The organism is Butyrivibrio sp. VCB2006, from assembly GCF_000420945.1.
In the GTDB taxonomy this organism is placed as follows: Bacteria; Bacillota; Clostridia; order Lachnospirales; family Lachnospiraceae; genus Butyrivibrio.
In genome coordinates this window covers 1-43955 of record NZ_ATVX01000023.1, presented here as the reverse complement: position 1 = coordinate 43955, position 43955 = coordinate 1, and the positions used below count along the sequence as shown (strand labels likewise).

45 protein-coding genes and 1 riboswitch are annotated in these 43955 nt (G+C 39.9%); of the genes, 1 reads left to right on the top strand and 44 read right to left on the bottom strand.

What is annotated here, in order from left to right:
* The 9 genes from G613_RS0116245 to G613_RS0116205 form a co-directional block, all read right to left on the bottom strand.
* The coding region (locus G613_RS0116245; RefSeq protein WP_029674973.1) for a transposase at positions 1-304 on the bottom strand (304 nt) is incomplete at its 3' end.
* A 184-nt stretch (positions 305-488) separates the two neighbouring features.
* Positions 489-1148: a DUF4097 family beta strand repeat-containing protein gene (locus G613_RS0116240; protein ID WP_029233624.1), complete on the bottom strand. Its 660-nt coding sequence runs from the start codon at positions 1146-1148 to the stop codon at positions 489-491.
* A 5-nt stretch (positions 1149-1153) separates the two neighbouring features.
* Positions 1154-2161: a permease prefix domain 1-containing protein gene (locus G613_RS0116235; protein ID WP_029233623.1), complete on the bottom strand. Its 1008-nt coding sequence runs from the start codon at positions 2159-2161 to the stop codon at positions 1154-1156.
* Between the two features lie 2 nt (positions 2162-2163).
* Positions 2164-2499: a PadR family transcriptional regulator gene (locus G613_RS0116230; RefSeq protein ID WP_029233622.1), complete on the bottom strand. Its 336-nt coding sequence runs from the start codon at positions 2497-2499 to the stop codon at positions 2164-2166.
* A gap of 240 nt (positions 2500-2739) precedes the next feature.
* Positions 2740-3312, bottom strand: a complete 573-nt coding sequence (locus G613_RS0116225) for a folate family ECF transporter S component (protein ID WP_029233621.1) — start codon at positions 3310-3312, stop codon at positions 2740-2742.
* Between the two features lie 65 nt (positions 3313-3377).
* A riboswitch (THF riboswitch) is annotated at positions 3378-3474 on the bottom strand.
* A 52-nt stretch (positions 3475-3526) separates the two neighbouring features.
* The gene (locus tag G613_RS0116220) at positions 3527-4552 is read right to left on the bottom strand and encodes an NAD(P)H-dependent glycerol-3-phosphate dehydrogenase (RefSeq protein WP_029233620.1); all 1026 of its coding nucleotides are present in this window, start codon (positions 4550-4552) and stop codon (positions 3527-3529) included.
* A gap of 46 nt (positions 4553-4598) precedes the next feature.
* The gene (gene plsY / locus G613_RS0116215) at positions 4599-5276 is read right to left on the bottom strand and encodes a glycerol-3-phosphate 1-O-acyltransferase PlsY (RefSeq protein ID WP_029233619.1); all 678 of its coding nucleotides are present in this window, start codon (positions 5274-5276) and stop codon (positions 4599-4601) included.
* Positions 5277-5302: 26 nt separating this feature from the next.
* Positions 5303-6631 carry a ribosome biogenesis GTPase Der gene (der, locus tag G613_RS0116210; protein ID WP_029233618.1) on the bottom strand — a complete coding sequence of 443 codons (1329 nt, stop codon included), beginning with the start codon at positions 6629-6631 and terminating at the stop codon, positions 5303-5305.
* Between the two features lie 37 nt (positions 6632-6668).
* A complete protein-coding gene (locus G613_RS0116205) occupies positions 6669-8030 on the bottom strand; it encodes a DUF512 domain-containing protein (protein WP_029233617.1) in 1362 nt (453 codons plus the stop codon).
* A 119-nt stretch (positions 8031-8149) separates the two neighbouring features.
* Here G613_RS0116205 and G613_RS0116200 point away from each other — a divergent pair, with 119 nt between their 5' ends.
* The gene (locus G613_RS0116200; protein ID WP_029233616.1) at positions 8150-9349 is read left to right on the top strand and encodes a ribose-phosphate pyrophosphokinase; all 1200 of its coding nucleotides are present in this window, start codon (positions 8150-8152) and stop codon (positions 9347-9349) included.
* A gap of 74 nt (positions 9350-9423) precedes the next feature.
* On the opposite strand, the gene G613_RS18900 is transcribed toward G613_RS0116200, so the two are convergent.
* The 35 genes from G613_RS18900 to G613_RS0116025 all read right to left on the bottom strand — a co-directional run bounded on the left by G613_RS18900 (position 9424) and on the right by G613_RS0116025 (position 43666).
* Positions 9424-11925 carry a sensor histidine kinase gene (locus tag G613_RS18900; RefSeq protein WP_029233615.1) on the bottom strand — a complete coding sequence of 834 codons (2502 nt, stop codon included), beginning with the start codon at positions 11923-11925 and terminating at the stop codon, positions 9424-9426.
* 2 nt (positions 11926-11927) lie between these two features.
* Positions 11928-12623, bottom strand: a complete 696-nt coding sequence (locus G613_RS0116190) for a response regulator transcription factor (RefSeq protein WP_029233614.1) — start codon at positions 12621-12623, stop codon at positions 11928-11930.
* 121 nt (positions 12624-12744) lie between these two features.
* A complete protein-coding gene (gene pgeF, locus G613_RS0116185) occupies positions 12745-13611 on the bottom strand; it encodes a peptidoglycan editing factor PgeF (RefSeq protein WP_029233613.1) in 867 nt (288 codons plus the stop codon).
* A gap of 16 nt (positions 13612-13627) precedes the next feature.
* Positions 13628-13993, bottom strand: a complete 366-nt coding sequence (locus G613_RS0116180; protein ID WP_029233612.1) for a YraN family protein — start codon at positions 13991-13993, stop codon at positions 13628-13630.
* 81 nt (positions 13994-14074) lie between these two features.
* Positions 14075-14374: an EscU/YscU/HrcU family type III secretion system export apparatus switch protein gene (locus tag G613_RS0116175; RefSeq protein WP_029233611.1), complete on the bottom strand. Its 300-nt coding sequence runs from the start codon at positions 14372-14374 to the stop codon at positions 14075-14077.
* A gap of 2 nt (positions 14375-14376) precedes the next feature.
* Positions 14377-16221, bottom strand: a complete 1845-nt coding sequence (fliK, locus tag G613_RS0116170) for a flagellar hook-length control protein FliK (RefSeq protein WP_029233610.1) — start codon at positions 16219-16221, stop codon at positions 14377-14379.
* Positions 16218-16979, bottom strand: coding sequence for a ribonuclease HII (locus G613_RS0116165; protein ID WP_029233609.1), 762 nt, complete (start codon positions 16977-16979; stop codon positions 16218-16220). The genes fliK and G613_RS0116165 overlap by 4 nt, the downstream gene beginning before the upstream one ends.
* Positions 16979-17512, bottom strand: a complete 534-nt coding sequence (gene lepB, locus G613_RS0116160) for a signal peptidase I (RefSeq protein ID WP_029233608.1) — start codon at positions 17510-17512, stop codon at positions 16979-16981. The genes G613_RS0116165 and lepB (G613_RS0116160) overlap by 1 nt, the downstream gene beginning before the upstream one ends.
* Before the next feature lie 34 nt (positions 17513-17546).
* Entirely contained in the window at positions 17547-18428 is an 882-nt protein-coding gene (gene ylqF, locus G613_RS0116155; protein ID WP_029233607.1) for a ribosome biogenesis GTPase YlqF, read from the bottom strand.
* 42 nt (positions 18429-18470) lie between these two features.
* The gene (gene lepB, locus G613_RS0116150) at positions 18471-19070 is read right to left on the bottom strand and encodes a signal peptidase I (protein WP_029233606.1); all 600 of its coding nucleotides are present in this window, start codon (positions 19068-19070) and stop codon (positions 18471-18473) included.
* Positions 19071-19167: 97 nt separating this feature from the next.
* A complete protein-coding gene (gene rplS, locus G613_RS0116145; RefSeq protein WP_026487880.1) occupies positions 19168-19518 on the bottom strand; it encodes a 50S ribosomal protein L19 in 351 nt (116 codons plus the stop codon).
* A 134-nt stretch (positions 19519-19652) separates the two neighbouring features.
* Positions 19653-20084: a cytidine deaminase gene (locus G613_RS0116140; protein WP_029233605.1), complete on the bottom strand. Its 432-nt coding sequence runs from the start codon at positions 20082-20084 to the stop codon at positions 19653-19655.
* Positions 20085-20087: 3 nt separating this feature from the next.
* Positions 20088-21032: an ABC transporter permease gene (locus tag G613_RS0116135; RefSeq protein WP_029233604.1), complete on the bottom strand. Its 945-nt coding sequence runs from the start codon at positions 21030-21032 to the stop codon at positions 20088-20090.
* The gene (locus G613_RS0116130; RefSeq protein WP_029233603.1) at positions 21029-22171 is read right to left on the bottom strand and encodes an ABC transporter permease; all 1143 of its coding nucleotides are present in this window, start codon (positions 22169-22171) and stop codon (positions 21029-21031) included. Before G613_RS0116130 ends, G613_RS0116135 begins: the two co-directional genes overlap by 4 nt.
* Positions 22171-23712 carry an ABC transporter ATP-binding protein gene (locus tag G613_RS0116125; RefSeq protein ID WP_029233602.1) on the bottom strand — a complete coding sequence of 514 codons (1542 nt, stop codon included), beginning with the start codon at positions 23710-23712 and terminating at the stop codon, positions 22171-22173. Before G613_RS0116125 ends, G613_RS0116130 begins: the two co-directional genes overlap by 1 nt.
* 154 nt (positions 23713-23866) lie before the next feature.
* On the bottom strand, positions 23867-25075 hold the full coding sequence (locus G613_RS0116120; RefSeq protein WP_029233601.1) for a BMP family lipoprotein: 1209 nt from the start codon (positions 25073-25075) through the stop codon (positions 23867-23869).
* 48 nt (positions 25076-25123) lie between these two features.
* The gene (udp, locus tag G613_RS0116115) at positions 25124-25900 is read right to left on the bottom strand and encodes a uridine phosphorylase (protein ID WP_029233600.1); all 777 of its coding nucleotides are present in this window, start codon (positions 25898-25900) and stop codon (positions 25124-25126) included.
* A 103-nt stretch (positions 25901-26003) separates the two neighbouring features.
* Complete coding sequence (gene rimM / locus G613_RS0116110) at positions 26004-26516, bottom strand: ribosome maturation factor RimM (protein WP_029233599.1); 513 nt, start codon at positions 26514-26516, stop codon at positions 26004-26006.
* A complete protein-coding gene (trmD, locus tag G613_RS0116105; RefSeq protein ID WP_029233598.1) occupies positions 26517-27344 on the bottom strand; it encodes a tRNA (guanosine(37)-N1)-methyltransferase TrmD in 828 nt (275 codons plus the stop codon). It abuts the gene before it with no gap.
* Between the two features lie 87 nt (positions 27345-27431).
* Positions 27432-27659, bottom strand: coding sequence for a KH domain-containing protein (locus G613_RS0116100; protein ID WP_029233597.1), 228 nt, complete (start codon positions 27657-27659; stop codon positions 27432-27434).
* 45 nt (positions 27660-27704) lie between these two features.
* Positions 27705-27947 carry a 30S ribosomal protein S16 gene (gene rpsP / locus G613_RS0116095; RefSeq protein WP_029233596.1) on the bottom strand — a complete coding sequence of 81 codons (243 nt, stop codon included), beginning with the start codon at positions 27945-27947 and terminating at the stop codon, positions 27705-27707.
* Between the two features lie 83 nt (positions 27948-28030).
* Positions 28031-29410, bottom strand: a complete 1380-nt coding sequence (gene ffh, locus G613_RS0116090) for a signal recognition particle protein (RefSeq protein WP_029233595.1) — start codon at positions 29408-29410, stop codon at positions 28031-28033.
* Positions 29411-29413: 3 nt separating this feature from the next.
* Positions 29414-29761 carry a YlxM family DNA-binding protein gene (gene ylxM / locus G613_RS0116085; RefSeq protein WP_029233594.1) on the bottom strand — a complete coding sequence of 116 codons (348 nt, stop codon included), beginning with the start codon at positions 29759-29761 and terminating at the stop codon, positions 29414-29416.
* A gap of 118 nt (positions 29762-29879) precedes the next feature.
* A complete protein-coding gene (locus G613_RS0116080; protein WP_029233593.1) occupies positions 29880-30773 on the bottom strand; it encodes an AraC family transcriptional regulator in 894 nt (297 codons plus the stop codon).
* Between the two features lie 10 nt (positions 30774-30783).
* Positions 30784-31872 (bottom strand): glycoside hydrolase family 25 protein, encoded by a 1089-nt coding sequence (locus tag G613_RS18895; protein ID WP_029233592.1) that lies wholly within the window; start codon positions 31870-31872, stop codon positions 30784-30786.
* Positions 31873-31874: 2 nt separating this feature from the next.
* Positions 31875-32756 carry a YitT family protein gene (locus G613_RS0116070; RefSeq protein WP_029675030.1) on the bottom strand — a complete coding sequence of 294 codons (882 nt, stop codon included), beginning with the start codon at positions 32754-32756 and terminating at the stop codon, positions 31875-31877.
* Between the two features lie 2 nt (positions 32757-32758).
* Complete coding sequence (ilvA, locus tag G613_RS0116065) at positions 32759-33985, bottom strand: threonine ammonia-lyase (protein ID WP_029675029.1); 1227 nt, start codon at positions 33983-33985, stop codon at positions 32759-32761.
* A 33-nt stretch (positions 33986-34018) separates the two neighbouring features.
* Positions 34019-34933, bottom strand: coding sequence for a signal recognition particle-docking protein FtsY (ftsY, locus tag G613_RS0116060; RefSeq protein ID WP_029233589.1), 915 nt, complete (start codon positions 34931-34933; stop codon positions 34019-34021).
* The gene (smc, locus tag G613_RS0116055) at positions 34933-38490 is read right to left on the bottom strand and encodes a chromosome segregation protein SMC (protein ID WP_029233588.1); all 3558 of its coding nucleotides are present in this window, start codon (positions 38488-38490) and stop codon (positions 34933-34935) included. The genes ftsY and smc overlap by 1 nt, the downstream gene beginning before the upstream one ends.
* Positions 38491-38496: 6 nt before the next feature.
* Positions 38497-39186, bottom strand: coding sequence for a ribonuclease III (gene rnc, locus G613_RS0116050; RefSeq protein WP_029233587.1), 690 nt, complete (start codon positions 39184-39186; stop codon positions 38497-38499).
* An 80-nt stretch (positions 39187-39266) separates the two neighbouring features.
* Entirely contained in the window at positions 39267-39503 is a 237-nt protein-coding gene (gene acpP, locus G613_RS0116045; protein ID WP_029233586.1) for an acyl carrier protein, read from the bottom strand.
* Positions 39504-39561: 58 nt separating this feature from the next.
* Positions 39562-40566 (bottom strand): phosphate acyltransferase PlsX, encoded by a 1005-nt coding sequence (gene plsX / locus G613_RS0116040; RefSeq protein ID WP_029233585.1) that lies wholly within the window; start codon positions 40564-40566, stop codon positions 39562-39564.
* Between the two features lie 125 nt (positions 40567-40691).
* Positions 40692-40874 (bottom strand): 50S ribosomal protein L32, encoded by a 183-nt coding sequence (rpmF, locus tag G613_RS0116035; protein ID WP_013280968.1) that lies wholly within the window; start codon positions 40872-40874, stop codon positions 40692-40694.
* 163 nt (positions 40875-41037) lie between these two features.
* Positions 41038-42723 (bottom strand): ArnT family glycosyltransferase, encoded by a 1686-nt coding sequence (locus G613_RS0116030; RefSeq protein WP_029233584.1) that lies wholly within the window; start codon positions 42721-42723, stop codon positions 41038-41040.
* A gap of 82 nt (positions 42724-42805) precedes the next feature.
* On the bottom strand, positions 42806-43666 hold the full coding sequence (locus tag G613_RS0116025; RefSeq protein ID WP_029233583.1) for an AraC family transcriptional regulator: 861 nt from the start codon (positions 43664-43666) through the stop codon (positions 42806-42808).
* Positions 43667-43955 lie beyond the last annotated feature (289 nt).

Here is a 43955-nt window from a genome sequence, read left to right as displayed (position 1 = left end):
CTGGTTCATTGAGTTCAAGACCAAGGAACCATCTGTATGCAACGTTTACCTCGATTTCCTTGATGGTCTGGCGCATACTTTTTATTCCGTATAAGTATTGAATGAATGGAATTTTAATAAGAGTGACAGGATCCATGCTTGGCCTGCCCATGTCAGGAGAATACTTATCTTCAACAAGGTCATAGATGAATGACCAGTCAATTGCCTTATCAATAAGCCTGAGCATATGGTCCTGCGGAACAAGGTCATCCATGCTCACAAACTGCATCTGTTCACGTTTTCTTTCTGTATTCGAAGTCATCATAAGTGCGATCCCCATCCCCAACTTTGATACTCCTATTATAACACAAAAAGTGCCTCAATCCTAGATAAATACTGGGTTTGTGGCACTTTTGTATAGAAAAATCCACGGCGTAAGCCGTGGACTTTGTCTTCAGTCTGAAAGCCCACATAGTAATTATGTGGACTTTTTATACTTTTTTAATAATTTACTTTAATTCTACGTTGCCTAAATTACATTCAATTTTGATTGTTCCTGCTGTTCCTGTCTGGACATAATTGCTATTGTAATTCTCTGATCCAACCCTGAGATTTCCCAGTGAAACACTAGCACTGATCGTGAAATCTTTGATATCGCCTTCGAGATCAATTTCCACATCTCCAAGATTTGAAACTATAGCCATGTCCTTGGTATCACATTTATCAATATCAATATCTGCCATATTTGTCGCTAAATGAAGCTGATCTGCAGAAAGCTTTCCTGCTTCAATTACACCCATATTTAAAGAAGCATTGAATTCCCCAAGTCTTGTATCCTTAGGAAAAGTGATTGTCAGCTTATTATTATCACTTGGCCTACTCTTCTTTGGTTTATATTCAGGCTGTGTAATTACAAGGCTCTTTGAACTTTCATCATATTTGCAATCCGGACGTAGTTTTTCAGATCCTTCATATTCAACAGTAAAAGATTTACCCTCTTTTATTTTGATTTCAAGAAGAGATACGTCCATTTTAATACCGGTAACTTCTGTGCCATAATCCTCTTTAAATTCAGATGGCTTATCAACAGGAATTATGTATGTATAAACTCCGTAGCAAACAGCTGCAATTGTAGCAATTGTCAGTACAAAAGATAAGAACTTTTTCATATTGTTTACCCCCTATCTGCGCAAAGGATTTTCTCAATAGGTTTTCTAAGTACGCCTGCTATAGGCCAAATAAGCCATGTTGATCCCCAGTTAAAGGATGTGAAACTGGCAATAAGATATATGCAGAGAACTATTTTCCAATACATTGACATAATGTCTTTGGCAGCACTGCTTACATAGTTCTTTCTCTCCTTTTTAACCGGTTCATAATTTCCAGCAACAGTATTAACATCGTTTAATGATAAAAGCTTGGAATAAGCAGCGTCCTTGGCTGATGACATCTGGATCAGGAGAACACCGATACCTGCACCTATAAATATGAATGAAGGTCCAATACCCTCTGTAATAAAGCTAAGGCCTGATGAAAAAACCGTATCAAGCACAATTACAGGAATAATACTAATGATGCAAAGAACAATACCGATTGTAAGGTATAAACCTCTTGTCATCTGGTTCTCACTCTTAGATCTTGCAATTGCCTCTGCTGTAGATAAGTCTATAGTGCACAGCTCTTTGTCCATAAACTTCCATTCATTGTTCATAAATGCAGAAAAAACTATAGCACCAACACCAATTGCTGCAAATACAAACAAAAACAATACTCCTACAAGTTCTATTCTGCCAAATCCTATTGTCTCGCCTAATGCACTAAACATGATCGGGCCAATCGGAGCAAATATGCACATCATAACTCCAAAAGCCAGAACGAATCTGCGACGTGTATAATCAGCTACAAAGTTTATAACTTCGTCAGTTGAAAGCATTCTTCTGTCAGTGGACTCATCTTCCTGATTGATAACTGTTGCAATTCCAAGGCTCTCTGCCAGTTCATCCAGGTTACCAAACTCAGAAATAACTATTCCAACCGCTTCATTCTCAGGCTTGCCCTCATTTATAAGCTCAGTATATTTGTCTTCCATCATTGAAAGAAGCTCATCCTTGGCATTTTTAACCTCAACTGTATTAGGTAAGTTAGCAAACATTGCTTCCAAATAGTTTTTAATAGTTTCCATGATCACTTATCTCCTCTAATGAATTTCTCAACAACTTCTTTTGTAAGATTCCACTCTGCACATTTCTCCAGGTAGTATTCTTTCCCCAACTGTGTAATTCGGTAATACGTTCGTTTCTTGCCATTCTCTGCATTCTGACTGTAGGATTCTATATATCCGTTTTTCTCCATCCTGGTGAAGGCTGAATAAAGAGTAGTCTCCTTGATAATATATTTATCTTCTGACAGAGATCTGATTCTCTTGGATATCTCATAACCGTAGGATGGTTCATCCAGCAGAATGAAAAGAATGATTGTGTCATTATAACCTCTAATGACATCACTACTTATTTCTATCATCCCATCAAACACTCCTTTCCACGTGAAAAATGTATTTTCATATGTCTGTCGTACTATGTCTGGCATACTATGTTAGTCGTAGTATATCTGTCGTAGTAAAATATACCACGGCAGTCGTAGTATGTCAACACTATTTGTAAAAAAATTTACGCAATAAAAAACACCCATCCTCAAAGCGCTTAAAAGCGCATGAAAACAGGTGTTTCCAGAAATAATCACTAAACTTTTCAGACTGAATTATCAGTTCTCGTTATCAAAATATGGTTTTATGGAAGTCTTAACAACTGTAAGCATGATCAGCATAATAATCGAATCAACTGGAAGCATTACTGCGTTTGAAATAATTCTTCCCGGAAGAATAGCTGCGATTGCCTGGCCATAAAGGATATTAAGCCAAAGAGTATTAAGAACCAGGTTACATACAATCTTAACAGTTACCTGAGCAGCAATAACTCTCCAAACCTGAAGTGGCTGCTTGTAAAGGAATAATCCGTATATAACAGCACCAAGCATTGCAGTAAGTGTGAATCCGGGGAAAAAGTCTCCGTCTCCTGACAAAAACCACTTAACAATATCCATTGTGCCGCCAAATATAGCTCCTATCCATGGTCCGAAAAGGTAATCCACAACCTGGTTAGGAAGTCCGGAAAAACCGATTCTGATATAGGGACCAAACTTGATAGTGGCAACATATCCAAGAACAATTGCAAGTGCCCCCATCATGCCGCAGAAGGTAAGAACTTTGGTCTCTTTGAGTCTTCCGATTGACGAAAAAATGCTTGTTTTCTTAGTTACGATAGAATTTTGTGACATAATAATACCTCCTTTGCAGTTTTTCCTTTAACCACATCAGAGGCATAAATACGTATCTTTGATGTAGCAGCGGGATGCGACATCATAACCGCGGGTTATCCCTTCGTCCAAGTAGCAACTCCCTGTCTACCTGGCACTTAACGCTGTGACGTCTACTCTGCATAAACATTTTTATTTGAGAACATAATACATTATAAACAATGTAATTGCAATACTACCAATCCAGATTACTACTCTCTATCTTCTTGTCCCTGATCATAAGATCATTAAGAGCTTCCTCCGGAGATTTTCTCTCAAAAAGGACCTGATTAACAGCTGTAACTATAGGCATCTCAACTTCGTACTTGTCAGCAAGAAGTTTTGCCGCCTTGGCACTATATACACCCTCTACAACCATCTTGACTTCATCCATGGCTTCCTGCATAGATTTGCCCTGTCCTATTAGGATACCTGCTCTTCTGTTTCTGGAATGCATTGATGCGCAGGTTACGATAAGATCGCCAATACCGGAAAGGCCGCTAAAGGTCTCAAATTTACCGCCCATAGCCATTCCGAGTCTGCCTATCTCAGCAATACCTCTGGTTATAAGAGCAGCCTTAGCATTATCCCCAAGTCCATAGCCATCAGCAATACCGGCTGCAAGAGCTATAACATTCTTGAGGGCTGCACCAATCTCAATGCCAAGCATATCAGGACTTATATAAACCCTGAATACATTGCTCATAAATATATTCTGAACATATCTGGCTGTATCTTTATCAAAAGCGCCTACAACAATTGAAGTAGGCATACCCTTACCAACTTCTTCTGCATGTGAAGGGCCTGACATTACACATACCTGGCATCCCGGAATCTCATCTAATATTACATCCGACATTACCATAAGTGTCTGCTCTTCAATACCCTTAGAGCAGTTAACTATAATCTGCTTATGTTCCTCATCTTCAACAATATAAGGAGCCATGAGCTTAACTGTTTCTCTCATATGCGCAGATGGAACTACTACAACAATAATATCCTTGTCCTTAACAGTTTCTTCCATGCTGCAAGTAAACTTAACGGATTCCGGAAGTATCACTCCGGGAAGCTTATCCTCATTGCCATGATAAGCCCTAAGTTTATCGACACTTTCCTGTCTTCTGGACCATACAATTACATCATGTCCATTGTTACTAAGTAAATACGCAAGCGCTATTCCCCAGCTACCCGCGCCAACTATACCAATCTGTTGTTTGTCCAAGTCAAATTCTCCCAATATTAATTATTGTTTGAAAATCAATTATCAGTTAATCTACTTTATTCTTTTTAAAGATGTAGGTCTTTCTCTCCTGACCTGCAAGGAGCTTCTTGATATTGCCTCTGTGCTGATAGAAAGCAAGTATAGCTAAAAGCGCGAGGATTATATAAACCTCAATAAGAGCACCCTGTGGAGCAAAAAACAGTCCCATCTGTCCATAAATAATAGTCATTACCAAAAGTGCTGTGTAATAGAAAAGACTGCAGATTGAAACAATGTGAAACAGATTAAGCGGAAGGAAGAATGAAACAAGTCCCATAACAATAAACCATGGAGTAAACTGAATTCCAAGGTAAATAGTGTATCCTGCTGTGCAGGCAATTCCCTTGCCTCCCTTGAATTTAAGCATAACAGGGAAGTCATGTCCAAGAACTGCTCCCGCTGCGGTGTATGTCATGTAAAGTACAATGTATGCAGGGTTTGCACGACCAAATAAAAGATATGTGATCAGAATAGCTGCCATACATTTGAGCATATCTCCTAAAAGAACAACTGCTCCTGCCTTAGGCCCCATAACTCTGAGGGTATTGGTTGTTCCGGCGTTACCGGATCCAACCTTTCTGATATCTACCCCTTTAAGCTTTCCGTAAAGTACTGCTGTCTGGAATGTACCAAAAATATAGCCAATGACAACGCAAATAATTCTCTCTAAAAGTAGATGTCCCATTTTACTTTTTTCATCCTCCAATATGGTTATTTATCTTCTTTTCTTTCTCTGATAATGAATCTAAGTGGAGTACCCTTAAAGCCAAAGGCCTCTCTTATCTGATTCTCAATATATCTGGTATAGCTAAAGTGCATAAGTTTTTTGTCATTAACAAAAATAACAAATGTCGGTGGCTTAACAGATGCCTGAGTAATGTAAAAGAGCTTGAGCATCTTACCCTTGTCACTTGGTGGCTGCTGCATAACAACTGCCTGGGTCATAATCTCGTTAAGAACACCTGTTGCAACTCTGAGCGCATGGTTCTCTGAAACCATATCGATCATATCGTAGAGTTTAACAAGTCTCTGACCTGTCTCAGCAGAAATAAAGATAATCTCTGCATAGTTCATGAAAGCAAGAGTATTTCTAATATCCTTAGTAAACTCTTTTACCGAGTGATTGTCTTTTTCAATAAGATCCCACTTATTAACAGCAATGATTACCGCTTTGCCACTTTCATGAGCAATACCTGCAATCTTGGCATCCTGCTCTGTAACGCCTTCCTCAGCATTGATAACAAGAATTGCAACATCAGCTCTTTCAACGGCACCCACAGTTCTGACGATCATGTAGTGTTCAAGTTCGTCCTTGACCTTGTTCTTTCTGCGAAGTCCGGCTGTATCAATAAATGTGTACTTCTTGCCGTTGTATTTAACCTGAGTATCGATGGCATCACGGGTTGTACCTGCAATATCAGATACAATAAGTCTGTTTTCGCCGATAAGCTTATTGATAATAGAGGACTTACCTACGTTTGGCTTACCGATGATTGCAATCTTAATGCTGTCATCCTCTTCATCATCTACTGAATTCTTGTTAAAGTGGCTGACAACCTCCTCAAGGAGATCGCCAATTCCCTGCTTGTTAACAGCAGAAATAGGGAATGGCTCACCAATTCCCAAATTGTAGAATTCATAAACATCCAAAGAATCTCTGTTATAATTATCAACCTTGTTGACGCACAGAACGATAGGCTTACCGGATTTTCTAAGCATGTCTGCTACTTTGGAATCGGAATCAGTAAGTCCCTGCTTAACATCAACCATGAAGATAATAACATCAGCTGTGTCTATAGCTATCTGAGCCTGATCTCTCATCTGAGCAAGAATAATATCCTTGGAATCAGGTTCGATACCACCTGTATCAATAAGGGTAAAGCTGTGGTTAAGCCATTCCACATCCTGATAGATTCTATCTCTTGTTACACCGGGTGTATCCTGCACAATAGCAATCCTACTACCTGCCAGTGCATTAAAAAGTGTAGATTTACCTACGTTTGGTCTTCCGACCACTGCTACAATATTTCTTTTACTCATAAATCATCCTTGTCTAAAATATAATGAATGTTTGCAGTTATTCAAAAATCTCATAAGTTGGAATATCAAAGAGAGTTCCTACAAGTTCATGACCGTCGCACTTGGAAATACCAACTTCCACTCCAAGTTCTCTTGAGATATCTCCTATCCTTACATCATCCAGAAGATAATCCTCACCGCTTCTAAGAAGGTTCTCAGGTAAAAAGAGCTCCTGGCCCAGATCCTTGCCGCGAAGCTGACCAATAATATCCTGCCCTGTCAAAAGACCTGATACTGTAATCCTTTCGCCAAAAAACTCATTGATTATCTCATAAACTGTTACCTTTAGTCCAGGGCAAACTTCCATAGCTCTGTCTGCCAGGTTCTTGATGCAGGGATATACAAGCCTTCCTGTGGCAATTGAAATGTTTCTGTTAAGCTTATCCAAATGTTCCCTGTGGTTCTCAAGAACAGCCTGCATAGCTTCCTCATATTCATTGATAAGAAGCCTCATCATTCCTACGCCGTTTTCAAGCTGAATGTATCCGTCATAGCGCTCTTCTTCAGGAAAATCTCTTCCCGCAAGGAAATACCACTCGTCACTAGCATGAATAAAATGAATGCCGTGCTCATCATAGATTTTGCGCTGCCAGCTCTCAATTTCATCAATAACCTTGGCTGCATCGTCACTGTTAAAGGGTTCCAAAGGATAAAGTCCATCTCTGTACTTGGACAGTCCAACAGGAACAACAGATACGCTTTGAAGATTAGGGATATACTTGCTAAGATCAGTAATTGATCTTGTAAGTTCTGCCCCATCATTAACACCTTTACAAAGTACAATCTGACCATTTATCTCAATACCGGTCCCGGGAGCACATAATCTGTCCACCTTTTTAAGGGCTTCTCCGGCAAATCTGTTTCCCAGCATTTTGCAGCGAAGCTCCGGATTGGTAGTCTGAAAAGAGATATTTATGGGAGATAAATGATACTTAAGAATTCTGTCTATATCTTTATCCGACATATTTGTAAGAGTTACATAATTGCCCTGAAGGAATGAAAGTCTTGAATCATCATCCTTAAAATATAAAGTTTCTCTCATACCCTTAGGCATCTGATCTATAAAGCAGAAGATGCAATTATTACTGCATCGCCTATAGTTGTCCATAAGACCATTTTCAAATTCAATTCCAAGGTCTTCGTCATAGTCTTTATCTATATCAAGAAGCCACTCTTCTCCGTTAGTCTTCCTGATCAGTACATCCAGATGCTCATCCTGTACCAGATACTGGTAGTCAAAAACATCCTCCAGCTCCTGATCATTGATTTTAAGAAGGATGTCACCTTTTTCTATATTAAGTTCTTCGGCAATGCTTCCTTCTTCCACATTGCCTATTAAATGTCCATTATATTTGTTCATAGCGTTTTTATTATACAATAATATCCTTGACGTGTCAGTAAATGAGATGGTAAAACTGTACTTGGAGAAATGCGTTTAATAAATAGGCGCTCAAATAATATAATACAAAGGGGACAAAAATGCCAGATTTTCACAAGCTTGAAGGTACTATTCCTGTAGCTCCGCTCAATCTCATCGTAATGGAATCTGCCAGGGAACTTGGTAACAGTGTAGACAAGTACATTGCCCAGTTCAGACATGAACTTTACAAGATGCCTGAGAACGATCCCGCTTTCCACGGATACGTCAAGGACAGCTATCAGATTGGTTACAAACTCAACAGATTCTCCAGTGGTGAAGCTAAGGCTACCATCACTGAAAGTGTCAGAGGTAACGACGTTTATATCCTTACTGATGTTTGCAACTACAGCATCACTTACAAAATGTACAATTATCTCAACCACATGTCTCCTGACGATCATTATCAGGATCTTAAAAGAGTTATCGGTGCCATCACAGGTAAGGCACGCAGAATTAATGTTATCATGCCTTTCCTTTATGAAGGAAGACAGCATAAGCGCAATGGCATGGAATCTCTTGATGCAGCCCAAATGTTCAAAGAGCTGCATGATATGGGCATTTCAAACTTCATAACCTTTGATGCACATGATCCAAGAATATCAAATGCCAAGCCTCTGGGCGGCTTTGATAATTTCCTTGCATCCTATCAGTTTATGAAGGCTCTCCTTTCTCATATTGATGACCTTATTGTTGATAAGGATCACCTTACCGTTATTTCTCCTGATGAAGGTGCTCTTGACAGAGCAGTTTACTTTGCAAATGTCATCGGTGCTGACACAGGTATGTTCTACAAAAGACGTGACTATGCTCATGTTGTTAACGGCACAAACCCTATTGTTGCTCATGAATTCCTTGGTTCAGATATTCAGGGCCGCGATGTTATCATCATAGATGATATGATTTCATCAGGTTCCAGTATGATTGATACCGCTAGACAGCTCAAAAACATGGGTGCTAAGCGCGTATTCATCTGCACAACCTTTGGCCTCTTCACAGACGGAATGAAGAAATTTGATGAAGGCTACAAGAATGGATACTTTGATGCTGTTATTACTACCAACCTTACTTACATGAATGAAGAAGTTACTTCAAGAGAGTACTTATTTGTAGCTGATATGGGTAAATTCCTTGCTACAATCATTGACTTCCTTAATCACGATGCATCAATGTCTACAGTAAATATGCCAACAGATAAGATTCACGAAATCGTAGGCAAGTACAACTCCGGTTGCAAAACTCCCGCAGAGTTGTTCGACTAATATATCCATAACGCTTTTAACGGCTTAGGAAAAATATCTTTCCTAAGCCGTTTTATTATAAGCTTATATATCCCTTAATCTTCCACTGCATCAAATGTCAGTATTACCTTAAAAAGATCTCCATCAAGTTTTATCTTGAAATCTCCGTTTTGAGCAAGTGTCAGATTCTTGGCTATTGAAAGGCCAAGTCCGCTTCCTTCGGTTGTTCTTGATTCATCACCACGAATAAATCTCTCTGACAAATCATCCCCGTCCAAATCCAGTTCTTTAGCTGAAATATTCTTTATTGAAAATACTGCTTTTTTCTTGCCGTCAGCCCCTTCGGATAGCTTAAGATCCATATATACCCTCGTTCCCGGCAGCGCATATTTACAGGTATTACTAAAGAGGTTTTCTATTACCCTCCATAAATGCCTTGGATCTGCCATAATCTGGATATTTGGCTGAATGGATCTAAATATTGGCTGAAGCTTGGCATTTTCGAATTTCTCATAGAATTCGCCAATATTCTGATTAACCATCTCAACGAAATTGAGTTTTGTCATCTGAATGCTGATATTGCCGGAGCTGATCTTGGAAGCTTCCAAAAGATCTTCAATCAGTTGTTTTAGCTTGGCTGACTTAACATCCAGAACTTCTACATACTCTTTAACTTTGGGATTATCTATGTTCTCGCGTTTAATAAGGCCCACATAGTTAATAATGGATGTCAGCGGTGTTTTTATATCATGAGAAACATTGGTAATAAGATCCGCCTTAAGCTTCTCATCCTTCATACTGGTATCTACAGCTCTTTCTATACCTTCTCCGATGGAATTGACAGCCTCTGCAAGCAATATATTGTCGGCATGAAGGTCTCTGACATCAACCTTAGCCTTCACATCACCATTTTTAATATTTTCAATTACATGGATGATTCTGTCTCTGTCTGTATTCTGCCTATATAAATAAATACCGATCAAAAAATCCATGAAAGCAGCAATTACAACGCCTGCAATTCCGATCTTGAAAAGCATCATATTTATGACCACAAAGATAACATAAGGAATCCAGGTTCTGATAAATACACTACCGTTATCAGTTGTATTTACTATCAGGTCTCTTGCTCCAAAGCTTACCCTTCTGGTAAAACTGTTTTTCCAAAGCAGTTTACCGGAAATTCTTCTTGTGTACTCATAAATTATGTATAAGAGCCCGACGTCCGCAATGACGGCAGATACTCCAAGGTAATACGGAAACATCTGAAGCTGCGTCATCTTAACAAGGCTGGTACCCTTGATGTAACTTGCGATAATAAATACGGCTAAAGGAAGCATGATAAGCAGCGCCCCTAGAAGAAGTACCGCCTCAGAATATAAGATATTTTCCTCTAAGCTTGGCTGAGGCAGGCTCTGGACCGATACATCCACTGCCTTTGCTTTTCTAGCATCATTAAACAGTATGATAAATATAGCCAGATACGCTGCCGCTGCAATTACTCCCAGGATATATAGCTGGGTCCTATAAGGCATATATTTGGTAAAGCTGCTCTTCCCCTGGGCAAAATCATCTGAACATGGATAGTTATTGGTATCTACAGCAAGATATATCTTGGTTTGATCAGGAAATGCATAGTTATATGATTTAACCAGGGACCTGAACACGCTTTCTTTTATCTTTGTGTTGGTATCATACTTAAGTTCATAAGGACAATAATAAATATATTTGCCAAATCCCTTAAAAACTTCTCCCACGTCGACACCAACTGTCTCTTTTGACAGTTCATCCACATTTGTGAAGATTTCTTTTTTACCGTTGACTGTCCTTGAAACATAATATCTTACGTTACTATTCTGATATGTGTAATAGCTAAGAAGTGAACCGTACTCCTTGTAATTAGCCGAAAGATCTCCAATTGTTTCCTGAATATAAGAGCATAAAAGAATATACTCATCCCAGTTTGATACGATATCATCTATGTTCTTGCCATCTACTGTCTGATATCTGGATATAAGAATATCATGGCTTCCTGCTTCATAATTGCCATTTCCCGCAACAGAAAAAGTCAGTGTATTATCATCCTGTTGTGAATTAAGGTATGAGTTCATACCTCCTGATACATTATTATTCTTGAGATGAGTGTATGTAGTTGATGAACTAAGGAATTTTGCGCTCTGCTCAGATGTAAAATCTCTGGTCTCAACAGTAATTCCGTTCTGTCCCCATTTAAGAATGTCAGATAAATAATAAACTGCTGTGATGTAGTCTCCTGGAAGCATTGATGCTCTGTTCACATAGGCCGTGACATCAACCTTCTTATCACCGTCAAAAACTGCACCGGTTTCCAACTGAGATCTTTCAGCAACAAGCCTAAGCACATTTGCTGCATTATTCCCTAAAATATTATTAAAAAGAAGTGATTCCTCATAAGCTCTTGACCTGTCGGATTTATAGAGATTATATGAATAATCGCCATCAGCTCCCGTAATTACTATACTGGAACTAGATATAGAATATGCCAGCACAAAAGCTATAAATCCTGCCAAGATATGTTGTGAAAAGCGAAGTGTCTTTTTTAGCTTGTTACTTAACTGCATTTTTAAACCTCATCCTCGATTTTGTAACCAACTCCCCATACAACCTTTAAGAATTTGGGATCCTTGGGGTTGATCTCTATTTTTTCCCTAATGTGTCTGATGTGAACCGCAATGGTGTTATCTGATCTTCCACCGGTTGATTCATGCCATATATGCTCATAAATCTGTTCAATGGAATATACCTTGCCTTTGTTCTTAACCAGGAAACATAGGATATTGTATTCTACCGGAGTAAGCTTGATATTCTCGCCAAAGACAAAGCATTCCTTGGAATTATCATCAATTACAAGACCACCCACAGAGTAAACATTATCATTGATAACCTCTGATCCAAGTGTAGTATATCTGCGAAGATTAGACTTGACTCTGGCCATAAGCTCAAGTGGATTAAAAGGCTTAGTGATATAGTCATCTGCGCCTATGTTAAGACCAAGGATTTTATCCGAATCCTCGGATTTAGCGGAAAGAAAGATAACAGGTATAGTACTGAATCTTCTAAGCTCCTTAACAAGCCTTATACCATCCATTCTGGGCATCATAATATCCACGATTGCGAGCTGAATTCTGGCCTGTTTGAGAATCTCCAAAGCCTCAACACCATCATAGGCTCTGAATACTCTATAACCTTCTTCCTCCAGATATATCTCAATCGCGTCTACTATGCTCCTATCGTCATCACACACAAGAATATTTTCCATATTAACCACCTTTAACAACTCTAAATTAATTAAATCAGTAAATTCTTAAGATTTACCATCGAAATTTATTAATTTTTTTGCCTGTTTTCTTAAGAAATTAACGTTATTACGTTTATGCTATTCATTTAAGGCTCAAAAATGCCGCTAAATTACCGCGTTCTTCGTGCTGCATTCTATGGGAGAACAAAATATCGGAATTACATTTAGTACATACATCAGTTACAAAAATGTTTTCTTCTTTTACTCCTTTTTCCAAAAGAGTCTGTTTTATTGCATTCCACAGATATAATCTATATTTACCGCCAGGGTAAGGAATCAGAATTCCTTTTTCCTCCAGTTCTTTTCTTGAGAAGCTTTCAGCAAACTGCTCCGCCACATCCTCTCCGATTTCATAACAGGGCCCACAAATAGATGGTCCTATGGCACAGTATAGGTCACTGGCCTCTGTTCCGTAATTTGCATGCATCTCATCTATTGTCCTTGCTGAAATTTTGCCCTTAGTGCCCTTCCATCCGGAATGAGAAAGTCCAATTGCTTTATGGATAGGATCTACAAAGTACACCGGCGGGCAATCCGCATGAAATGTGGACAAGATAATTCCCGGCACATTGGTTATAAGGCCGTCTATGTCCATATAATCCCTTGGGCGCTGCGGTCCTTTCCCTCTGTCTTCCTTAGTAACAACCCTAATATTTGTTGTATGAGTCTGGAAAGTGGAAACAAAATCATCTAGCTTATGGCCGTGCCCCATAACCTCTGATATTCTCATATAGTTCTCATCCACAGCTTCCTTTTCATCGCCTCTTGTATAGCTGAGGTTCATGGTACTATAGCAGCCCTTGCTGACACCGCCCAGCCTTGTGCTGAAGAGATGGTCAACAATCCCAAGTTCCTCAAGCTTTGGAAAAACAAAGTAGTAAACACCGTTTTTCTCTCTTAGATTCAGTACTTTCTTTTCCCCACATCTTTTAATCTTAATATTGTTCATCGCATTTCTCCCATGGTTATCCTATATAATCAAATGCGTTCTTATGCCATCTGATTACAGGAATATTATCATCATCAGTAATTGCTATAACATCATATCTAATTGGAAAATCAATGGATTTATTCTTGGAATAAAGATAAAGCTTGGAAAGCTTACAGATTTGTCTTTGTTTAGAAATTGTGACGGCTGCCTCAGGAGCGCCGAACCTTTTATCTTTCCTGTATTTAACTTCTATAAAGCACAGATATTTATCATCCCAGGCGATGATATCTATCTCTCCGCGAAGAGCCCGATAGTTTCTATCGATTATCCTTGCGCCGCACTTTTGAAGATAACTACAGGCCAGATTCTCGTAGTAATCTCCCACCTGTCGTTTATTCATCTATGTAATTCCCATCTATAAAAAACATAAATGGAATATTATCACATAGAAATCCATTTGTCTATTATTGTTTTATTTTCTTTATTTTCTGCTCTTATCCTTGGCCTTGATTTTATCCATAGCATCAACAAAAACAAGGATTTCAGCAACAACTTCGTACAGCTCCGGAGGAATCATTTCCCCAATTTCAAGTCTGGACAAAGTATCAGCCAGCTTGTCATCCTCATGAACAGGAATTTTGTTATCTTTGGCCTGTTCAATGATTTTTTCCGCCAAAGCGCCTTTTCCGGAAGCTATAACTCTTGGTGCCCCATCTTCATTAGGATCATAGCCAAGGGCAACCGCGGTCTTTATTTTTTCTTTTTGTCCTGAATCTGCCATATTTATGCCCTCGCATCAAACGCAGTTGTAGATAAAAGAGGTGTCCTTGATACAGCCAGCAGTTCGTCAACCGCATCATTTTCTCCGCCTTTATCCGAATGGAGCATAAGATTTGCCTGCATTGAATAGCCGCGCTTTTCAAGCCTTTCATGAAGGATGTGAATATTGTCATTTATAAGTTCAATAACAGAATCATCCGCAACATAAAAGTTTGTTGTAACCTTTGTATCCTTGAGTTTAACGTAAACGTCAACAGGTCCCAGGCTCTCCATATCAAGATGAAGAATGGCGCTAACCGATCCGTCTTCGCTCATTTTCTTATTTTTGTTCCTGTAAACATACAGATCGCCATTGGCATTTTGGCCAGTCATCTGAAGAGGCAACTGAATATACTGAAACATCTGATTAAGCTGGTTCATAAAATCCAGGTTATTGCTAAGGTTGTTGGCTGACTGAGCAAGCTTTGATTCAGAGCCCAGGGTGTTCGATATTGTCTCCGCAAGAGCCTTAGCCTGAACGCCAAGTCTTTGGTAAAGGTTATCGATATTCTCCTTTTTCTCCACATCTCCCGGCTTAAGCAGCCACTGATTAGTTATATTCTCCTTTTGGAGCTTATTATACTCATCTGAGGAAAAGAGCTTTTTCCAGGAGGCCATTTCAACAGGATTAGATAAATCCGCATTTTCAAAGGCCCCTGCAAGCTCTTTAAAAAGCATTTTCTGAACATCAAGGCTTCCCGAACCAGTCTCTTTTATAAGATTCTGTATTGTCTTCTCTGAAATGCCTATATTTTCCAGGTTATTTACAAAATTAGTTGAAAACTTGATATTAGCCTGAGCGTTTTTATCTTCAGAATTCTGATTAACTACATTTTGAGCAGCCCCTTCATTTGGCAAGCCTTTCTGCACTTCGCCAGACAAAACAGGATTTCCGTCAGCCACATTTTCTTCAGACGCTTGCACGAAAGCTTCGGCACTTGCAGAATCAGAATTAACAATGCCTGAATTTGTGATTTCGGATTTTATTGTTTCAGAATTTAATAGTTCTGTATCTGCTGCTTCAGGGCTAACTAATCCCATATTAGTGGCATCGCCTTTTAAAGCTTCAGTATTGGCAGCTTCCGGATTAACAATTTCAGGGTTTACGCTGGCAGATATTTCAGCTCCCTCAGCAAAGGCTTTCAGTACTTCTCCATATAAATTTACTGCAGCAGTAGTATTTCCGCTCTCCATCAGCGTGTTGAAGGCATTCGGTAATTCATCCATGATCTGAGTCATTTCCATGGTTACCTGATGCTCATAGTTCTTATAGCTTGAATACTGCTCTATGTTATTTTCATTAATTGGAATATTGAGACTTTTCATCTCTACAAGTGTAGAAACGCTTGTATCAGAATATGTGTTGAGATTTTTACTCATTTCAAGAAGAGATGACTTATCAATTGGAAGTCCGGCTTCCATCATCTCTTTTACCATCTGCAAATTGTCATTTGTGATTTCGAGACCTGCAGCAGACAGAGCCTTCATGGTGCTCTGATAAATAGATGTATTCTCCAGAAGCGGCGTTATTGTAATTCCATTTGCACCGCTTCCTCTAACAGCGAAATTTAAGACCTGGCCTTCCTTGAGTCCCATTCCCTCGGAAAGCTTGGCAGAAATAGTAGCGTTTCCAATATCGATATTGGCAATCCGCTCCCCTTCACTATCTGTAACAGACAAAACCTTACCTGATAAAGTAGACCCATTCTTGATTTCAATGGGCGCCTCCTTAGAAGGAACATTTGTCTGTTCCCTTCCATCGATGACTATACTATTACCAGATCCGGTTATGCCTGAAATATTACTCATACAAAATTACCTATAAAAGATCTGCGGTGAATCGGGCAAGGCCCATACTTTTTAAGAGCAGCGATATGATCTGCGCTACCGTATCCCTTATTGGAATCAAAGCCATACTGTGGATACTCTTTGGCATAGTCCTTCATGATCCTATCCCTGGTAACCTTGGCAACAATGCTGGCAGCAGCGATAGAAACACTCTTGGCATCACCTTTAATAATAGAAACCTGCTTGTACTCCTCCAGCTGAGGAATATGGACAGCATCAATCAAAAGACCTCCCGGCTTAACGGAAAGACTTTTTACTGCCTTCGTCATGGCTTCATAGGTTGCCTGCAAAATATTGATCTCATCAATTCTCTCACAGCTGTTTGATCCGATACCTACAGCAACAGCCTTTTCCATGATGACATCATAAAGCTCTTCTCTCTTTTTTTCGGATAATTTCTTGGAATCATTTAGATATAAGATATTGCAGTCTGTAGGAAGAATAACAGCAGCCGCATAAACGGGACCCGCAAGTGGTCCTCTCCCCACCTCATCAATTCCGCATAAAAGCCCCAATGAAGCGTTTTCACGCTCATATTTTTTCATGGCTTCAATACGTTCTATTTCCTTGTGCAAAAGATCAAGTTTTTTGTCCGCACTTTCTACAAGCTTCTGAACACCAGCTCTCTCATCGCTCCCAAATCTTTCAATAAAAGCAGTGAGCTGTTCTTCATTCTCTGAAGACTTAAGTAGGTCTTTTATCTGTGTTATAGCATCCATCATTTAATACCCCCAAAAGTATCAAATGGGTATATTCTGACGAAGGCATGTCCCAAAATGTCTTTCTTGTTAATATTACCAACAGAAGGATCCCTACTGTCCATACTGTGATTTCTGTTATCTCCCATGACAAAGTACTCGTCCGGACCAAGCTTAACTCCCTCAAGAGCTACTCCGGGATCAAGGATAACCTCGGCGCCATAGTGCTCATCAAGCTTAACTTCGTCAATATATATGTTACCTTCTGTATCGATTCTTACAGTCTCACCGGGCAATCCAATGACACGTTTGATAAAGAATTCGTCGTTACCGTATCTGTATGGAAAAACGATAATATCAAATCTCTTAGCATCACCAAATCTATAGGAAACCTTCTCAATCAAAAGAGAATCCTTGTCAATAAGAGTTGGATTCATTGAAGAGCCACTTACCTCTGTCCTTTGCATTACAAACGTAATAAACAGGAATGTAAGCAGGAACACAACTCCAAGATAAATTATAGTACTAAATATTTCTTTCAATACTTTGTTCATAAATAATCCAGCCTATCTGTGCATACGCACTTATTTAGTCTTTAGAAGGACGTTCAATTGAAAGCTTACCCAATCTTCCGTTTCTGAAATCATCAAGAAGAAGCGCTGCCGCTCTATCCATATCAGGCTTAGCTCCCTGTCCAAGACATTTTCTATTGATAGCGATAGCAGATAATACAGCACTGGCAGGAGTAGCATACTGTTCCTCCATAAGCTCTGCAATCTGCTCTTCACTTATATTATACTTCTCGTTTATCACCTTTGGGTATGCTTCTTTAAGGATTTTAATAAGTTCGCAGGCAAGCTCCGTAGTATCAAGATTCTCATCGTTCATGGAACCAATAAGCGCAAGATGAAGTCCAACTTCTTCATCTTCAAATTTAGGCCATAAAATACCCGGAGTATCAAGAAGCTGCATGTTCTTGCCAAGTGAAATCCACTGTTTGCCCTTAGTTACGCCAGGTTTATTACCGGTCTTGGCTGATGCCTTTCCTGCAAGCTTATTGATAAATGTGGATTTACCAACATTAGGAATTCCGGCAACCATAGCTCTTATAGGCCTTCCCACTATTCCACGTTTCTTGTCACGCTCTATCTTCTCAGCACATGCCTTGGTTACCATATCCTTAACCTTACCGGCTTCATTTCCGGTCTTGGAATTCATTTCCATTACCAGCGCACCTGTCTTCTGGTAGTATTCCTTCCACTCTTTAGTAACCTGAGGATCGGCAAGATCCGCTTTATTAAGGATTATAAGTCTGAACTTATTCTTGCCAAGCTCATCAATGTCTGGATTTCTTCCGGCTGCCGGTATTCTGGCATCTGTAAGCTCAATGATAATATCAATAAGCTTAATATTCTCCTGCATCATTCTGACAGCCTTGGTCATATGACCCGGGTACCACTGATAATTCATCAAATCACCACTTTCTAAATAAACACTATTACTTCATCAATATTAGTTAATGATAAATCCACCCGAATGGTCATCAAGTCCCATCTTAAACCAGGCCTTTCCAACCATCATTCCGGTAGATACAATACCTATATTTGCACTTCGAGAGTCCTCACTACTGTTCCTGTTATCTCCAAGCACAAAATACTCACCGCTTTTAAGCTTAATCTCATTGGAAGCAATTCCTGCATCTTCCATTTTATCATATTTATCCTGGTCTTCAGTCTGAACCTGCCCATTTATATACAAAAGCCCATCCACAATCTGAACTTTGTCTCCGGGGCCTGCAACTACTCTTTTAACATAATAGTGAGAATTGACATTTCCATTAGGCAAGAAAACTACTATATCCCCGGTCTTGGGTCCAAATATCTTGAATATAAGGCGGTTTACCAGAACAGTCTGTCCATTGTAGGCAGATGGTTCCATAGAATCACCTATTACCTTAACCTGCATTCCAAAGGCAAATACAAAAGCACCTGCCAGAGCTACCATGGCAATGGTAACCGTTATCCAGGAAAAAATCTCCTGAATAAGCTTAGGTGTAATGATCTTCTTTTTCTGACTGAATGATAAAGTATTCTTTTTCCTGCGACGACGCATCTTAAAAATGCTCCCCTTTTGATTTATTTATATATATTTTCTCAAATTGTAAAAAAAGAGGCAATTACTAAAAAGTAACTGCCTCTTTATAAACAAATTATCTGGTAACAAGTTCCTTAACCTTAGCTTTCTTACCTGTAAGTCCCTTAAGGTAGTTCAGCTTAGCTCTTCTTACCTTACCTCTTCTAACAACCTCTACCTTCTCAACGATAGGTGAGTGAAGTGGCCATGTCTTCTCAACGCCAACACCGTAAGACTCTTTTCTTACTGTGAAAGTTGTACGGTTGCTACCGCCCTGGATCTTCTTAACAGTTCCCTCAAAAACCTGAACTCTTTCACGGTTTCCTTCCTTAATCTTAGCGTGTACTCTTACAGTATCACCTGTGTTGAACTGAGGCGCATTAGCGTTCAGCTGCTCTTTCTCGAGCTCTTCGATAATTGTACTCATATCTTTTCTCCTATTCTATGGACGTTCTTGCCATAAACGTGATAGTTAATGGGTTAAATGTTATAGCAGAGGACCGTCTGATTGTCACAACGTACTATACTATACCATAACGACCATGAATAAGTCAATACAAATTACATTTTTGGCCTAATTAAGTTAGAAGGTCCAAATCTGTCAGGCAAACACTCAGGCAATGTACAAACTGTAAAGTCGTCCAAAGACTTAGCACAGATAATAATAAACTCATCATCGCAAAATTCACTCATTACCTGTCTGCATACGCCGCATGGGCTGCAATCATCAAGTACATCCGCTCCCTCTTTGCCGCCGCAAATTGCGATAGCCTTGAACTCTTTAACGCCTTCGCTTACAGCCTTAAAAAATGCCGTTCTCTCAGCGCAGTTTGATGGTGTGTAGGCTGCATTTTCTATATTGCAACCTGTATATACAGTGCCATCAGCAGCAAGAAGTGCTGCTCCAACTTTATATTGTGAATATGGAGCATAAGAAAAGTTTCTCATGTCCAGTGCCTTAGCAATAAGGCTCTTCATTTCTTCATTAGTCATAAATTATCTTGACCCCTTATCATATGGAATACCTTCAGCCTTAGGTGCTCTTGACTTCTGAGATGTAAATGCAAGAACGATAAGTGAAACTATATAAGGGAACATGTTATAAACAGTTCCTGGAATCTTAAGTGCATGAAGGAAATCAATTCCCATGTATACGTTTGAAAGTGACCTAAACACAGCAAAAAGTATTGCTGACCAAGCTATTCTCTCAGGTTTCCACTGGCCAAAGATCATAACTGCGAGAGCAAGGAATCCAGCTCCGGCAACACCATAATCAAAGTGCCAGGTTGAATTAGCAGCTGCGATATAGATGATACCGCCAAGTCCTGCAAGGAATCCTGATAAAAGAACTCCTGAATATCTCATGGCATATACATTGATTCCTACAGAATCCGCAGCCTGAGGATGCTCACCGCAGGCACGCAGTCTAAGTGCAAACTTAGTCTTATAGAAGAAAATAATTGCTGCCGCAAGAAGCACTGCTGCTACAACAACAAACCAGCTAAGCTGAAGTGCACCCACATTAAACATGAAAGCATCATGGCCTCTTACATAGTCAAGCTTGGCAGAGAAATCTGATCCATTAGAACGATTAGTGTTAAAGGCCTTAACTATAACTGTAGCTGCAGCTGTCGCCAGCATGTTAACGGCTGTTCCGATAAGTGTCTGATCAGCTTTGAAATAAATACAGGCTACACCAATTAAGAGTGATGACAGCATACCAGCTACTGCTGCTGCAAGAAGTGTAAGTACAACAATAGTGAACTTTGAAGCACTCTCAGGTAAAAGAACCATAACCATAGCTCCTGCCATAGCTCCGAATACCATAATTCCTTCAAGTCCCAGGTTGATAATACCGCTTCGCTCTGAGAACATACCGCCAAGAGCAACAAGAATAAGTACTGCTGAGAAGATCAGAGTATATTGAATCAGTAGAATCATCTCTGCACCTCCTTCTTAGCCTCATCCTTTTTATCAGCATCAGAAGTAACCTTCTGAACTTTCTTAGGCTTATTGATAATAGTTTTAAAGAATAATACAAATCCGCAGAGGTAAATAATAATAGCAATCATAAGATCAGCAACCTGTGGATTGAAGTAGTTGGTGTTGAGGTACTGACCGCCAAGAGTAATGTACTCAACGAAAAGACCTGCCACAATAGCTCCGATAGGATGAAGTCCTCCAAGGAACGCAACAGCGATACCATTAAAGCCCATTCCAGGAACTGATGAAGCAATCTTGTAATGCTCAATACTTGTCAGATAGTAAAGTGAAGCTGCAAGTCCGGCAATAGCTCCGGAAATCATTAAAGTGAGAATAATATTTCTCTTAGCATTCATTCCGGCATACTTTGCAGCATCCTTATTATGACCTGTAGCCTTAAGCTCATAACCAAAAGTTGTCTTGCTAAGAATAACAAGAATAACTATGGCTACAAGGACTGTTAAAGGAACAGCAATTGTCATGTACTGATTATTTCCGAATACTCCCTGCATAAATCCGGGAAGAATACCTGAAGGGTTCTTGGCTGCAATATCATAAGTCTCGGACTTGGTTGTATTCATACATGTCTCATTACCAAGGATAATATTGCAAAGGTAAAGAGAAATCCAGTTAAGCATGATACCGGCAATAACTTCGTTAACGTTACAAAAAGCCTTGAAGAATCCGCAGATAGCACCCCAAAGTGCTCCGGCAACAACTGCTGCAAGAAGGCAGAAAAACCAATTCCAGCCAAGAGCCAGTGATGTATAAAGGCTTGTAAGAATTCCTATTGTATACTGTCCGGCAACACCAATATTGAAAAGGCCTGCCTTGTAAGCAAAAAGAATAGCTTCTGAGCAAAGGATTACAGGAACAGCCTTAACAAGGGTTGATCCAAGGTAATACCACAGTTGCTGAGGCTTACCACTAAACTTAAAGAAATTCCTTAAAATCGCTACCATACCTTCTGTTGCATGAGCAGGATTCATGCAAAGTAGAATAATATAACCTAAAATGATTCCGAGAACGGCACAAAGGATAGATGCTAAGATAGTCTGAACTGCAGGCTTCTTAAAGAAACTAGTTTTATCTTTCATCACCTAAATACCTCCTTTCTCTCATCATGCTTGGCTCCTGACATATAAAGGCCAAGTTCCTGGAGAGTTGTATTCTTAGGATCAACCTCTCCGGCAATTTCTCCATCGTGCATAACGAGGATTCTGTCTGAAAGATTCATAACCTCGTCAAGTTCAAGAGAAACAAGCAAAATAGCGCATCCTTCGTCACGCTGTTTAACGATTTCTTTGTGAATGTACTCAATAGCACCAACGTCAAGACCTCTTGTAGGCTGAACAGCAACAAGAAGCTTATGATCTCTGTCCATCTCTCTGGCAATGATTGCCTTCTGCTGGTTACCACCGGACATAGATCTTACTATTGTCTGAGCACCGCGACCGCTTCTTACATCGAACTCCTCAGTAAGTTTATCAGAGTATGCTCTCATCTCATTCTTCTTAATAAAGCCATGCTTGGAGAACTCAGGCTCAAAATATCTCTGAAGAATCATGTTCTCTTCAAGAGTGTAGTCAAGAACAAGACCGTGCTTGTGTCTATCCTCAGGAACATGGCTCATTCCGTGAGTATTCTTGTATCTGATTGACTTATGAGTAATATCATCTCCCATGAACTTGATAGTTCCGCTTGAGATATCATCAAGGCCGGTAAGAGCACCGATAAACTCAGTCTGTCCATTTCCATCAATACCGGCAATACAAACGATTTCGCCCTCTCTTACGTTGAAAGATACGTTGTGAACAGAGTCATTCTGGTGAATCTTACTCTTAACACAAACATTCTCAACTCTAAGAATTTCTTTACCAGGCTTAGCTTCTTCCTTATCAACCGCAAATTTAACATCACGGCCTACCATCATTGAAGAAAGTTCTTCCTTGGTTGTATCTGCGACGTTAACAGTACCGATATACTTACCTCTTCTAAGGATTGTACAACGATCTGCAACTTCCATGATCTCATTAAGCTTGTGAGTAATGAAGAGAATTGACTTACCTTCAGCAGCAAGATTCTTCATGATCTTCATAAGCTCATCGATTTCCTGTGGTGTAAGCACAGCTGTAGGCTCATCGAAAATAAGGATGTCATTATCTCTGTAAAGCATCTTAAGAATCTCAACACGCTGCTGCATACCAACGGTAATATCCTCAATGAGAGCATCAGGATCAACCTTCAGATTATACTTATCAGAAAGAGCAAGTACCTTTTTCTTAGCCTCTTTCTTGGTCAAAAAGCCAAATTTACTAGGCTCTGCACCAAGAATAATATTATCAAGAACTGAAAAGGTATCTACCAGCATGAAATGCTGATGAACCATACCGATACCAAGATCTGTAGCATCATTAGGGTTCTTGATAGTAACCTCCTTGCCATCCTTCTTGATAACACCCTTCTCTGGTGTATAAAGTCCAAACAGGACGCTCATAAGAGTCGATTTTCCTGCGCCATTCTCCCCAAGAAGCGCATGAATCTCACCTTTCTTTAACTGCAAAGTGATATCATCATTTGCAATTATGCCAGGAAACTCTTTTGTGATATGCAACATCTCAATTACATAATCATCCATAATAAAAACACCTTCCTAACAAAATTTTTTCATGGCAAAACCATAACAATTCCCACTACAACCAAGGGTAATAGAAATTACTATGTTCTTGTTGAAAAAAGGGAAGGAATAAGTTCCTTCCCTTTTGAAGAACAACATGATGACTAATATTAAATTAGTGAATGTTATCAAATGTTGTTACCTTGATTGCTGTTGTAGGCATAACATCGATATTGCTATCTACTGTTACGTAGCCATCAGCCATTGACTTAACAAGAGTCTTGTAATCGTCAACTGTGAAGTTTGTCATTGACCATGTCTCTGTTGGAAGCTGAACATAGTTAAGTGATGGATCATCACCTGAAACGATACCAAGGTTCTCGATCTTTCCTGAGTGAGCAGCCCAGTTACCAGCAACTACATCTGTAAGAGTTGAGTTAACTGTAGCAGCAAGACCCTTCATAGCAGATGTTACGCAAACACCTTCGCCATAAAGTCCATCGATTGTGCCAGACTGGTCAACGTCTACACCAACAACCTTACCTTCAACCTTCTTAGCAGCCTCACCAGCTGATGTGAAGATACCGCCGCCGCAAGCGAATACGATCTCTGTTCCGTTAGAATACCATGTTTCCATTGTAGCTGTAACAGCATCGTCACCGAAGAACTGTCCGCCGTATACATAGTTAACTTCTACGTCAGAAGCGATACCGAGCTCTGTAGCTGCAGCATCAGCACCCTGAACGAAACCGTAACCATAACGAACAACAGCAGGAACTGCCATACCGCCAAGGAAACCAAGCTTCTTGTAGCCTTCCTTAACTACAGCATAACCAGCCATGTAACCAGCAAGCTCTTCCTGGTATGTGAATGAGCATACGTTAGCAGGAAGTGTTGTCATGCCAGCACCCTCGAAGTCACCCTGTGAAACGTCAAGAGCGATGATTGTTACATCTGGGTTAGCATCAGCAACTGAAGCGATCATTCCAGCGAAAAGGTAACCTGGAACTACAATTACATTGTAACCATCAGCTACAGCGTTGTTGAAAGCAGCTGTACGAGCCTCATCAGAATCCTCTGTTGGCTTGTAGTACTGGAAGTCAAGGCCATTAGCCTTAGCGAATGCATCAGATGCCTCATAAGTTGTCTGGTTGAATGACATATCTGTGATGTCACCAGAGTCTGTGATCATAGCAATCTTGATGTCTGAAGCTGCTTCTGTAGCAGGTGCCTCAGCGTTATCAGCTGGAGCAGCCTCTGTTGTAGCAGGAGCCTCTGTTGCTGTTGTCTCCTCAGTTGTTGCAGGTGTCTCTGTTGATCCACATGCTACAAGAGAAGCAACCATTGTGGCAGCCATAAGTACTGCAAAAAGTCTCTTTTTCATAATTTCCCTCCATTTTGAATTAAGTTGACTTTTTATAATAAAACCTTTTCAGGCTTTATCCATAGCTATGAGGCGCTTGATAGCCCCGATTGTTGTGTGGTATACGTCATCCATCTCGTGTACCTGAGGATTGGAAAGTCCTTTTTTAGCTCTTTCCTGATTAGCTACAACGAGCATAACCGCACCAGTTCTGCATCTCAAATAATTACCAACGATGAAAAGTGTAGATGACTCCATCTCAGAACAAAGAGCTCCGCACTTGATCCATGCATCCCACTTGTATAAAAGCTCAGGACCAACAGGCTTAGTCTCCGGCTCATGCTGACCAAAGAATGAATCCTTACACTGTACTACTCCAACGTGGTACTTGGCACCTGCTTCCTTAGCACCCTCAACAAGAGCATTAACCACGTTATAATCAGCAACAGCAGGATATTCTATAGGAGCGTACTCCTTGGAAGTACCTTCTGCACGGATAGCACCGTTAGCAATGACAATATCTCCACCCATAACATCATCCTGCATACCGCCGGATGTGCCCATTCTGATAAATGTATCAGCGCCGCAACGATAAAGCTCCTCAACAGCAATTGCTGTTGACGCGCCGCCAATACCATGTGACATAACAGTAACCATCTCGCCGTCGATGGTTCCTGTATATGTATTATATTCTCTGTTGTAAGCAACAAATCTGGGATTATCAAAGAGACGTGATATAGTCTCGCACCTTCCAGGATCACCTGTAAGGATTACATATCTTCCTACATCACCTTTTTTAACATGAGTATGGTACTGATATCCAGCACCTTCTGTATAATCAACCATAATAGAATTTCCCCAATACAATAAAACTTACTTTTTTCAAAAACACCAAAAATATTATAATGCATTTTGACTCAAAAGTCATCAGCACCTAATTATATAAAAATTATAACAATCCATCAAGTACATGAATTGTAATTTTGCCACTTTCAAGGTCTATATTTTTAATACAATCCTTGATGACAGGAATATATACCTTTTCATCAGAGCCTTCTCTTGTCATCTCATATACATCATTTGCTCCGGTCTGGATTATATCAGAAATTACGCCCAGCTTATTTCCATCCTCGTCCACAATATCAAGTCCCATGATATCGGCACAATAATACTCTCCCGGTTCAAGCTTAATTGCGTCTTTTCTGTCTATAGTAAGTTCACATCCTCTGAACTTCTCAACTTCATTGATATTGTTAAACTGCTTAAATTTAACAATAACGAACTTCTTAAAAAATCTGGCACTCTGAACATCAAGTTCAAGCTCCTCACCTCTTTGAGTGTGAAGTGTCACCTTTTTAAGCTTTTTAAATCTGTTAGGATCCTCTGTTGTGGGAAAAACATTAACTTCTCCCTGAAGTCCGTGTGTTGAAGCAATTACTCCTACCTGAAATCTATCTGTCATTTATTTCTCCATAATATCTTTGCTATTATCTGTTCCTATAACCTCATCCGCAGCATTACTCTCTTGTATATCCTGCGCCGTTTTACTACGTTTCCTTCGCTTCTTTTTCTCTGGTTTGGGTGGATTCTCCAAAAGCCAGATTTCATATAGATCCGGACGTCTTTCCTTGGTTCTCTCAATGGATTTTTCAAGTCTCCACTCGTCAACCTTTTTGTGATCCCCGGACAAAAGAACAGGCGGCACTTTTTTGCCCATCCATTCTTCCGGTCTTGAATACTGCGGATATTCCAGAAGATTATTGTTAAAGCTTTCTGTCATTGCTGACTCATCATTGTTAAGAACACCCGGAACAAGTCTTGATATGGCGTCAATCATTACCATGGCCGGTAGCTCACCGCCGGTTAATACATAATCACCGATTGATACGTAATCAGTAACTATTTCTTCAAGAACCCTTTCATCTACGCCTTCATAATGTCCGCAAAGGAAAACAAGATTTTCTTCCCTAGCAAGTTTCTGGGCCATTTTCTGGTTAAATACGGCCCCCTGAGGAGTAACATAAATTACTCTCGGTGCCTTTCCGCCCTTATCAAGGATATCTTTTTCAATAGATTTATAGCAATCATAAATAGGCTGTGCCTGCATAAGCATACCAGCACCGCCTCCATATGTATAATCGTCAACCTTATGATGTTTGTCTGTAGAAAAATCTCTGATGTTTACTGCGTTAAAAGAAATATATCCCTTATCGCTTGCTCTTCCTGTAATACTACTGGATAAGCTTCCCATAATCATCTCAGGGAAAAGAGTCATAATATGAAAATTCATAAATTCCTCTCAAATAAATAATTAAAAGCAAGAGTCGAATAAAGCAAAAGCCCTATTCGACTCAACTGTGGCAAATTGAAGGTCTAATCAAACTATCTCCACATCAACCTTGAGATTCTCTCTTGTTGATGCAGCCTTAACAACAGCTCTGATTGCCTTAGCAATACGTCCCTGTTTGCCAATAACCTTGCCCATGTCTGATGGTGCTACATGAAGCTCGATCATAATATTACGCCCGTCTGTCTTCTCGGAAACAACAACCTCATCCGGATTATCAACTAGCGCTCTTGCGATAACTTCGACTAATTCTTTCATTGATTAACCCCCGGCATATTTGTTATTCTTAACTAAAAGCCTTAATTATTTGATGCCGGCCTGCTTAAGAAGCTTAGCAACTGACTCTGTAGGCTGTGCACCGTTAGCAAGCCACTTCTTAGCGAGCTCCTCGTTGATCTTTACTGTGCTAGGATCTGTGTTAGGATCATATGTTCCGACCTCATCGATGAACTTACCCTGTACAGGAGCCTTTGAATCAGAAACGATAATTCTGTAGAAAGGAACCTTCTTCTTACCAATTCTCTTTAATCTCATTTTTACTGCCATTTTAAATTTCCTCCATTTAAAAAATTAAGATAGATATTTTTAACTTATATGTATAAAACAGCTACTAAAAGCTGATAGACATATCAAAACGGGAATTTACCACCAGGGAAACCGCCGCGACCAAAGCCGCCAAACTTACCAAAACCACGTTTTCCACCCATAAGTCCGGGCATCTGCTTCATCATTTTCTGCATTTGCTCAAACTGTTTGATAAATCTGTTAACATCTGCGATGTCATTGCCTGAGCCCTTAGCAATTCTAAATTTACGCTGTGGACTCATAAGTTTGGGATTCTTGCGTTCCTCAGGAGTCATGGACAATACGATTGCCTCAATTCTTGCAAGCTGTTTCTCATCGGGAAGCATATCATCGCTTATCTTGCCCATTCCGGGAAGCATTCCCATTATTGATGAAAGGCCACCCATATTACGCATAGCCTTCATACTCTCAAGGTACATCTCAAAGTCGATTTTGCCCTTCTTCATCTTCTGGGCCATTTCTCGATCTTTTTCAGCATCTCTCTCGGCATTGGCTTCAACAGCTTTGTCGATAAGACTGAGTACATCGCCCATTCCAAGGATACGGCTTGCCATTCTGTCCGGATAGAACTGCTCCAGATCAGAAAGCTTCTCGCCCATACCTACATAAAGAATAGGCTTTCCGGTAACAGCCTTGGTTGAAAGAGCTGCACCGCCTCTGGAATCACCATCCATCTTGGAAAGGATAATTCCATCAACTCCAACCTTCTCATTGAACTGAGTTGCAACATTTACAGCATCCTGACCTGTCATAGCGTCAACAACAAGAAGTGTCTGGTGAACGCTTACTGCATTCTTTATATCAACCAGCTCCTGCATCATAATGTCATCAATCTGCAGACGACCGGCTGTATCTATAATTACAACATTGTTGCCGTTCTTCTTGGCTTCATCAATTGAAGCCTTGGCAATATCAACAGGATCCGCTGAAGATCCAAGCGTAAAGAAATCAACTTCCTGCTTCTGAGCATTGATCTGTAACTGATCAATAGCGGCAGGTCTGTATATATCGCAGGCTACAAGAAGTGGCTTTCTGCCCTTCATCTTGAGCTTGCCTGCTATCTTGGCTGCTGTGGTAGTTTTACCTGCACCCTGAAGACCGCACATCATAAGAACTGTAACTTCGTTTATGGGCAAAAGTGCAATCTCTGTTGTCTCAGAGCCCATGAGAGATACCATTTCTTCATTAACAATCTTGATAACCATCTGTCCGGGATTAAGACCATTAAGAACATCCTCTCCAACTGCTCTCTCCTGGACTGCGGAAATAAACTGCTTAACAACCTTAAAGCTGACATCCGCCTCAAGAAGTGCCATCTTAACTTCTTTTAAAGCAAGCTTAACATCTTCTTCAGTAAGTTTTCCTTTGCTTCGAAGGTTCTTGAATACATTTTGTAATTTATCGGTAAGACTTTCAAAAGCCATCTATTAAGTAAGCTCCTCGATTAGTTTGCCTGAAATGGATTTAAGTTTGCCCCTAAGCTCATCGCTTATGGCATTTCCCTCATCCTCTGTGATTCGATCTAAAATTTCTGCCTGAGCCTTAATGGCCTCAAAGCGTCTGATCATATGAAGCCTGTCCTCATACCCTTGAAGAGTATTGGTACACCTCTTGATCAGGTCATGTACACCTTGCTTGCTGATACCGTTTTCATCAGCAATCTCGGTAAGAGACATATCATTGTAAACAGCGGCCTCATATATCTCCTTCTGATGTTCAGTTAGAAGCTCGCCATAGAAATCATACAACAAGCCTTGCTCTACGATTTTCTTCATATGTATCCTCTTTACCTTTAAACACAAATGATATAATAAACAAAAAAGAAATAAGTGTCAAGTATTTTTTCTTGACACTTATTTCATATCGTTTTTCCTGAATGAAACAAAAATCCATTTAATTCTTGATATCAGAAGGCAGGATTCCAAGCTGATTTTTAAAGGCTCTGCTAAAAGATGAGTAATCCTTGAATCCGCATTCAAGGCAGGCTGTTGTCGCCGGCATTCCTGACATGATCTGATTTCTTGCCAAAAGAATTCTCTTTTCGGAAATATACTGGTGTATCGAGTATCCGGTCTCGTTCTTGAACACTCTCATCATATGGTATTTACTCATATAGAAGTGATCAGCCAGATAATCTATGGAAAGATCTCCGGATAAATGCTCTGTTATATAGCTGATTATCTCAATAACCTTTCGGTTGTATCTTGCTTCAGGTTTAAAGCCAAAGTCCTCTTTTATACAGGCTTTATTAAAACTGATAAGTGACTTAAGAACATCTATCCTTGTAAGAAGCGGGCCTGCGTATTCGTCTTTTTCTTTGGATATATCCTCTTCAATCCTTGTAAACTGCTCATAGATACTTGTACTAACATCTCCGGGGAACCGAACAACGTAGCTTCCAATCTCTTTAGCCTTGTCAAAAGCATCCAAAAGGCCATATTCCCTGAGAAAATCATCACTCAAATAAAGAATGATCCTGTCATAGTTATCCTGACCGGACTTATTGCTATTTTCCTCAGTCAGGGCCTGATTGCCAATGATAGGCTTGTGAATAAGGTATCTGTTTACAAGCACAAAATCGAAGGGCAAGAGCTCATACTCTCGTCCTTCGATCAGGTATTTAACTTGGCCACCCAAAATCAGAATAATCTTGTGGAAATCATGATAATGGTATGGAATATCAATATTTGTATGATCTTTTATATGAAAGAATCTGAAATCCTGCTCGAGGTATCCTTTCTGTTCATATGCAGAAAAAGGAAGTTTCTCATCAAAGTCTTTAATCATATAGCTCTCTTTAATAATCAGTTATACAGATATCAAGATCAACATTTCCGTCTATACCGTCAACAGTCCCGGATGATGTAAACTGCCATACATCAAAATGATATGGATAATAAAGCGGTGTGCCATAGTAAGCAATCCAAATATCATAATCATCCACATCCTGCGCATCCATAAGAAGTGTAAATGACTTAACATTTCCATAGATCATAGGAGTATATCCTGCACTCTTTACAGTGTCGCAGAAAGTGTGCGCCACAACTTCGTACTGGTCTGAAGTAAGGTTGACAGTTCTGGCTGAATCCGAATCAGCTGACTCTATATCTATAACTACAGGATATTTGATCTTGTAAGGTTCGATCATATCAAGAACAAGCTGAACTTCCTCCAGTGCTTCCTCTTCATTAACCGCCTGTGAATAGAAGTACACGCCCACATCGATACTGTTCTCAGTGGCTTCCTTAATATTATCTTCAAAATAGTCGTCTACAAGGATTTTTCCTTCTGTTGTTCCTCTAAGGCCTACTCTTATAAATGCAAAATCAATACCGGCGCCCGCTACCTTCTCCCAGTCAATTTTTCCCTGGAACCTTGATACATCAACACCTTTTTTGACATTTATGCTTGTATCTGTGCCAACATATGTAAGGAAACCATCGTCGCCGACTTCGAAATCTTCTTCCGTAAAGCCATGATGAGCAATTGAATCGAGAATTGGGAAGAAGTAGTATCTTCCGGAACTTGCGACAACCATCTGATCAGGGAAAAGAGATCTTATAGTACTAGTAGTACCTTCTCCGGCCTCAAGCTTTTCCTGAATCTTCGCTTTAATAGAGTTGGTGGTCTCAACCCTTGTCTCTTCCCTGGCATTTTCGATAAGCTTGTCAGCCTCGGTTATCGTATAATAGCCTTCCTCATTAAGAGCTTCAAGCTCACTCCTAACGGCCTCCTCTTCTCTTTTCAAGGAGGCATTCTTAATAAGCAGCATGACACTAAATGATAGTGCCAGCAGCGCTACTAAACTTAAGAATATTATTGAAATTATATTATGCGAATTTCTAACGCCGATTCGTTCTCTGGTATCCTGGGAAGTATTATTCATGCTCACATTCTCTCGTCGAAATAACTTTTATAACCTTCTCCAAATATCTCACTTGCACTGGTGACTATCATAAATGCATTAGGATCCTCTTCTCTGACAATATCCTCTGCCATTGGTGACAGTCTCTTCTTGATAGCGCACATGATAACCTTTTTCTTTTCACCGCTGTAAGCGCCCTGAGCAAATACATGTGTTGCGCCTATATCAAGTTCATCAAGAAGTCTTGCTGTAATAATATCCGGATGGTCGGAAATGATATAAATCAGCTTAGCTCCATCTCTTCCGTATAGCACGAGATCAAGAACCGATGATGTAACCATTACTGAAAGGAATGAATAAAGAGCCGCCGTTATATCTTTAAATACTATGCCTGCAATTATCAGTACCACTACATCTGTAAGGATGTACAGCATTCCTGTCTTGATGTGGGGGTATTTAAGTCTTAACAGTTTAATTATAACATCTGTTCCACCACTTGTAGCATGAGATTTGAAGACAAGCCCCATGGCAATGGCAGAAAGTGAACTACCGATTGTCACGCCAAGAATAATGTCCTTGATAAAAAATGCCGACAAATAGGTGCTGAAAAAATCTGTAGTAACTGAAATAACTGAAGTGGCGTAAATTGTTGAAATAGTAAATCTAATACCAAACTTCCAGATTGCCACAATCAGAATAGGTACATTCATGATAAGAAACCACATACCTGTTCCGATAGGAATAATTCTGTTAAGTACGATGGCAAGACCTGTAATGCCACCGGGAGCTATGTTATTTGGATCAATCAAAAGAGCTGTTGCAAATCCGTAAAGAGATGCTGCAAAAGTGATGACCAAATACTCCATTACTCTCTTTTTAATACTTGTTTTCTGAACGCTGCTCATACTTAAATATTAGTCCTTACAATCCTTGGCTTATAGCCTTCTTTATTAAGAGCATCCAAAATCTGCTCTTTGTGTTCGCTTCCGAAAGCTTCAAGTGTTATACGAAGCTCCACGGCTGCATTTCTATTAATTGAAACAAACTGGTTATGCTCAAGCTTGATTACATTACCGCTAACATCCGCAATAACACCGGCAACTCGTGATAATTCACCGGGCTTATCAGGAAGAAGAACAGATACAGTAAAGATTCTGTCTCTCATGATAAGTCCCTGCTGAACTACAGAAGACATAGTGATAATGTCCATGTTACCGCCTGAAAGAACACAGGCAATCTTCTTGTCCTTCACATCAAGCTGCTTAAGAGCTGCAACAGATAAAAGGCCTGAATTCTCAACAACCATTTTGTGGTTCTCTACCATGTCAAGAAAGGCTACAACAAGGTCTTCATCGGGCACAGTTATTATATCATCGATATTCTCTTTAAGGTATGGGAAGATTTTCTCGCCGGGCTTTTTAACTGCAGTACCATCAGCAATTGTATTAACAGATGGAAGTGCAACTACATGGCCGGCCTTAATAGATTCCTGCATGCAGTTAGCGCCTGCAGGCTCAACACCGATAACCTTCACCTTAGGATTGAGAAGTTTGGCAAGAGTAGAAACACCTGTTGCCAGACCGCCGCCACCAATTGGTACAAGGATATAGTCAACGGTTGGAAGCTCCTTGATAATCTCCATAGCAATCGTACCCTGTCCGGTTGCTACATCCAGATCATCAAAAGGATGAACCATTGTATAGCCATATTCCTTAGAAAGCTCTACAGCCTTCTCATAGGCTTCATCATAAACATTTCCGTAAAGCACAACCTCAGCTCCCAGAGCCTTGGTTCTGTTTACTTTAATAAGTGGAGTTGATGTAGGCATAACGATCGTAGCCTTTACACCATAACATTTTGCAGCATAAGCAACGCCCTGGGCGTGGTTACCGGCAGAAGCTGTAATAAGCCCCTTACTGCGTTCTTCATCAGAAAGGGTTGTAATCTTGTAATAGGCACCTCTTACCTTGTAAGCTCCGGTTCTCTGGAGATTTTCAGGTTTAAGGTATACCTTATTTCCTGTGGTATTACTCCAATAATCACTGTAAATCAGTTTGGTTTCAAGGGTAACTTTCTTGACATCCTCGTAAGCTTCTTCAAACTTATCGAGGGTCATCTTCTGTTCATCAGCCATTTTTCTAACTCCTCCACAACAAAGCATTAATTATCACTCGAAGAGTGCGTCAACAAACTCATCCGAATTAAATCTCTCTAAATCATCAAGTCCCTCACCGACTCCGATATACTTAACCGGGATATTAAGCTCAGATACTATAGCAACAGCAATTCCTCCCTTAGCTGTTCCGTCAAGCTTGGTAAGAACAATTCCGGTAAGAGCTGCAGCTTCCCCAAATTCCCTTGCCTGATTAAGAGCATTCTGCCCTGTAGTTCCATCAAGAACAATGAAGTTTTCTCTGCATACTCCCGGAAGTTCCTTATCTATTATTCTATTCATCTTTGCAAGTTCTTCCATAAGGTTCTTTTTATTATGGAGTCTTCCCGCAGTATCAACAATAAGTATATCCAGGTCTCTTGCCTTAAAAGCACCTACAGCATCATAGATAACACTGGCAGGATCACCGCCTTCTCTTCCTGAAATAAGAGGAGCACCGGCTCTGTCAGCCCAAGACTGAAGCTGCTCTGTTGCTGCAGCTCTATAGGTATCTGCTGCGGCAATGATTACTTTTTTGCCCTTCTTTCTGTATATAGAAGCAAGCTTACCAACAGATGTTGTCTTACCAACACCATTGACACCAATGACAAAAATTACAGATTTCTTATCTTCAAAATCATACGCATTTTCATCTGTATGCATCTGATTTCTAATGTCTTCTATCAAAAGTTCCTTGCACTGAGCAGGATCCTTGATGTGTCTTTCCTTAACCTGGGCTCTGAGCTCATCCATGATCTTGCTGGTGGCATTTATTCCTATGTCGCCCATGATCAGAGTTTCCTCCAGTTCCTCATAGAAATCATCATCTATATTGGAATATCCACTAAAGACATTATCAATGCCCTTAGCTATATTATCCCTGGTCTTAGAAAGACCCTGCTGCAGTTTTGAAAAAAATCCATTTGCCATTAATCCGTAAGCTCCTTGTCAATAAGGTTAACGCTAACCAACGTAGATACGCCCTTTTCCTGCATTGTAATACCGTAAAGTCTGTCAGCACTTTCCATTGTACCACGACGATGTGTAATTACAATGAACTGTGTGCTTGATAATTTGTGAAGATACTTAGCAAAACGTACAACGTTGTTCTCATCGAGAGCCGCCTCAATCTCATCAAGCAGACAGAATGGTGATGGCTTAAGGTTCTGAATAGCAAACAAAAGAGCTATTGCAGTAAGAGCCTTCTCTCCACCGGACATCTGCATCATGTTAACAAGCTTCTTTCCCGGTGGCTGCGCATTGATTCTGATTCCGGCTTCAAGAACATCCTCTTCCTCGTTGAGTTCAAGGGTTCCCTTACCGCCGCCAAACATTTCCTTAAATACCTTGTCAAACTCAGTATTGATTCTATGGAACTGTTCAATGAACTGTTTGCGCATTGATTCATCAAGGTCCTTGATAATGCCCTTAAGCTGTTCCTCTGCTGCTATAAGGTCATCATGCTGAGTCTTCATGAAGGTATATCTCTCCATAAGATTCTTGTAATCCTCAATAGCGTTAACGTTAACATCACCTAGTTTTCTGATAGAATCCTTAAGAGCAGATGTTTCTTTTCTCATTGCAGGAACATCAGTCATTTCCTCATCGCGCATCTGTGCTGCGTCAGAAAGTGTTATTTCATATTCATCCCACATGTAGTTAATCTGGGACTCAATAGCTTCCTTGCACTTTTCTCTCTTTGAGGACAGTCTTGTAACCTCTTTATCAAGACTGGACATCTGAGTATTGAGCTCTTCTGTCTTTCCAAAGAATTCCTTCTGAGTATCTGTAAGTTCAGACTTTTGCTTTTTCTTTTCTTCCAGTTCCTTGCTGGTCTCATCATGTACATTAGTGGAAGCTTCGATAGTAAGTCTGATTTCCTCAATATCTTTCTTGTTCTGTTCAAGAGAAAGAGCATTACTATTTAGATTCTCACTGATCTCATCGATGGATTTCTGCTCGTTTTCAATCTCATCATTGATTCGATCGATGTTAAGCTGAGCAAATTCCTGTTTCTGAGCAATCTTCTCGTATTCAATATCCCACTTGGAAGCCTTCTCATTCTCTTCTTCTTCGATTTCATGAAGACCTTCCAATTCTCTCTGGAACTTTTCAACTTTCTCTGTACACTGCTTTTCGAGTTCCTCGGATTCTGTCAAAGAAACCTTGGCCTTTTCTTTATCTTCGGCGATTTCCTTGAGCTTAGCCTCGATTTCGTCATTCTCCACCTTAAGGTCAGAGTAATTGCCCTTCTGCTCTTCCTGACGTTTTTCTTCGTTCTCTACATTAAGTCTTGCAGTGTTCTGTTCAATAAATTTGCCCTGAAGTTCTGTTCGAAGCTGTTCAGCAAGTGCGCGAAGCTCATTACGCTTTTCTTTGTCCTCTTCGATTTCCTTCTTGAGCTCATCTATTCTGTCTTTATATTTCTTGACGTTAGCCTCAAGTTCCTCCATCTCACGGCGTCTACCAAGAAGATTGCTGTTATTCTTGAATGCACCACCACTGATAGCACCGCCCGGAACAAGAAGTTCACCCTCAAGGGTTACCATTCTGACTGTATAATTGAATTTTCTGGCAATCTTAACAGCATTATCGATATTATCAACAGCCACAATTCTTCCAAGCATTGCCTTGGCAACTGATCTGTACTTGGGATCTGTATTAACAAGCTCATCAGCCATACCAAGAACTCCAGGCTCTTCCAAAGCTTCTTTTGCCTTAAGCTCAGGTGGATTATCAAGGGAAGTAAGTGGCAAAAATGTAGCACGGCCAGCCTTGGTGTCCTTAAGGTATTTGATCATCTTCTTGGCAGTCTCTTCATCATCAGTTACGATGTTCTGAATGTTACCGCCAAGAGCAACCTCTATAGCTGTCTCATATTTAGGCTCAGTCTTGATAATGTCGGCAACTACACCGATAATTCCCTTGGTGTCGTCCTTCCTCTCCATTACCTTCTTGACGCTTCCGCCATAGCCTTCATAGCGTTCTGTAAGGTTGGCAAGAGCTTCAAGTCTGGATTTTTCCTGCTGATACTTCTCCTGAGTTTTGCGAAGTTCAGTATCCTTAAGGCTCATGCCCTCACGAATACGAACTACTTCCTGCTCTGTCTCCTTCTGCTTCTTGTTCATTTCGGAAATAGTGGCAGTTATTGAATCAAACTCATCTCTGAGTTTCTTGATAATTTCTTCCTGTCTCGACTCATCAGACTGGGCACGAACAAGCTTGCTGGTAAGTTCTGCCTTTCTGATGTTAACCTGTTCCTTCATTGTATCGAGGGAACTAAGCTTAGACTTGATGGTAGCCCTTGTTCCAAGAGTCTCAATAATTGTATTTTTGCATTCTTCTATTTCATCATTGATGTTTGCAATCTTGGTAATAACACTATCAAGCTCTTTTCTTGCCTCATTTCTCTTAACAGAAAGCTCTTCTACTACCTTGTCTACCTCTGCCTTATCCGCAAGATATTTGTCTTTCTCAGCGTTCTTCTCATCAATCTTAGCCTGCTCATCCTTCATTCTCTGCTTGAAATGAGCATCATTAGCAGAGGCCGCCTTGATCTTCTCATTGAGAATACCAATCTGGCCCTCTAATTTTTCTTTTTTAACTGAAGAGTCAGTAATCTTGGCTCTTGCTTCATCTATCTCAGCATCCAGAATTTCAAGTTTCTTCTGGATGTTCTCATATTCTTCTTTTGTCTTCTCGTAATTACTCTTAGCTTCTTCTAAAGAGTTTCTTGCAATCTCAAGATTCTTCTCAGCATCTTCTAACTGATTCTTCTGATTATTGTTCTCTACAAGGAACATGTTTACATCGAGAGTTTTAAGTCTCTCTCTGTACTTGAGGTACTCCTTGGCAACCTCAGACTGCTTCTCCAAAGGTCCGATCTGTTTCTCCAATTCGGACAAAATATCACTGAGACGAGTAAGATTTATCTTCTCCTCTTCAAGTTTCTTGATTGCAGTTTCCTTACGGGATTTGAACTTAACGATACCGGCAGCTTCGTCGAAAAGATTTCGTCTGTCCTCCGGCTTACTGGAAAGGATCTGATCAATCTGACCCTGTCCAATGATAGAATATCCCTCTTTACCGATACCGGTATCCATAAAGAGTTCATTGACGTCCTTAAGACGACAAGAAGAGCCATTGATCATGTACTCACTTTCTCCGGAACGATATAATCTTCTGGATACGGTAACTTCGTCATAATCAATAGCCAGTGAATGATCTGAATTATCAAGCGTAATGGCAACATAGGCATATCCTAAAGGCTTACGCAGCTCAGTTCCTGAGAAAATAACATCCTGCATGGAACCGCCACGAAGCTGTTTGATACGCTGTTCACCGAGAACCCATCTTACAGCGTCGGCAACATTACTCTTACCTGAACCATTAGGTCCTACGATACCTGTGATACCATTGTGGAAATCAAATTTTATTTTATTGGCAAAAGACTTAAAGCCATGGATCTCAATACTTTTTAAATACATTATTACTTATTTTTTCAATACAAGAAGCGCCTGGTAAGCAGCTTTCTGTTCAGCAGCTTTCTTGGTTTTTCCTGTCCCCTCTCCCATATTCTTATCGCCCACAAAAACGCAGACATCAAATATTTTATCATGTTCAGGACCACTTTCGCCACAAATTTCATATTTAATCTGGCCAAGTCCCCCAGCCTGAACTAATTCCTGCAAAAGAGATTTGCTATCGCTGAACATAGCCATGCTATCAGCATTTGTAAGAACATAAGTGTCTATAAAGCGCTTGGACTGGTCAATTCCGCCGTCCAAATAAAGAGCTCCGATAACAGCCTCCATTACATCCGCAATGATTGATTCCTTGTTTCTTCCACCTGTAGCCTCTTCGCCCTTGCCAAGCTGTATATATTTCTTAAGTTCAAGCTGTTCTGCGCAAAAAGCAAGTGCAGGTTCGCATACAAGAGAAGCCCTTATCTTGGACATTTCACCCTCTTTTTTATCAGGATATTTCTTGTATAGGAAATCACTTGAAATCATTTCAAGAATTGCATCTCCGAGGAACTCAAGTCTCTCGTAGTCAGGCTTCTTGTTGATTTTCTGCTCGTTAACAAAAGAGCTATGAGTAAGAGCCTGGATCAAAAGGTCTGTATTCTTGAAATTATATCCAATCACCTGTTGGAATTTATTAAGTTCATCACTGTTAAGCATATCTAACCTCTTTATTATGAATATAATTGAAAAAAGAGGCAGTTACTAACTGCCTCATCCATTCATTGTATTTATTACAATTATTTACCAGAAATTGCAGTCTTAAGAAGCTCAACAGCCTCACCTACAGTGGAGATGTTCTCTGTCTTCTCTGGATCAATCTGTACGTCGAACTCATCTTCAAGTCCCATGATAATCTGGAAAAGATCAAGAGAATCTGCCCCAAGATCCTCTGTAAAAGTTGTATCCATTGTGATCTCCTCAGGATCTACATTGAGTACATTTGCAATAACTTCTTTCATCTTCTCAAATTCCATAATAAAACCTTCCTTTTATTGCCTTAAGTATAGTATTAAATATATGAATAGCTAAAAATCACTCTGAGATCTTCTCGCTAATCTTTTCACTTATCTTCTGCTGTGTGAATGTTACACACTGTAAAATCGAGTTCTTAACTTCGATATCATTGGCACTGCCGTGAGTTTTGACTACAAGTCCCTTGAGTCCAAGCATAGGAGCTCCGCCGTACTGATCCATGCTGTAGTCAGCAAGTGACTTCTTAAGATCATCTTTGATAAGAAGTGCTCCGATCTTGGTCTTGAGATTGCTCATGAGACCTTTTTTGATGACATGCATCATAGATTTAGCAACGCCTTCATACATCTTGAGGATAACATTACCTGTAAACGCCTCACATACAATAATGTCAGCGCCGCCTGCAGGAATATCTCTGGCCTCAACACTTCCTATAAAATTGATATCGGGACAGTTCTTGAGAAGTGGGAATGTTTCCTTAACAAGTGCATTTCCCTTTTCTTCCTCTGCGCCAATGTTAACAATACCAACTGTGGGATTCTTGATTCCCATTACATTTTCCATGTATACAGTTCCCATCTTGGCAAACTGAACAAGATGATTAGATCTGGCATCAACATTTGCTCCGCAATCTATTAAAAGAGAGCTTCCCTTCTCAGTAGGAATAAGTGGAGCAAGTGGAGCTCTGTCCACACCCTTAAGTCTTCCTACGATTACCTGGCCTCCAACAAGGGTTGCGCCTGTACTGCCTGCTGAAACATAGGCATCGGCTTCTCCGTGGTTGACCATGTACATTGCCTTAACAATAGATGAATCCTTCTTGGTTCTGATTGCCATTACAGGTGGTTCAGCCATTTCTATCACTTCTGTGGCATTGACAACCTCTATTCTAGCCTTGTCATAATCATACTTGGAAAGCTCAGCATTTACAGCATCTTCCTTGCCGACAAGAAAAACCTTCAGACTATCTGACTCTTTTATTGCGTCAACAGCACCCTTAACAGTAACATATGGTGCGTTGTCACCTCCCATTGCATCAACTGCAACTCTTACAAGCTCTGCCATATACAGACCCCCGTATCAAAATTCGAACTTATTTAAATATACTAGAGTGATATACAAAAATCAAGGCTTTCCGAAGTATTCGGAAAGCCTCTAAAATTCGAACTGTGAAGTTGTACTAAAACTTATCAAGCCTCAGTTTCAACAATGTTCTTCTTATTGTAGTAGCCACACTTCTTGCAAACCTGATGAGGCTGCATAAGAGCTCCACAATGACTGCACTTTACAAGAGTTGGAGCTGTCATTTTCCAGTTAGCTCTTCTCTGATCTCTATGGCCTTTTGATGACTTATTCTTTGGGCAGATTGACATTTCAGTAACACCTCCTTACAGTAACCGTATAAGAAACTGCCTGTGTTCTAGGCAATTGTTTACGTTTATTCATTAGCATACTTGGTAATTATATCCGTAGGATACGGATTTGTCAACACATTTTTAATATTATATTGTCCTATATAATTATCTACACTTACTATCAGTAAACACCTGATTTATAAACCACATGATATCCCTCAAAATCTTCAATCGTATAAGAGCTATCGCCTTCAATCATAGAAAGATCATTACTGGATAATACAAAAACATCATTATTATAAGAAGAATCTTTAATATTCTCAGGTAATCTGAAATCAAAATTTCCGAAGCTTTCTGCTACTCTGAACTCATCCTTCTCATTTCTGTAATTAACAGTATCAATGTATTTATGCGGATCATATTCTGTATAATAAAGCGCAAGCATAAATGGCGATGACAATCCGTCATAGGTAGAATAAACCATATTATCATCCCCTGCTATTTCGTAAGCTCTTTTTGCAGCATCTCCATATCCCGGCATAAAGATACTAGTGGCATAAAAGTTGTAGTCCCCGAAATAATCCTTGGCAAAAGACAATGCTCCCATAAGAAGGAACATAATAACAATCACAAAAAGCTTGCCTGATTTCTCTATAACAAAGTCTGCTCCCTTCACAAAGAAATAAATAAAGGCGACATACACCATAACCATTCTGTTAGTATCCGGTACGATCACTATACACAAAATGATATTAGCCAGTAATAATAAAACAAATACTGCGTCAGACAGCTCTTTTCTCATATCCTTGATTCCAAGGAAAAGTCCGAGAAATGTTATAGGAAACGTAAATTTATAAAGAATAGCATATCCCGGATAGAAATGAGCAATAGTAGCATTCTTGTCTCCTACAGATACCGACAAAAATAAAGAAGCCAGGTTTTCAGGCAATTTGGCCGGAATGTCGGATAAGGATAAAAGAGCTTCTCCTGTTCTTGCGGATGTAAACCTATTGATGGTAAAAGAGGATGCAAAAACTTCAGGTAATCCCAGATAGTTAACCCCGTAAAACCACATAAGAGGCGCAAAAACAATTACAAAGGCAATAATACATTTTACAAGCAGTCCAGGTCTTATGAGCTTTTTAGCCAGGCAGTATATGCTGATAAATACAAGAAAAAGTGGAACAACAATCGTCGCAGAACCATAACTGTACATGCATACCGCAAAGGCTATGGAGCTTATTACATATAGGCAGGTACTCTTTTTCATGACTGCAAGTACAAATAGATAAACTGCAAGCATCAGGTTAAAAGGCATAATATTACAGTCAAGGCTCCACCTGGACAAAATTATATGCCAGGGACAGATTGCCAAAAGTCCTGCTCCCAGAAGTGAAAGCTCATTTTGAAATTTATTATTTTCTAAAGCCAGTTTCAGGGTAAAGTAAAATAAAGCCACCGTCAGAACGCCGCAAACTGCTGGAATTAAACGAAGTTTGACAATTCCGGTGCCAAAGAGCTTTATGGACAATACGTTAAGATAAATAAGTAGTGGACTTCCGCCACCGCAGCCCCAGGTTATGGGATATACAGGCCATGGATAACCATTTCTGTCTATGCCGAAATTGGCAAGAATATAAGCCTCATATCCAATAGAAGCCTCATCCTGCTGAAGTCCGTACGGAATGCTGCCAAGCTTGTAAAGTCTTAAACCTGCAGCAACTAACAATATGAGCAAAAACAAAGCGTTTGTCATTTTGCCTGAGACAAACGCTTTTGTATTCTTCTTTTTCTTGATAATAGCAGCTACGATCACAAGAAAATACATAGCTGTTGCCAAGTAATTAAAGTAGTCAATAATGCGCATTAGAACTGTCCCCAACTAAGTCTTAAATCATAGAGATTATATCACATTCCGGGCGAAATTGAACCATTAACCCCGTCCCGGTTTATTTATTGCAGTACTGAGAATACTTCTTGGGTGAAATTCCCACTGACTTAGTAAATGCCTTAAGGAAATTACTGTAATCACTAAATCCGCATTTGTCGCAAACTTCGCTAACGCCTGTGCCCTCTGCCAAAAGAGATTTGGCAATGGAAATACGTCTTGCAGTCATATACTTGTTGATTGTGGTTCCGGTGGCAGCTTTGAATATTCTGCAAATATAGGACTCGCTGATATAAAAATGCTTGGCAAGGTCGCCAATACTGATTGGATACTGAATATTATTATTAAGATAAGAAAGAATAGCATCCACTTGCTCATTGTAGGTAGTGGTCTTCTCAGCTGCCTTGTTATCCTTCTTGTCACTAATAATCTGATTGATCATAACAAAGAGCTCAGTAAAGGTAGCTCTTTCCAAAAGATCGTGTCCATATCCGTTACTTGTTATGATCTTGTTGATGAAATAAAGAAACCTTCCCTGCTGTTCCTGAGAAAGACGGACTTTATGTGAGAATTTATCTCCTCTGTCCTGAAAGCATGCATCAAGATTAGTCTCAGAACTTGAGATACTGCGCATATACTCAGGATCTATCATGATAACGATTCTCTCATGAAGTTCCTTGTCAATCTGTGTCAGATAATGGGAATCATATTGATTGATCAGAAAAAGATCTCCCGGCTCGATATCATAGACCTTATTATCAATAAGAAACTGCTTGCCGCCGGAAATAGAAAAATACACTTCATAGCAGTCATGAATGTGCATTTCCATAGCTTTCTCATCCTTATAAAGATGAGCTACCGCAAAGTATTTGTTCTCAATACTCTGCGCCATTGCTTCCTTACAGGAATTAAGTTCTTTCATACCTATACCCCTTCCAATTATATTGCCTTAAATAACCCGAATGCCTGTCATAGGCCCCAATTATGACAGGCATACAATATAGATATGATACCTTATCACTTCATAATTTTCAATATTTTTATTTAACGCGCAACATATATAGAAAATCTTGATACAAAATTAACACAAGATACAAGAAAGAATGCCGCTTGCGGCATTCTCGCGCCGAGCGCGGTTGCATTTATGCAACATATTCCTATCGCGCGAGTGCGCATCCTCGCGGAGCGTTTTTTATCTTATAGGAATTCCG

Bases quoted from the DNA above. Each gene is read 5' to 3' on its own strand.
- G613_RS0116140 (WP_029233605.1), bottom strand. From the start codon at position 20,084: ATGACTAATGAAGAAATGAAGAGCCTTATTGCTAAGGCACTGGACATG.
- der (WP_029233618.1), bottom strand. From the start codon at position 6,631: ATGAGTAAAAGAAATATTGTAGCAGTGGTCGGAAGACCAAACGTAGGT.
- ylxM (WP_029233594.1), bottom strand. From the start codon at position 29,761: ATGAAGAAAATCGTAGAGCAAGGCTTGTTGTATGATTTCTATGGCGAG.
- G613_RS0116175 (WP_029233611.1), bottom strand. From the start codon at position 14,374: ATGGCAGATTCAGGACAAAAAGAAAAAATAAAGACCGCGGTTGCCCTT.
- G613_RS0116135 (WP_029233604.1), bottom strand. From the start codon at position 21,032: ATGATTCTACTGATTCAATATACTCTGATCTTCTCAGCAGTACTTATT.
- G613_RS0116070 (WP_029675030.1), bottom strand. From the start codon at position 32,756: ATGAGCAGCGTTCAGAAAACAAGTATTAAAAAGAGAGTAATGGAGTAT.
- G613_RS0116240 (WP_029233624.1), bottom strand. From the start codon at position 1,148: ATGAAAAAGTTCTTATCTTTTGTACTGACAATTGCTACAATTGCAGCT.
- G613_RS0116130 (WP_029233603.1), bottom strand. From the start codon at position 22,171: ATGAAAGATAAAACTAGTTTCTTTAAGAAGCCTGCAGTTCAGACTATC.
- G613_RS0116190 (WP_029233614.1), bottom strand. From the start codon at position 12,623: ATGGAAAATATTCTTGTGTGTGATGACGATAGGAGCATAGTAGACGCG.
- plsX (WP_029233585.1), bottom strand. From the start codon at position 40,566: ATGGCAGAGCTTGTAAGAGTTGCAGTTGATGCAATGGGAGGTGACAAC.
- G613_RS0116125 (WP_029233602.1), bottom strand. From the start codon at position 23,712: ATGGATGATTATGTAATTGAGATGTTGCATATCACAAAAGAGTTTCCT.
- G613_RS0116225 (WP_029233621.1), bottom strand. From the start codon at position 3,312: ATGTCACAAAATTCTATCGTAACTAAGAAAACAAGCATTTTTTCGTCA.
- rpsP (WP_029233596.1), bottom strand. From the start codon at position 27,947: ATGGCAGTAAAAATGAGATTAAAGAGAATTGGTAAGAAGAAGGTTCCT.
- lepB (WP_029233606.1), bottom strand. From the start codon at position 19,070: ATGCGTCGTCGCAGGAAAAAGAATACTTTATCATTCAGTCAGAAAAAG.
- G613_RS0116165 (WP_029233609.1), bottom strand. From the start codon at position 16,979: ATGGATGCTATAACACAGATAAAAGACCTACTTAAGTCTTCAGAGAAT.
- G613_RS0116200 (WP_029233616.1), top strand. From the start codon at position 8,150: ATGCCAGATTTTCACAAGCTTGAAGGTACTATTCCTGTAGCTCCGCTC.
- G613_RS0116100 (WP_029233597.1), bottom strand. From the start codon at position 27,659: ATGAAAGAATTAGTCGAAGTTATCGCAAGAGCGCTAGTTGATAATCCG.
- fliK (WP_029233610.1), bottom strand. From the start codon at position 16,221: ATGAGTAATATTTCAGGCATAACCGGATCTGGTAATAGTATAGTCATC.
- ilvA (WP_029675029.1), bottom strand. From the start codon at position 33,985: ATGGCTGATGAACAGAAGATGACCCTCGATAAGTTTGAAGAAGCTTAC.
- G613_RS0116230 (WP_029233622.1), bottom strand. From the start codon at position 2,499: ATGATAGAAATAAGTAGTGATGTCATTAGAGGTTATAATGACACAATC.
- pgeF (WP_029233613.1), bottom strand. From the start codon at position 13,611: ATGAACAATATTAAGATTAAAAGATGTGGGGAAAAGAAAGTACTGAAT.
- G613_RS18895 (WP_029233592.1), bottom strand. From the start codon at position 31,872: ATGAATAATACTTCCCAGGATACCAGAGAACGAATCGGCGTTAGAAAT.
- ftsY (WP_029233589.1), bottom strand. From the start codon at position 34,933: ATGGCAAATGGATTTTTTTCAAAACTGCAGCAGGGTCTTTCTAAGACC.
- G613_RS0116180 (WP_029233612.1), bottom strand. From the start codon at position 13,993: ATGAATAAACGACAGGTGGGAGATTACTACGAGAATCTGGCCTGTAGT.
- G613_RS0116080 (WP_029233593.1), bottom strand. From the start codon at position 30,773: ATGATTAAAGACTTTGATGAGAAACTTCCTTTTTCTGCATATGAACAG.
- G613_RS0116235 (WP_029233623.1), bottom strand. From the start codon at position 2,161: ATGGAAACTATTAAAAACTATTTGGAAGCAATGTTTGCTAACTTACCT.
- G613_RS0116025 (WP_029233583.1), bottom strand. From the start codon at position 43,666: ATGAAAGAACTTAATTCCTGTAAGGAAGCAATGGCGCAGAGTATTGAG.
- smc (WP_029233588.1), bottom strand. From the start codon at position 38,490: ATGTATTTAAAAAGTATTGAGATCCATGGCTTTAAGTCTTTTGCCAAT.
- G613_RS0116120 (WP_029233601.1), bottom strand. From the start codon at position 25,075: ATGAAAAAGAGACTTTTTGCAGTACTTATGGCTGCCACAATGGTTGCT.
- udp (WP_029233600.1), bottom strand. From the start codon at position 25,900: ATGGTTGATTATACAGAAGGTGCTGGATATCAGTACCATACTCATGTT.
- trmD (WP_029233598.1), bottom strand. From the start codon at position 27,344: ATGAATTTTCATATTATGACTCTTTTCCCTGAGATGATTATGGGAAGC.
- ylqF (WP_029233607.1), bottom strand. From the start codon at position 18,428: ATGAATTATCAGTGGTACCCGGGTCATATGACCAAGGCTGTCAGAATG.
- rnc (WP_029233587.1), bottom strand. From the start codon at position 39,186: ATGCTTAACAGTGATGAACTTAATAAATTCCAACAGGTGATTGGATAT.
- ffh (WP_029233595.1), bottom strand. From the start codon at position 29,410: ATGGCTTTTGAAAGTCTTACCGATAAATTACAAAATGTATTCAAGAAC.
- rimM (WP_029233599.1), bottom strand. From the start codon at position 26,516: ATGACAGATAGATTTCAGGTAGGAGTAATTGCTTCAACACACGGACTT.
- G613_RS18900 (WP_029233615.1), bottom strand. From the start codon at position 11,925: ATGCAGTTAAGTAACAAGCTAAAAAAGACACTTCGCTTTTCACAACAT.
- rplS (WP_026487880.1), bottom strand. From the start codon at position 19,518: ATGAGTACAATTATCGAAGAGCTCGAGAAAGAGCAGCTGAACGCTAAT.
- rpmF (WP_013280968.1), bottom strand. From the start codon at position 40,874: ATGTCAATCTGCCCAAAGAATAAGTCATCAAAAGGCCATAGAGATCAG.
- acpP (WP_029233586.1), bottom strand. From the start codon at position 39,503: ATGGAATTTGAGAAGATGAAAGAAGTTATTGCAAATGTACTCAATGTA.
- lepB (WP_029233608.1), bottom strand. From the start codon at position 17,512: ATGAACAAAGTATTGAAAGAAATATTTAGTACTATAATTTATCTTGGA.
- plsY (WP_029233619.1), bottom strand. From the start codon at position 5,276: ATGGGACATCTACTTTTAGAGAGAATTATTTGCGTTGTCATTGGCTAT.
- G613_RS0116030 (WP_029233584.1), bottom strand. From the start codon at position 42,723: ATGCGCATTATTGACTACTTTAATTACTTGGCAACAGCTATGTATTTT.
- G613_RS0116205 (WP_029233617.1), bottom strand. From the start codon at position 8,030: ATGAACAAATATAATGGACATTTAATAGGCAATGTGGAAGAAGGAAGC.